This window comes from Roseovarius pacificus, from assembly GCF_900142665.1.
Lineage (GTDB): Bacteria > Pseudomonadota > Alphaproteobacteria > Rhodobacterales > Rhodobacteraceae > Roseovarius > Roseovarius pacificus.
In genome coordinates, this window is the sequence record NZ_FRBR01000004.1 from 1 (window position 1) to 54,322 (window position 54,322).

The window sequence follows — 54,322 nt, forward strand, 5'->3', positions numbered from 1 at the left end:
ATCAACAAGGACGAAGAGGCCCCCATCTTCCAGGTCGCCGATTACGGCCTCGTCGCAGACCTCTTCACTGCCGTCCCGGAACTCACAGAGAAACTCTGAGACCGGCGCCCCCGAACATCCCGAAAGGCCCGCCAGACCGGCGGGCCTTTCTACTTTTATTGGCGCGCCGGCTTCCCTGCTTGGTGTGCGCAGGAGTGAGATGTTAGACAGATTCTAACTGGCCTCAGTGAGGTGCCCATAGATTTATAGACATCAGCCTTGGTCAGTTTGTGCTGTCTGCTCTCGAAGTCAACGGTCGCCAGCACACAAGGAGCGTCTTTGGCACTTGATGTGATAATGCAAATGCATTACTTCTTGATTTGTCCGAATACCTATTCTTTTATGAGGCTGCTATGACTACGCTTGCTCAGGATGTTTCGAAGCTCACCGATCGCTATCAGACTACGGTGCCGAGCGGCGTGCGCAAGCAGCTGAAGCTCAATAAAGGTGATCAGATTCGCTACTGCATCGAGGCGAGCGGGCGGGTCTATATTGAGCCCGTGCGCGCCCAGGAAGGTGATGCTGCGCTTGGTGCGTTTCTCGATTTTATCGAAACTGATATCAAGGCGCATCCGGAACGCATCCGGACGTTTGACGGTGCGCTGCATGACCGCCTTGCAGCACTTGTTGGTGACATTGACGTTGACCTCGATGAGCCGCTGTCTCCCGAGGACGAATGACGGGTGAGGCAGCGCCTGCCGAGGCGCCTCTGGTCGTTAACGGGTGGTCGATCTACGCGCACCCCATCTTTCTTGATCAACTCGAAGGACTGATTGAGGAGGTCGAAGGGCGCAGGCGGCGCGACTCCAAAACGTGGCGCAAGAAGAACTGTACGAAGCGACTGGCCGCGATCTTCAAGCTGGTGACTGGGGCAATACCGGTTGATCCGGGTGCCCCGGCATTCAGGCAGGGCGATACGCTCGGTGACGGCCGAAAGCACTGGTTCCGGGCGAAGTTTTTCCAGCAATATCGATTGTTTTACCGTTTCAACAGCGATGCAAAGGTTATCGTGCTCGCTTGGGTGAACGACGAGAAGACCTTGCGGGCTTATGGGAGCAAGACGGATGCCTATGCAACCTTTCGGGGCATGTTGGACGGTGGCAATCCGCCAGACAATTTTGACACGCTGATGGATGAGGCTGTGGCGGTGGCGGAGCGGTTCGAGCATGATCTTAAGTCTGCGCCCGATCGCTAGGAGGCCATCGGAGAGCACCGAAGGTGCTCCGGCTGCCGCGTTTGCCCGTTGGTGGCAACGCCTGCAATCTTTGATAGCCAAATTGCTGCGGCGAGGTCTGGTTGTCGGCCGACTGCAAAGGGAAAATTCTACGAATAAAATCGAAAGCCAGCGCATTGGCTTGCCCAGTGGAGGAACTAGATTCCTTCTGTTACATGGAGAAAACGCAACACCTCTGTGGCAAAGGTTTTCGTGAAGCCGGGGGCATCGTCAGGATTCACGCAGTACGGCGAACCTATCCACGCATCTCGTGTTTCAGGGAACACGGGTATTTCCGTGTCGAACACGGGTAATGTGCCAAAGCTCTCGCGGATTGATCCGGACGCGAGAGGGCCGACGAGCAACCCGAGCATAGGTTCCGCCCCCGTTTCATCTATCCAACCTCGGTAGCGGAATACGTCGTGCGCCAAGCGGGCATCGACGCAGCTTCTTGCGGGCACAATTGTGAGATGGGACCATGTATAGGCGATATGTTCCGCGAAGCACCCGATAGCGGGGCAGTCCACGATGATGCTATCAAAGTCACCCGGATCTGTAGTCAGGTAGCGCTTCAACTCTAATGCAGAACTGACGTTCGTATGTCGGAGTTGATCAGCAGTGACATAATCCTCCATGGCCAATTTCCAGTCAACGAGTGATGCCGGTGGCGTCTCGGTAATCTGATCTGCGTACCCAAGAAAGTCTTTTGGCGTCTCTTTGGGGAGGGCGAACGACGCATTCAGAATGTGAACACGAAGGCCGCGGGCGAGCATGCCTAGCGCCAGGGCGGCGACCGCGGTGCTTCTCCCGGTACCCCCTTTGGCGGCCATGAAACTGACGACATGCATCTGTTCTAACTTTCGGTCAGGAAGCTGGCTGATTCGGCAACTAGCGGTTATGAATGGCGCGGCTTCTTCCGCTGGGAAGACCTCGCCACCTGAGCGCGTATGAGCTTGATTTTGGCGCTGTCTTTGCCTTCGCCTTTGTGCCGACGGACCTCACCAGTAGTGCGGGTAGTCTTGCTGGCATGAGCGGCCTCGATCATGCCTGCGCGACCGGCCTCCTGCCGTTCGGCGCGGCTGACCCCGGAACCGCGCTCGGCATGTTTCTGGCTGATTGTCTCACGGTTCCTTTTCATCGCATCCGAGGTCATCTTGGCGTCTTGCAGGGCGGCAGCAACCCGATTTCCGGGTTGTGCAGCGCGCGCCGCGCCAACTGCCGACATGCCTTGCGTAACCCGCGGTCTGGTCGCATCTATCGCGCGGGAGCCAACCGTTTTGCTCGCGCTTGCGGCGCTCCGCGCCTCCTGCAATCCGCTGGTCGTCGCTACGATTGTCCCAGCCAGGCCACTCACCATATCCGGCACCTTCGCCATCATAATGACGGCACCAAGCCCCACGATCAGAAAGCCCGCCGCCTGGCTCAACTCTTTCGCCTTCCCAGCGTCGTCGATCATTCCCTCCCCGACGCCGACGACCGCCCCCATGATGCCGGCTGAGACCAGCGGGATCATAGCAAAGCCAATCGTAAATTTCGCCCAGCTTTCGAACAGGCTGCTGGTGGCCTTGAATAGCAGAGTCGGAACGAAGACAGGGGCAAGAGAGATCGCCATCGCCAGACCAATTTTTCCGATGGAGGTGACGATGATCGCCACGCAAGCCATCAATGCTCCCAAAACCCATACAAGCACGGACGTAATGCTGATCCCGATCATCCCACTTTCTTTTGCGGCGCGGTCCGAGAAGTCAAACAGCCCCGTAATCATGCGATCCAACGCCTCATTCAGGTTTGGCGCGTCCGTCGCGCCCAATAGGGCTGCACCGATGGAACCCGGTGTTTCTGTTGTGATGGTGTAGATTGGCTGGAACGATGCCCAGCTGGTCGCCACGGCGAAGACCAGAATGTAGCGTATACTCCATTTAATGTAATCCGAGGCCCGTATCGGCGCCCATTGAAGGAGAGCATTCGCGGCGATGAAAGCGACCCCCACGATCCCCATGGCCTCCACCATCTTTGCGACGGGCTCGCCAAATGTTTCGAAAACGCTTTTGGAGTATCCTTCGACCGCCCCGTCGATCAGCTTCATTGTATCTGCAATATGCGTCGCCATACTCGTGTCTCCGTTACTCGATAGCGCCGACGTCGCGGCAGTAGGCTAGCGCGGCATTGGCTCCGCTATCCTCTTCTTGGAGGGTCAAATAAATCGGACGAACCGCGCTGCGTGGCAGCTCCCAGACCTCTTCCGGTACCATCGCTTCAACCTCGTCCCAGTTCCGTCGGCCGTTCAGACAGGCGATTTCATATGGCTGGCCCTTTGCGAAGGCTTCACATTGCGCGCGCATGTGCTGGGCATCCCACCGGTCACGGTACTCCTGAAGCACACGCATCATTGCGCGGTTGGGTGCGCGCGCCCTGATTTCATCATCGTCGATGTTGGTCGCGCCATCGCAATGCCAGGAATTCTCTGCGGCGATGGTTGTCGCTGGGATGGCAATCATAATTGCCGCCATTGTGATTGCTGAAAGCTGCTTTCCAATAGAGAGCATTTTATCCTCCTTTTCGTTGCCCCGATTCTATCGAGCGGGCGGAGAAACGCTATAGGGGGTATAATTTATCTTTAAATTTCAAATACATGTCGACTTTCAAACTTGAGGCGTCAGGAAGCAAACCTGAGACCTCAAGATCGAAAGTTGTGTGTCGCAAAAGATGTTTCACTGGCGTCGTGCGAACTGCAAAATCAGATCTGGATGGTTGGAGTCCCGCGCGAGGGGCGGGGAGCGGGCTTTCGCTGTGCATCGCATGAAAGGCCGGAATGTGTGGGAAGCGGACCTCGGGGTGGCAACCGGGACTAATGTTAGAACGTAGGAGGCCGACCTTCGATCCAGCGACCACGTTGGCCGCCCGGCCCATTCAAGAGCACAAAATTCCGCGGCCCAACGTCGGGGGGCAGAGCAATGCTGCATGGTGCTCCCGCGTCGCGGCAATCTGTTTCCTAGGTTGCTCCCATAGACTATACAGCCAGCGATATCAGCAATTCGGAAGTGCCAAATGCCCGACAACCAGCCCATTCCACCGAAAGCGTTCATTTCTTACAGTTGGAGCAGTCCCGACCATGAGGCTCGCGTCTTAGACCTTGCAACCGAATTGCGTTCGGCAGGCGTGGATGCGATCTTGGACAAATGGGACCTGCGCGAAGGTCAAGAGTCGGCTGCTTTCATGGAGCAAATGGTCACCGACAAAGACATTCAAAAGGTCATCATCGTATCTGATAGGGCCTACGCCGAGAAGTCGGATAATCGCTCGGGTGGCGCAGGCACAGAGGCACAGATCATATCCCCAAAGCTATATAGTGGCGAGGATGAAGGTAAGTTCGTCGCACTCGTGTTTGAGCGGGATGAACACGGTAAAGCCTGCTTGCCAGCCTACTACACGTCGCGAATTTTCATCGACTTCACTGACCAGACCAAAGCGACCGATAGCTTCGAACAGCTTGTGCGTTGGATTTTCGACAAGCCCCTTCACCGAAAACCAGACGTTGGACGCGCTCCCGCCTACCTCAGTTCGGATGACGCGACGATCACTCTCGCTACGAGCGCGGCTCATCGCAGAGCGATGGACGCAGTGCAGAACAGCAGGCCCCACGCATTTGCAGCAACGCAGGAGTATTTGGAAACCCTCACCAATCAGCTTCGGTTATTCCGCATCAACGTAGAGACTGACCCACTGTCAGATGAGATACTGAGCAACTACGCTTCCTTTTTGCCGTATCGGGATGAAACAATTTCGCTGGTGCGCGCAATTGCCCGAGCAGAGCCTGACCCACGCTATGGCGATGCCCTACATGCATTTCTCGAACGGTTCATTCCTTTTTTCCATGCTACGCCAGAATGTGGAAGGCATCGAAAGTTCGACTTCGACAACTACAAGTTCTTTGCGCATGAATTCCTATTGTACTTCTTCACAATTGGGATGGCTGATGGTCGCACTGATTTAATTGATGCAATTGCGGGACGACCTTACTACGATACTGTTCGTGGAGAGAACGGCGGCAATGCGGTTGGATCATACGACGTATTTTCCTTTCATGATGGTCTCCTTGACTACCGCAACAAACAACTTGGGCTAAGGCGCTATTCGCTTCACGCGGACCTTCTCAGCGAAAGAGCGGTAGGAAGCGGCTTTAGGTTCGAGCAACTGATACAGTCCGACTTTGTTCTGTTCCTGCGCCATCGACTGCTTCACGCAGAACCCTACTATTTCTGGTTTCCCGTTACGATGTATCTTCTTGGTTACGGTCACCACCGTCCATTTGAGATATTTGCTCGAGCGCAGTCGGCGCGCGAACTCAAGCGCTTGATCCCTATGCTTGGGATTGAAAATCGAGGACCACTTGACGAGTTAGTCAAGGCATATTCTGACGACCCAAAGAAAGCCCCGAGCTTCAACGATGGATGGGATCGCCTGGACATTGCGAAGCTTACGGGACACGATCAGCTTGGCTCTCGCCCATGACCGCCAGAGCGCCTGTTTTGTAGACGTCAGGCAGGCTCACGCACTTAGAGGGCTGGGAGGCAAAGACATCGAACGAGAACAACGATTTGATTTGTCGATCTACCAATAACCCTTGAGCGGCACTTGCCCAATGTGTGCGCCGACGCTGCGGCGATCGGGGATCCACCGGGCGAGCGCGGCAGAAACCGCAATGTTGACATGGCCGAGCTTCGTGTCCCCTTCGATCTTCACGCGCCTGCTTGACCCCACATCGGGCTCGCGCCTCTCAGGCTTTTGGCGTGAGAAGTCGCAGGCACGCCCTCATGCCGCGTCTTTCACGAGTGTCGTGGAGGGCCGGGACCGGCCATCTACATTTTCTGGAACCAAGGTCAGCTATGGGTTGAGGCCGGTCATCCGCTGCGCCTGGCGTGGAGTTCCGCTCCGGGCCGATTGTGTTGAAAAAGTCCTTGAGGCTCTCGGCGCTCTCCGAAATGCAGAACAATGTTCTAAATTCACGTGTCAGGCGCCGTATTTTCGGCTGCTTTGCAACGCCTTGAGAACATTTTCCTACAAAAATTGCCTGTCAGGTGCCGTGACAGAGTTTTTCAACACAATCGGCCGTGTATGTCTGCAAAGAGCGGCATCTTTACCACCGCCGCCAACTTAGCCCCATTGTTGCGGCGATAGGTTCAGGGCAGCCAGCCTGAACACGGCTTCGATATGCGCGTACAGATAGCCCGTTTTCCAGCGCAATTACCTCCCACTCATCATTCGGATTATGCGCTATGTCCCGAACACCTTCAGTCGCAGATCTTTCACTCGACCAGCCTCGCTTGAGGCGCTGTCTGAAGGTTTGAAACGCTATCCCATTTTCTTCAGCAACAGGCCGAGCTGGGAGTCCGTTCTCAAATTCAGCCAAACCATCACGGCGCCGGTCTTCAAAGGCAGCACGATCATATGGGAATTGGGTGTGCTCACAGGGAACAGTCCACACCTTCGATCCGTTCTCGGTGTCCTCAAGGCTCACCGCTGAGGCGTCATCCAATGGAAATGGCTTCAGTCCATAGCGCCTACAAAGCCACCAGGCATCTTCGCGACTTGCGGCTTTGCCAATTACCTCACCACCCAATGGAGCAACATCGTTGATCATCAATACATTCCGTTTCAGAAATGGTGTGAATCCGCGTGGTCGAGTCAGATTATATCGTTTCTACTCATTGAACGCAGGCGCCGAGATAAATAGCTCTCAATCCCAACGGCTAGCATAAAGGCCGGAAGGGCCGCCACCACGACAAAACCCGCAACGGTGGCAGTCAGGAGTGGCGCCCATGGCATGCCATCTCCGTTCCAGAGGGCACATAGCGCACCCCAAGCCATCAAGTAAGTCAATGAAAAAGCACACATAACGTCGATCACAGGGCGCGTGAAACGGCCAATGTCGCACTGCATCCGTTCGGCTGCCGCTAATTGGTGACGCCTCCAAGTATCGGGTTGTCTCAGGTTCATTTTTATTCTCTCAACAATTCTATCCAGGTGTGGACATCGTCCATGGCTATTTCCTTTCCTTCCAGGAAGGATCGGTACCAGCGCGCGGCAATCGCCCCGCGCTTTTCGCTTTTCAGCTTGGTCCCGCTGTCAGACAAATACTTGTCCAGAGCGACCTCGAAGTCCTCCAGCGCAGTCAGATCATGCTCCAACCGGACGGCCTCGACTCCTAAGAGAATCCAGTTCAGGTCTACCCGAAATTGACGGTGCAACTCGACCAATGCTTCGACCGGGATCGAGCGCTTGCCCAACTCATAGCTCTGATAAGCGCGGAGAGAGATTCCGAGAGCTTCGGCCATTTTCACCTGCGACATACCAAGCTCATTGCGTGCGAACGCGATGCGCGCGCCGAGGGCGCTCAAGTAGTCATACGGACGATCAGCCATTATCGTGAGCAATCCACTTGCGGTTGCGCTCATATGAATGCTATACGCACAAATGAACGCCATTCGTTGTGTTTCGTTGTCGGACCATGACGCTTGAGCGCATTCAACCCGATTCGCACTACCTTACGGAAAGGAGAGGGTTTTGGCACAGGAAAAGTTGCTTTCCCCCAAAGAACTGGGCGAGCTTGTCGGACTGAGCGCCGCGCAAGTTCGCGCGTTGATGAACGACGGACGGCTAGAGTTCGTCGAGATTTCCGCGAAGACAAAGATGCTGACCATGAGTGGTTGGGAGCGGTTCCAGCGCAACGCGACCAGGTTCAAACGCCCTGAAGGCGAGCAACCGAGCCTGCCCTTGGGCGAGCCGCAGCACTCTAGCCTTTGACGTGGGAGGAACCCCTATGGCCATGCCCCGCGCAACGCTGACGCAGAGCGAATTGACCCGATACCTCAAGGCGTATCGGGAGGCAGGTATTCCGGTCGTACGGTCCGAGATCAGCCGGGACGGCAAGGTCGTGATCTACAGCACCGAGAAGCAGACCGACGAGGTCAACAACCCGTGGGATCACCCATGAAACGCCGCAAGCAGTTTCCCGGTGCGACGGCCTATTTCGACCGGCACGGGAAGCGGCGCTGGCGGTTTCGGAAGGGTGGGTTTTCAGCTGAGCTGGGAAGCGATTACGGGTCGGAGGATTTTGTTCGGCGCTATGAGGATGCCGTCAACGGGCACAAGACGCGCGGGCTGATCGGGGCGGACCGGACCAACCCCTATAGTGTCAGCCAGCTTGTTGCGCTCTGGTATCGCTCGCCCGAGTTCCTCGATCTCGCGCCCAGCACGCAGAAGGTCTATCGCGGGATTGTCGAGAAGTTTCGGGAGGAGCATGGCGATAAGCCGGTGCGGCTGATGCAGCGCCGGCATGTGCAGACGATCCTGGCCGAGAAAGCCGAGACCCCGACAGCGGCGAACAACCTGCGCAAGCAGCTGATCCAGTTGATGGACTTCGCGATCACGCTGGACTGGCGCGGTGATAATCCGGCACGGGCGACAAAGCCTTTCCGCGTGGGCGGTGATGGTTTTCATACCTGGGACGAAGAGGAACTGGCGCAGTTCTTCAAGGTCCACAAGCCCGGCACACTTGCGCATACGGCGGTGACGCTGATGCTCTATACCGGCGCGGCGCGTGTCGATGCGGTGAAGCTGGGGCCTAAGAACGTCCGCAGCGGCAAGATCGAGTATCGGCGGCAGAAGACGCAACGCTCAGGCGGTGTGCTGGTTTCCGTCCCGATCCACCCGGACCTGGCGGAGGTGCTGCACAGGTTGCCGAAGGACAGGCCCTTTCTGGCCACCCAGAAAGGCACCATGCGGTCCGCCGGCGGCCTGGGCAATCTCATGCAACGTTGGACCGAAGAGGCCAAGTTGCCTCAGTGTTCCGCCCACGGCCTTCGCAAGGCTTGCGCGCGCCGCCTGGCCGAGGCTGGGGCGACTGCGCACGAGATTGGTGCGGTCACAGGACACAAAACGCTGGCCCTTGTGCAGCGCTATACCGAGGCCGCTGGCCGCGAAGGCATGGCCAATTCCGCGATTGAGAAACTCATCGCCCGCCCCAATGGCGAGCGCAATTTGGCGAACCTTCCCAAGAGGTTCGTCAAATCCGACACCAAACCCAAGCAGGGAAAGGATAATTTATGATCAGTGGTGAGCCGTGCAGGATTCGAACCTGCGACCCACTGATTAAAAGTCAGTTGCTCTACCAACTGAGCTAACGGCCCACTAGGCGGCCTACTTAGAAAGACCGGGGCAGGGGGTCAACCCCGAAATTGCGTGTTTTTTTCGTGGATGCTGGATTCGTGTCGGGCGCGGGTTTATATGCCCGCCCATGAGCGCGCGAAACGATACCGATCTGGCCTTTATGAAGATGCACGGCCTGGGCAACGACTTTGTCGTGCTGGATGGGCGTGTGCGCCGTGTCGATGTCACGCCGGAACTGGCCGTTGCCATCGCGGACCGGCGTTTGGGGGTCGGATTCGACCAGCTGGCGGTCATTTCCGACGGTCCGGGCGATGCGCATCTGACCTTTTATAACGCGGACGGGTCGACATCCGCGGCCTGCGGGAATGCCACCCGCTGCATTGCGCGGTTTCTCATGGACGAATCGGGCCGTGATTCGCTGCGTCTGACCACGGAACGGGGGGAATTGCGCGCTGTCGATGCCGGGGACGGTTTGACATCGGTCAATATGGGGCCGCCGCAACTGGACTGGCGCGATATTCCCCTGGCCGAAGAGATGGACACGCTGGAATTGCCGGTCGAGGGCGGCCCGACCGCCACGGGCATGGGCAACCCGCATTGCACGTTCTTTGTCGAGGATGCCACTGCCGTTCCACTGGAACAGTTCGGCCCGCGTTACGAGCATCACCCGCTCTATCCCGAGCGCACCAATGTTCAGGTGGCCAGCCTGATCGCGCCCGATCACCTGCGCATGCGGGTGTGGGAGAGGGGCGTTGGCGTCACCCTGGCGTCGGGGTCGTCCAGCTGCGCCACCGCCGTGGCGGCGGCGCGCCGGGGCCTGACCGGGCGCAAGGTGCGGGTCGACCTCGACGGCGGCACGTTGCATATCGACTGGCGCGAGGACGGCGTATGGATGACGGGCCCCACGATGCACGTTTTCGACGGGGTGCTGACGGCACAGTTCCTGCGGGGGCTGACATGACGCAGCCGCCCCGCTTCACCACGCTTGGATGCCGTCTGAACGCCTATGAAACCGAGGCGATGAAAGAGCTGAGCCAGCAGGCGGGGCTTGAAAACGCGGTCGTCGTGAACACCTGTGCCGTCACCGCCGAAGCGGTGCGCAAGGCGCGGCAGGAAATCCGCCGGTTGCGGCGCGAAAATCCCGGGGCGCGCCTGATCGTGACCGGCTGCGCCGCCCAGACCGAGCCTGAGACATTCACCGCCATGCCCGAGGTCGATGCGGTCATCGGCAATACCGAAAAGATGCAGCCCGATACCTGGGGGCGTCTGGCGGCCGATTTCATCGGCGAGACGGAAACGCCGATGGTAGACGACATCATGAGTGTGACGGAAACCGCCGGGCACCTGATCGACGGGTTCGGCACCCGCAGCCGCGCCTATGTGCAGGTGCAAAACGGGTGTGACCACCGCTGCACCTTCTGCATCATCCCCTATGGTCGGGGCAATTCGCGCAGCGTTCCGGCGGGCGTGGTTGTGGACCAGATCAAGCGTCTGGTCGACCGGGGCTATAACGAAGTGGTGCTGACCGGCGTGGACCTGACAAGCTGGGGCGCCGACCTTCCCGCGCAGCCGCGTCTTGGTGATCTGGTCATGCGCATTCTGAAACTGGTGCCGGATCTGCCGCGCCTGCGGATCAGTTCGATCGATTCGATCGAGGTGGACGAAAACCTGATGCAGGCCATCGCGACCGAACCGCGCCTGATGCCGCATCTTCACCTGAGCCTGCAACATGGCGACGATCTGATCCTCAAGCGGATGAAGCGCCGCCATCTGCGCGACGATGCGATCCGGTTCGCCCAGGAGGCCCGCCACCTGCGCCCCGAGATGACCTTTGGCGCGGATATCATCGCGGGCTTCCCGACCGAGACCGAAGCGGCCTTCGAAAACTCGCTGAAACTGGTGGAAGAATGCGACCTGACATGGCTGCATGTCTTCCCCTACAGCCCGCGCCCCGGTACGCCCGCGGCGCGGATGCCGCAGGTGCATGGCGCCGACATCAAGGCGCGCGCTGCCCGCCTGCGCGAGGCTGGCGAAGGGCAGGTCGCACGCCATCTGGCGGCGCAGCAGGGGCGCACCCACAGCGTGCTGATGGAAAATCCCCGCATGGGGCGCACCGAACAATTCACCGAGGTGAGTTTCGACAGCGACCGCGAAGAGGGCCACATCGTCTCCGCCACGGTGACCGGAATGCGCGGACAGCAACTGGTTGCGGCCTGATACGGGCTGACAATGCTGGACAGGGCCTGTGCAGCCTTCTAGCGTGAGCCCGTCATCAACAGGAAAGTCTGCGCCATGAAACTCATCTCGTCCGGTACGTCCCCCTTCGTGCGCAAGGTTCATGTGCTGCTGCATGAAACCGGGCAGTATGACGACCTTGAAATCGCCCCCATCCCCACCAGCCCGTTCGATACCGCTCCCGAGGTGGCCAGCGCCAATCCCCTGGGCAAGATTCCGGCCCTGATCCGCGATGAGGGGCCGACCCTCTATGACAGCCGGGTGATCTGCCGGTTTCTCGACGATCGCGCGCAATCGGGGCTCTATCCCGAGGCCCGCCTGTGGGAAACGCTGACGCTCGAGGCCACCGCCGACGGCATCATGGAGGCCGCGATTCTCATGCTGTACGAGCACAGGCTGCGCCCGGCCGAGGCGGTGCTCGAGTCATGGGTCGATGCGCAATGGGACAAGATCGAACGCGCCGTGGAGGCGCTCAACGCCCGCTGGATCAGCCACCTGCGCGGACCGCTCGATATGGGGCAGATCGCCGTGGGCTGTGCGCTGGCCTACCTGGATTTCCGCCACGATGCGCGCGGCTGGCGCAAGGGCAACGACGCGCTGGACGACTGGTTCGCGCTGTTCTCGCAGCGGGACAGCATGAAGGCGACCCAACCCGCCGACTAAAACGAAAACGGCGGGTCAGACGACCCGCCGTTTCACCGAGTCGCGTTTCACGACATCAGAAGCTGTAGCTGACCCCGATATTCACCGCGTGGGTCAGAAGTTCGGTGTTGAGCTTGCCGGGCAGCTGGCCGAAGGCCGGGTCGATGGTGATGTCGTTATCCGACCAGACGGCCTGATATTCGCCGAACAGAGCCCAGTTTTCGGTAAGGTCGTATTTCAGGCCCGCGATGGCCCGCACGGCAGGCCCGGTGGTTTCATAGCCGAAGGTGCGCACGCCCGACCCCAGAACCTGGATGTCCACATGCGGGATGGCCACACCGATCCCCGCGCCGACATAAGGCGTGAACTTCGGCGTTGCCTTGAACACGCCGGGCCAGCGTTTCATGACGTTCGCGGTAATGATGTTGTGACCGTCCGACAGCTCCAGACGGCTGACGCCGATCGCGGCCATATCGGCCTGTGACGCATAGGCCTTGGTGTGCGTGCCTTCGATACCGAACCCGATATCGTTGTCCAGCCACCACATCGCGCGACCGCCATAGTAGATCGGGCTGTCGAACGGCTTGCCTTCCCAGTCGACCGAGCGGCTGATCGGGGCGCCGCCGGGCAGATAGCCCGATCCGGTGCTGCCATCCACGCTTTGCGTGCCGACATAAAGGCTGAGTTCCATCTCCGCTGCGGCAGGGGCTGCAACGGCTGTTGTGGCCAGGATGGCCGCGGCTTTGACGACGTTTTTCATCGTGGAACACTTTCAGGTATAGGGAAATTACTGGGGCCTGTGTATACCCGCCTGACGCGATGCTCAAGCGCGACACATGAGCGCTCCACTCAGATAGGCGTCATTGCGTACTGGACTGACAGTTCAAGCCCGGCTAAACAGCGACGCGATACGGGGGCGCGGATTCCGTGCCCCGCAAGTGGAAAAGGCCGGTTCCGGCTTTGAAAATGGAGTAACCCCGTGTCCCACGCAGACGAACACGAAGGCACCCGGAGGGATTTCCTCTACTATGCCACAGCCGGCGCCGGTGCCGTAACCGCAGGGGCCGCTATCTGGCCTCTTGTCAATCAGATGAACCCTTCGGCTGACGTTCAGGCGCTCAGCTCGATCCGTGTAGATATCTCGGGCGTCGAGGAAGGCACCCAATTGACGGTGAAATGGCTGGGCAAGCCCGTGTTCATCCGCCGCCGCACCGCCATCGAGATCGAGGATGCCCGTTCGGTCGAGGTCAGCGACCTTCCCGATGGCATCGCGCGCAACGAAAACATCGAAGGCGATGTTCCGGCAACGGACGAAAACCGCACCCTGGACGAAAACGGTGAATGGCTGGTCCAGATGGGTGTTTGCACGCATCTGGGGTGCGTTCCGCTTGGAAACGCCGGCGACTTCACCGCCGAAGGCGATGTCGGCGGCTGGTTCTGCCCGTGCCACGGGTCGCACTACGATACTGCGGGCCGTATCCGCAAAGGTCCGGCTCCGGAAAACCTGCCGGTTCCCGTCGCCGAATTCGTCGACGAATCGACGATCAAACTGGGATAAGGAAACGCGCTCATGTCCGGAATTCCGCACGATCATTACGAACCCAAGACCGGCGCCGAGAAATGGCTGCATTCGCGCCTTCCCATTGTCGGTCTGCTTTATGACACCCTGATGATCCCTACGCCCAAGAACCTGAACTGGATGTGGATCTGGGGCATCGTTCTGACCTTCTGTCTGGCGTTGCAGATCGTCACCGGCATTATCCTTGTGATGCACTACACGCCGCATGTCGATATGGCCTTTGCGTCCATCGAACACATCATGCGCAACGTGAACGGCGGTCACATGATCCGCTATCTGCACATGAACGGCGCGTCGCTGTTCTTCTTTGCCGTCTATATCCACATCTTCCGCGGCCTCTACTACGGCTCCTACAAGGCCCCGCGCGAAATCACGTGGATCATCGGCATGCTGATCTACCTGTGCATGATGGGCACGGCCTTCATGGGCTACGTTCTGCCCTGGGGACAGATGTCGTTCTGGGGTGCCACGGTGATCACCGGCCTCTTCGGTGCGATTCCCTTCATCGGCGAACCGATCCAGACATGGTTGCTGGGCGGACCGGCGGTGGACAACGCCACGCTGAACCGGTTCTTCTCGTTGCATTACCTGCTGCCCTTCGTGATCGCCGCGCTGGTCGCGGTGCATATCTGGGCCTTCCACAGCACCGGCAACAACAACCCCACCGGTGTCGAAGTGCGCCGCGGCTCCAAGGCCGAGGCCGAGAAGGACACCGTTCCGTTCTGGCCGTATTTCGTGATCAAGGACCTGTTCGCACTGGCCCTGATCATGGTGGTGTTCTTCGCCATCGTCGGCTTCATGCCCAACTATCTGGGCCACCCCGACAACTATATCGAGGCCAACCCGCTGGTGACTCCGGCGCATATCGTGCCTGAATGGTACTTCCTGCCGTTCTACGCGATCCTGCGCGCCTTCACGTCGGATGTCTGGGTCGTGATGTTTGCCAGCTGGATCACCGGCGGCATCATCGACGCCAAGTTCTTTGGCGTGCTGGCGATGTTCGGTGCCATTGCCGTCATGGCGCTGGTTCCGTGGCTGGATACCTCCAGCGTGCGCTCGGGCCGTTACCGTCCGATGTTCAAATGGTGGTTTGCGCTGCTGGTCATCGACTTCATCGTCCTGATGTGGGCCGGGGCCATGCCCGCCGAGCCGCCCTATTCGACGATCTCGCTGATCGGTGCGACCTACTGGTTTGCATATTTCCTGGTCATCCTGCCCCTGCTGGGCGTGATCGAGAAACCGCAACCGCAGCCCGAAACCATCGAGGACGACTTTGCGTCGCACTACCCCAAGGCATCCGGTGAGGCGGGGCAATCCGCTGCAACCCCTGCCGAATAAGAAAGGACACGGGATAATGTTCAAGAAACTCGCGATTTCCGCAGTTGCCGCCCTGACCCTTTCGGCCGGGGGCGCACTGGCCGCCGAAGAGGGCCACGTGCATGACGTGGACTTCTCCTTCGAAGGCCCGTTCGGCAAATTCGACCAGAACCAGCTGCAACGCGGTTTGCAGGTCTATACCGAGGTCTGCGCGTCGTGCCACGGCATGACATACGTGCCGATGCGCACGCTGGCCGACGAAGGTGGCCCGCAACTGCCCGAGGATCAGGTCCGTGCCTATGCGGCCCAGTACGAGGTGTTCGACCCCGAACTGGACGATTACCGCCCGGCCAGGCCGACGGATCATTTCCCCGAAGGAAACGATCCCAACGCGCCCGACCTCAGCCTGATGGCGAAGAAACGCGCCGGGTTCCACGGCCCCTATGGCACCGGGATGGCGCAGCTGTTCCAGGGCATGGGCGGCCCGGAATATATCGTCGCGATCCTCACCGGCTATACCGGTGAGGACAAGTTCGAGGCTGGCACGACCTTCTATGAAAACACGGCCTTCCCCGGCGGATGGATATCCATGGCACCGCCGCTTTATGGTGAGGACGTGGAATATGCCGATGGTCACTCCAACGACCTGCATCACGAGGCCGAAGATGTGTCCGCCTTCCTGATGTGGGCCGCCGAACCCAAGATGATGGCCCGCAAGCAGGCCGGCCTGACCGGTGTGATCTTCCTGACGGTGCTGACGGTGCTGCTGTATCTCACGAACAAGCGCATCTGGGCCCCGATCAAGGGCAAGAAGATCGGCTAAGCGTCACGGACCTTGGATACCCTATTGGAAAACCCCGTTCACCTGGACGGGGTTTTTCTTTGCCGGGCCATTTGCAAGGAACCGGCGGGAAAGATGCTCCTGCAAACGCGGCCAGACCCGGTCATCGCGGTCCTGATCGCGCTCAGCCCCGGTGCAGCGTGTCGCCATAGGTGATCGTCGGCTCCAGTTCCACGCGAACCGGCTCGGCGGTTTCCGGGTGTTCGACACGGGCCGCGATGATCTCGGCGGCCCGGCGCCCGATCTCGAGCCGGCAGGCATCCATCGTGGCCAGTTCGCGCGGCAATCCCTTGAGCAGGTCCAGGCCGTTGAATCCGGCCAGGCCGATCTGGTTGGGAATGTCGATGCCCTGTTCCATCAGGTACATCAGCCCGCCAGCGCCGATCTTGTCGTTGGAATAATAGATGAAATCCAGATCGGGGCTGCGCTTGAGAATGGTCTCGGTCATCTCGCGCCCCTTCACCAGCGCCGACCCCCCGGAATAAAACTCCTGATCGGCCACTTCGATGCCCGCCTTGGCCAAGGCCTCTGTGAAGCCTTCGAACCGCTTCCGCGCCCGGTGATCCAGCGGCATCTTGGTGCCCAGGAACCCGATACGCTTGTAGCCCGCTTTCAGGATCGCCTGCGCCATCTGCTGACCGGCCCGGCGGTGCGAGATGCCGACCACCGAATCCACCGGCGTGCCGTCCACATCCATAATTTCCACCACGGGAATCCCCGACGCCCGCAGCATCGCGCGGCTGGCATCCGAATGCTCCAGCCCGGCGATGATCACCCCGGAGGGCCGCCAGGACAGCATCTCGTAAAGAACCTTTTCCTCTTTCTCGGGCAGGTAATCCGACAGCCCCACAACGGGCTGCAAATCGGTGGTTTCCAGAACCTGTGTGATGCCGGTCATCACCTCGGGAAACACCATGTTCGACATCGACGGAATGATGACCGCCACCAGATTGACCCGCTGGCTGGCCAATGCGCCCGCGATCTTGTTGGGCACATAGCCAAGGCGCTTGGCGGCTTCCAGAACCCGTTGGCGTGTCGCCTCGGAGACATCCCCGCGATTGCGCAACACGCGGCTGACGGTCATTTCGGATACTCCCGACGCCTCGGAAACATCGCGCAGGGTCAGGGGGCGTTGGTCGGGTCTGGTCACGGGCTGTTGTCCTGAAAGGGTTTTCCAACTGTTACCGCGAACACTCGGACAGGATCAAGCGTGACGAAATCCCCCATGACAAACCCCGCTCACCACGCTAAACGGGGCACAGCGGCCCCGTGGCTCAACTGGATAGAGCAGCCCCCTCCTAAGGGGCAGGTTGCAGGTTCGAATCCTGCCGGGGTCGCCAATCTTCAGGATTGATGATTCCGGGCGGCTTGTGTTGCTGCGGCGCGGGGGGGGCTGGACGTGTTTTCAGGCAGGCGGTATTTCTGAAACACATAAATATATCAATGCCTTAATACGCTTCTTCTTTCTGCCCGTCTTGACTTTTGTCATGTTTGCACCGCTCCCGTATGGTAAATTGGGCGCATGTTCAGCGTGCGGTCCCGGATATTTCATTGCGCAGTTCTTGCGCTGGCACTGACATTCGCAGGTGTTGTCGGCGTGATGGCAGATGCCGCCATGTCCCTGGCGCAGAATGGCCTCAGCACGATCGTGATCTGTAGCGACGATGGCGCTGAAACGATCACGATCGACAGATCGGGCAACCCGGTTGACCCGCCTTCCATGCCGGACTGTTCGCACTGCCCGGCCTGTACGCTTCATGTCACGGCGCTGCCGGTGATGCCGACGGTCTGGAGCCGTCCGGGCAAGGCGGCCCATCTTCTCACCTCCCAAGCCCATGCGGCGCAGCGCAGCTATGTCACCGTTCAGTGGCGTCTTGCGCGCGGTCCCCCCAAGGATATCTGAGCCATGTCTGTTTCCCTCCGCATGCCCCTTGCGTCGCTGGCCCCGCGTTCGGCCTGCCGCGCAAACGGATTGATCAGAAGTTTCACGATCCTGATGGCCGGTCTCCTGATTGTCGGCCTCATGATCGCCGCCGGCGCAGCCCCCGCGCGCGCTCAGGCCACCGCCAACGTTCTCTCTCAATTCATCGACGATATTGCCCCCGGCGAACTGGTCGAGGGGGCCGATGCCTTCGGGCCGGTCCGCGAGGACATTCCCGTCGCGCCGCTGCTGCAAGGCGATCAGCGCATCGGCTGGGCGTTCATCGCGTCGGATTTCGTCGGGACGACGGGTTATTCGGGCAAGCCGATCCATACGATGGTGGCCGTGAATGACGATGCGGTCGTCATGGGTGTCAAGCTGGTCAAACACTCCGAACCGATTGTGCTGATCGGGATTCCCGATTCCAAAATTCAGGCGCTCGCAGCGGATTATGCGGGGCTCGATCTGGTGGCTGAGGCCACCTCGGGCGGCACGGCCCATGATCTGGACATCATCGCCGGTGCGACGGTCACGATCATGGTGATCGACGATTCCATCGTGCGCTCGGGGCTCAAGGTGGCGCGCCAGCTTGGCCTTGGCGGGCTCAGCGCGCCCACGGCCCCCACCGGCCCCACCTACGAGATCGACCCCGAGGCCACCGCCGCGTCGGACTGGATGACCCTCGAGGGCGACGGCACCCTGCGCCGCCTGTCTCTGGATGTGGGGCAGGTGAATGCGGCCTTCGAGCAGGTGGACGATCCGCGCGCCGCAAGGCGGCCCATCACCGACCCGCCCGAGACCACCTTTATCGACATGTATATGGGCCTGGTTTCGGTGCCCGCTGTCGGGCAGGCCCTGCTGGGCGAGGCAGAGGGCCGCAACCTGCAAAACTGGCTGGACGAGGGCGATCACGCGATCATGATCGCGGGCCGGGGGCTCTATTCCTTCAAGGGATCGGGCTACGTCCGCGGCGGGATTTTCGACCGTATCGTTCTGATCCAGGGCGATCTGTCGGTCCGTTTCCGCGACCGGATGCACCGCCGTCTGGGCGATGTCGCCGCCGAGGGCGCACCGGAATTCACCGAAACGGACCTGTTCAAGATACCGGCGGATACCGGGTTCGATCCGACGGAACCGTTCCGCCTGCAACTTCTGGTGCAACGCGACGTGGCGGCCATCGAACGGGTCTTCACCACGTTCGAGATGGGCTATCGGTTGCCCGACACCTACATGCGCGCCTTGCCTGCCCCTGCCCCCGCGCCGCAGACCACCGCCGCGCAGGCCATGGCCGAACAAGAGGAGCACGCGGCGCAATCGGCCCTGTGGAAACGGATCTGGCAGGACAAGACGGTCGAAATCGCCGGTCTGGCGGTGATGCTGTTCATCCTGACGGTGGCGTTCTTTTTCCAGGGCTTCCTCACCCGCTCCGAGCGCGTGACCTACTGGTTCCGCATGTCCTTCCTGACCGTGACGCTGGTCTTCTTGGGCTGGTACGCCAACGCGCAACTGTCGGTGGTCAACCTGATGGCCCTGTTCGGCGCGCTGACCACGGATTTCAGCTGGCAGGCGTTCCTGCTCGATCCGCTGACCTTCATCCTGTGGTTCGCCGTGGCCGCCGCCCTGATCTTCTGGGGGCGCGGGGCCTATTGCGGCTGGCTGTGCCCGTTCGGCGCGTTGCAGGAGCTGACCAACCAGATCGGGCGCAAACTGGGCATCCCGCAATGGACGCTGCCCTGGGGGCTGCACGAACGGCTGTGGCCGCTGAAATACATGATCTTCCTGGGCCTGTTCGGCGTATCGCTGGCCTCGATCGAGCAGGCTGAACATCTGGCCGAGGTCGAGCCGTTCAAAACCGCCATCGTCCTGAAATTCGTGCGCGCCTGGCCGTTCGTGGCCTACGCCGCCGCGCTCCTGATCGCGGGACTGTTCGTGGAGCGCTTCTATTGCCGCTACCTGTGCCCGCTTGGCGGGGCGCTGGCGATCCCGGCGCGGCTGCGCATGTTCGACTGGCTGAAACGCTACAAGGAATGCGGCAACCCCTGCCAGACCTGCGCCAACGAGTGCTTCGTTCAGGCGATCCACCCCACGGGCGAGATCAACCCCAACGAATGCCTCAACTGCATGCACTGTCAGGTGCTCTACCAGTCGGAAACCAAATGTCCGGTCGTCATCAAACGCCTCAAGCGGCGCGAATCCGCGTCGCGCGGGGCGGCCGATGCGGGCCGGGCGATTCACAATCATCCCAACCTGAAGGAGAAGACCAATGTCTGACACGAACCCGAAAACAGGCATTACCCGCCGCGGTATGCTGGGCGCGACCGCCGGTGGCGCGGCCCTGCTCGGTGGCGCAGGCGGCGCGCGTCTGGCGCTGCTCGGCGGCGCGGCCGGCGTGGCCACGGCCGCCGGCACCAGTGCGGCCAGCGCCTCGGAGGCGCTCAGCATCGCGCCGGGCGAACTGGACGATTACTATGGCTTCTGGTCCTCGGGTCAGACCGGCGAGTTGCGCATCCTGGGCTTCCCGTCCATGCGCGAACTGATGCGCGTTCCGGTGTTCAACCGCTGCTCGGCCACCGGCTGGGGCCAGACCAACGAAAGCCTCAGGATCTTCGAAGAAGGCATGTTGCCCGAAACCAAGGCGTTCCTCGCCGCGCAGGGCAAGCGCGTGCATGACAACGGCGATCTGCACCACCCGCACATGTCCTTCACCGACGGCACCTATGACGGGCGCTACCTGTTCATGAACGACAAGGCCAACACGCGCGTGGCCCGTGTGCGTTGCGACGTGATGAAGACCGACAAGATCGTCGAGATTCCCAACGCCAAGGCCATCCATGGCCTGCGTCCGCAGAAATTCCCGCGGACCGGTTATGTCTTCGCCAATGGCGAGGACGAGGTGCCGATGGTCAATGACGGGTCGGTTCTGGACGAGCCCGACAAGTACGTGAACTTCTTCACCGCGCTTGACGGCGACACCATGGAAATTCCGTGGCAGGTGATGGTGTCGGGCAACCTCGACAACACCGATTGCGACTATCAGGGCAAATACGCCTTCTCGACCTCGTACAACTCGGAAATGGGCATGAACCTCGCCGAGATGACCGAGAACGAGATGGACCATGTGGTGATCTTCAACATCGCGGAAATCGAAAAAGGCGTCGCCGAGGGTGATGTGCAGGTTCTCAACGGTGTGCCGGTGATCGACGGACGCAAGGGCCAGAACAAGAACTACACCCGTTACGTTCCGATCCCCAACAGCCCACATGGCATCAACACGGCCCCCGATGGCAACTATGTCTGCGTCAACGGCAAGCTCTCGCCCACGGTTTCCATTCTCGATGTGCGCAAGTTCGATGCGATCTTTGCCGATCCGGATCTCGATCCGCGCTCGGTCGTCGTGGCCGAACCTGAGCTGGGCCTCGGACCGCTCCATACCTGCTATGATGGGCAGGGCAATGCCTTTACCACGCTGTTCCTCGACAGCCAGGTGGTGAAATGGAACATGGAAAGCGCAATCCGCGCGGCCAACGGCGAGGATGTCGAATATATCCTCAACAAGCAGGATGTGCACTATCAGCCTGGTCACAACTCGACCTCGATGGGCGAGACCAGAGAGGCCGACGGCAAGTGGTATGTCTCGATGAACAAGTTTTCGAAAGACCGCTTCCTGAACGTCGGCCCGCTCAAGCCGGAGAACGAGCAACTCTTCGATATCACCGATGGCAAACTGGAATTGGTGCACGATGGCCCCACCTTCGCGGAACCGCATGACAGCATCATCGTCCGGCGCGATATCGTGAACCCGGTCAGTGTCTGGGACCGCAACGATCCCATGTGGGCCGAAACACGGGCACAGGCCGAGGCCGACGGGGTGGATATCGACGACTGGGCCGATACGATCATCCGCGATGGCAGCAAGGTGCGTGTCTACATGTCCAGCCAGGCACCGACCTTCTCGCTCGAAAAGTTCGAGGTGACGGAAGGCGACGAAGTGACGGTCGTCGTCACCAACCTGGACGATATCGACGACCTGACCCACGGCTTTACGCTGAACAATCATGGCGTGGCCTTCGAGGTCGGCCCGATGGCGACCGCCTCGGTGACGTTCACCGCAGCCAAGCCCGGCGTTTACTGGTACTATTGCCAGTGGTTCTGCCACGCGCTCCACATGGAGATGCGCGGCCGGATGCTGGTCAAACCGAAAGGGGCCTGATCCATGCTGCTCCGCCTCCTCCTGCTGGTCACGCTGATCGCGTCCGCCGCCGCTGCGGATGACGTGCCCGTGCCCGCACGGGGCGGGGCCCTGCAAACCGCCATCGCCGGGGCTGCCCCCGGCGATGTGCTGATCCTCGCACCGGGGCGTCACGACGGCCCGGTGACCCTTGCGCACCCGATCACGCTGGACGGGCAGGGCAAGGCCACCATCGACGGCGGCGGTCAGGGCTCGGTCATCACCGTGACGGGCGATGACATCACTGTGCGCGGCCTCACCGTCACCGGCTCGGGCAGCGACCATCAGACCATCGATTCAGGCGTGCAACTGACCAAAACCGCCCGCCGCGCCGTGATCGAGGGCAACCGCATCCTCGGCAATCTCTACGGCGTGGACATCCACGGCGCCGATGACAGCATCGTGCGCGGCAACACCATCGAAGGTCGGCAGGACCGGCGCATGAACGCGCGCGGCAACGGTGTCTATGTCTGGAATGCCCCCGGCGCGCAGGTGGTGGGCAACGATATCCGCTTTGGCCGCGACGGGATTTTCGTGAACACCTCGCGCCGCAACGTGTTTCGCGACAACCTGTTTCGCGACCTGCGCTTTGCCGTGCACTACATGTACGCCAATGACAGCGAAGTGTCGGGCAATGTCTCGATCGGCAATCACCTTGGCTATGCGCTGATGTTTTCCGACCGGGTCAAGGTTCTCGACAACCTGTCGCTGAACGATCGCGATCACGGCGTCATGCTGAACTACGCCAACAGTTCCGACCTGCGCGGCAACCTCGTGCGCGGCGGGGCCGAGAAATGCACCTTCATCTACAACGCGCATCGCAACCTGATCGTCGGCAACCGGTTCGAGGGCTGCGATATCGGCATCCATTTCACCGCCGGGTCCGAACGCAACGCGCTGACCGGCAACGCCTTCATCGGCAACCGCACACAGGTGAAATACGTCGGCACCACCGATGTCGAATGGAGCTTCGAGGGCCAGGGCAATTTCTGGTCCGATCATGCCGCCTTCGATCTGGATGGCGACGGTCAGGCCGACAGCCCGTTCCGCCCCAACGACCTGATGGACCATATCCTGTGGTCGCAACCCGCCGCCGCCCTTCTGGTGGGCGCGCCCGCGGTGCAACTCATTCGCTGGTCGCAATCCAGCTTCCCCGCCACCCTTCCCGGCGGCGTACTGGACAGCCACCCCCTGATGACCCCGGTGCGGATCGACGTGCCGGACGACATGGCCGACCTGGCCAGACAAAGCGCCGGAAAATGGCGCGACGGAAAGACAGATGACGCAAAGTTTGACCCTCTCACAGCTCACTAAGAGCTATCAGGACACGCAGGCGCTCCGCGATGTGTCGCTCGATGTCGCGCCGGGTGAACGTGTCGCCCTGCTCGGCCATAACGGCGCGGGCAAGTCCACCCTGATGAAGATCGTCCTCGGGCTGATCCCCTATGACAGCGGCGAGGTGCGGGTTCTGGGGGGCGCCCCCGGATCGGGCGCGGCGCGGGCCGGGGTGGCCTACCTGCCGGAAAACGCCGCCTTCCACCCGGCGCTGACCGGGCTGGAACAGATCCGCTATTACCTGCGCCTGCGCGGGCAACCCGCCCGGCTGGCCGGTGACCTGCTGGAGCGCGTCGGCCTCGGTGATGCCGCAAAACGGCGCATCGGCACCTATTCCAAGGGGATGCGCCAACGCGTCGGGCTGGCGCAGGCGCTGATCGGCAAGCCCCGGCTTCTGGTTCTGGACGAACCCACCAGCGGCCTCGATCCGGTGTCGCGGCGCGATTTCTACGCGCTGCTCGACGATCTGGCCGCAGAGGGCGCATCTGTCCTCCTGTCCAGCCATGCCCTGACCGAGGTCGAGGCCCGCACCGACCGTCTGGTGATCCTGTCCAGGGGGCGGCTCGTCACGCAGGGCAGCCTCGGCGACCTGCGCCGGCAGGCCAACCTGCCCATCGCTCTGCATGTCGTCCCGCACGAAGGGCAGGGCGCGCAACTGGCCGATGCCCTGCCCGAGGGGCGCATGAACGGCACCGGCCTGCACCTCAGCTGCGCGCAGGACGAGAAACTGACCACCCTCTCGCGCATTGCCGGGCTCAGCCGGATCGTCCGCGACGTCGACGTGATCCCGCCCAGCCTCGAAGACATCTACAGCCATTTCAGCCGGAGGGACGGCCAATGACCCGCATCATCGCGACGGCCATCACCGAATTCCGCATCGCCCTGCGCAACCGTTGGGTCGCCATAGCGGTGGCGATGATGGTCCTGTTCTCGCTGGTCCTGTCGGCGGCAGGCTCGGCCCCCACCGGCGCCCTCGGGGTGGACCGCCTGTCGGTGACGGTGGCCAGCCTTACCTCGCTGTCGGTCTATCTCGTACCGCTGGTGGCGCTTCTGATGTCCTTCGACGGCATCGCGGGCGAGGTCGAACGCGGCACCCTGCCGCTGGTCCTGACCTACCCGGTGTCGCGCCCCGAAATTCTTCTGGGCAAGCTGCTGGCGCATCTCGCCGTGCTGACGCTGGCGGTGGCCGCCGGGTTCGGCAGCGCCGCCGTGGCGACGCTGGCAACGGATGCCTCGGCCAGTTCCGGCCTGCCCGCGCTGTGGCGCTTGCTGTGGTCCTCGGTCCTGCTGGGCGCGGCGTTCCTGTGCCTTGGCTATGCGCTGTCGGGCCTGTCGCGCCGCCCCTCCGGGGCTGCGGGGCTCGCCATCGGGCTGTGGCTGGTGATGATCGTCCTGTACGATCTCGGCCTGCTGGCCGCTGTCGTCTCCGACGGGGGCGGCTGGTTCACCACCGAGGCCTTCCCCTGGCTTCTGATCGCCAACCCCGCCGATGCCTTCCGCCTGTTCAACCTCGCCGCCTCCGAGGCCGCCTCGGCCGCCGCCGGGGTCGCCGGGGCCGCAAACACCATCCCGCCCGCCCATGCGCTGGCCTCCATGCTGCTCTGGCCGGTCCTGGCGCTCGGGCTTTCGGTTCTCGCCTTCAGAAAGGTCACGCCATGAAACGCCTTGCCGCGATCCTGTGCCTTGCCATACTGCCCGCCTGTCAGGAGGACACCGCCGATATCCCGCAGGCGGTGACCATGACCGCCTCGGCGGTGGGGCATTTCTGCCAGATGAACATGCTCGAACATCCCGGCCCCAAGGCGCAGGTCCACCTGACCGGCCTGCCCGGAACGCCGCTGTTCTTCAGTCAGGTGCGCGATGCCGTCGCCTATCTGCGCATGCCCGAACAAAGCCACGAAATCGCGGCGGTCTATGTCAGCGACATGGCCAGCGCCGCCAGTTGGGAGATTCCGGGCGCCGACAACTGGATACCGGCCAGCACCGCGCATTACGTCGTCGGATCGTCCCGCACCGGCGGCATGGGCGCCCCCGAGCTTGTCCCGTTCTCCGATGCGGCCAGCGCCGCGCAGTTCGCCCAACGGCATGGCGGGCAGGTGCAGGAACTGGCCGATATTCCCGACACTGCCGTTCTGGCCCCTGTCGCAACATCGGCCACGACACCGGATGACGATGATTTTGCAGACCGCCTTCGCGCGCTCTCGCAGGAAAGGACGAATTGATATGCCTGCCTTGTCCCGCCGCCGCTTCCTGACCATTGCCGCCTGCGCCGGGGCGCTCGGCACGCGCGCCAGCGCCGCCGCCCCCGAGGTCACCCAATGGCACGCCACTGCGCTTGGCGCGCGCACCACGCTCAGCCTTGCGCATCCCGATGCCCGGATCATCGCCGCGCGTGTTTTCACCGAACTGGATCGGCTCGAAGGTATCTTCAGCCTCTATCGCGCCGACTCGGCACTCAGTCGCCTGAACCGCGACGGTGCGCTGTCCGCGCCCCCCTTTGAACTGCTGGAATGCCTCAGCCTGTGCAACCGCGTCCACAATGCCAGCGGCGGGCTGTTCGATCCCACCGTACAGCCGCTGTGGCAGGCCTATGCGCGCCACTACACTAACGATGCCCCGAACCCGGAGGATATCGAACAGGCGCGCAAACTGACCGGCTGGCAGGGCGTCACATTCGACAGCAGCGCCGTGCACTTTGCCACCCCCGGCATGGCGATCACCCTCAACGGTATCGCCCAGGGCTATATCGCGGATCGGATCGCCGACATGCTGGCCCGCGACGGGCTGCGCGATATCATGGTGGATACCGGCGAGTTGCGCGCCCTTGGCGGCCACCCGCAGGGCGGCGGCTGGCCCGTGCGCCTGCACACCGTGGAAGGGGCAGAAACCGGCACGGCCCACCTGCGCGACATGGCAATGGCGACCTCGTCGCCGATGGGCACGCGCTTTGATCCCGGCAATCCGGCGGGGCATATCCTGAACCCGCGCACCGGCACGCCCTCACAGGCCGAATGGTCCCTGATCAGCGTCACCGGGCCAGACGCCGCCCTTGCCGACGGGTTAAGTACCGCGATGTGCCTGATGGATCGCCCCGCCATCACCGCCACACTGGCGCAGTTCGACGGGATGCGTCTGGCCCACCTGTCCTGAGAACGGCGCGCGCTACACCGTATCTTTCGCGCCCTGCACACCGGTTTCGCTCAGGATGATGTCCAGCGGGATGTCATGCGGCTGCGGGCAGATCGTTGGCAACTCGGCAGAGTTGACGCCGATCCCGATCACGAACGGGCGCGGCTGCAATGCCGCCAGCGTCCGGTCGAAATACCCCCCGCCATAGCCCAGCCGATACCCCTCGCGCGTCCAGCCCATCACCGGGGCAAGCGCGATTTCGGGCGTGACAAGGGGCGCATCGGGCGGCGGAACGGGAATGTTCCAATCGCCCCGCACCATTCGCGTGTCCGGTGTCCAGCGGCGAAAGGTCAGCGGCGCGGCCTTGGTTTCCACCAGCGGCAGCGCGACGATCACGCCGGAGTGGTGCAACTCGGTCATCAGGGGCCGCAGGTCGGGCTCTCCCTTGATCGGCCAATAGGCGGAAAAGACGCGCCCGTGCGCCCCGCCGAACCTGTCATCCAGCAGATCGCGCAAATGCCCCGCCAGCGCCGCGCCAACGGCCTGCCGGTCGGCAACCGAAACCTCCTGCCGTTCCCCGCGCAGGCGAACCCGCTCCGCCCTGCGCCACCGGGTGACCTGCACCCAGTCCTTCGGATCGTCCGGCACCTCTCCGGCCCCGTCCGAGGGCGAAGAGAAACCGCTCTGGCAACGATGGCTTTCGAAATCTTCGCTCATGGGAACATCCGTTTCTCGTGTCGTCCTGCAAGGTCCACAGCGCCCGTTCCCGCCAATCCGCAAAGACGTGCGATTGCCGGTTGGCTGCGGCCCTCAGGCAGAACATGTGACCAAACGGCCCCCACGTCCACCCATCGGGCGGATTACACGACTTCGATCACGTCCTTGTCGATCGCCAGCATATAGCCCCGCCGCGCGATGTTCTTGACCAGCAACTCGCTGACCATCTGGTTCCCCAGCGTGTCGCGCAGCCGCTTGATCCGCGTGGCACCCGCCGCCTCTTCGCAATCGCTCGCGCTGCGCCCCGATATCACGGCCTCGATCTCGGCGCCCGACAGCACGTCGTCATCCATCCGCGCCTCGGCCAGCACGGCCAGCGTTTCCATCGCCGCATCGGTCAGCTTGAACCCGAGATTGTTGAGATATACCTTGTTCTCCTCGCGGCTGATCAGCAGCGAACTGACCTGAATGCCCGAGCGTTCGATCTGCGCCATCCGCCGGTTCAGCGCCACCAGCATCACCAGAAACACCAGCGCCGCCACCAGCAGCGCGGCGGCAAAGACCAGCAGCACGAAAATCACCATCCGGTAACTGGTCAGCGTCTCGGAAAACGCCGTGCCCGACAGCGCCAGGATCTCCAGCAGCTTGATTTCCGCATCGGCGATCAGCGCGTCGTTCTCCACGAAAATCCGTTCGACCCGCGCATTGAACGCACCCGCATCGGGCAGGCTGAGAAACAGGAAAACGGCGGCCAGAGCGAGGATCGCCACGATGGCGACGATCCCGAACACGACCACCCGGTTGCCCGAACGCAAGGCCTGTGTCGCGGTGCCTGTCGGTTCTTTCACGATCTGACCCTTCCTACTGGTTGCGCACTGACAGCACCTTGAGCAGGGTCAGCCCCTGCCGGGCCAGTTGCGCCTGCAACTGCGCGCGGGCATTGGCCTTTGTACAGGGGCCGCTGATCTGCGCCACATTGTAATAAAGCTCAAGCGGATTGTCGCGCTTGGCCTTGTATTCGGCCACGCACGCCGCCTGCGCCGTTGCGGTCAGGCCCGTGGCCATGAGGAAAACGATGCTGAGGGTCAGAATGTTCCGTGTCATGCGCCAAACATGCGCCCAAGCGCGCGGCTATTCAATAACCCGCTGCCCCGCATGACGTATTTCCGGCCTGTTATCGGATAACAGGGGGCTGATATTGCCTGTCTTCGCCGGGTGCCCCCATCCTTGTTGCATCGCTGCCGGTCGATCCGGGCCGACATGACGCATGACACGACATGCACCAGACACAAGGAAAGGAAACGCCATGTTTCATCGTCAATTCATCGCCGCCGTTCTGGCCGCTGCCGTCGCTGTGACCGGTATGACCGCCGCTCCGGCGCGGGCCGATAACGACGCCGCCAAGGTCATCGCCGGGGTGGCCGCCCTGGCCGTTCTCGGCGCCGCCATGTCCGACGCCAGGCACAGGGACCGCCCCAAGGTGATCTATCGCTCCCCACCGGCCTACGGGCACAACAAGCACTATACCAAACAACGGCATTACAAGGCGCGTGACCGCTACGATCGTCACGACAACCGCTGGAACCGCCACAACAACCGTGGCGGGGTGATCCCGCACGCCCGTGGCCGCGTGGCCTTGCCCCATGCCTGCATCGTGCGCAACACCGGCGGGCGGGCCGTATACAACGCACGCTGCCTCGAACGCCACGGCTACCGCTAAGACGGCAGGCAGGCGAGCAGGCGAAAGGGAAGGGCGCATTTGCCCTTCCCTTTTGCATTTCGGCGCGCCCCATGCCAAAGGACGGCATGAGCAACGGACCCGATTTTTCCCTCGAACTGGCCGCGCAGGCGCAGGGCCATACCCGCATCGCCGGGGTCGATGAGGTGGGCCGCGGCCCGCTGGCCGGCCCGGTGACGGCGGCGGCCGTGGTGCTGGACCCGGCCCGCATCCCCGAAGGGCTGAACGATTCAAAACGCCTGAGCGCCAAACGCCGCGAGGCGCTGTTTGACGTGATCATGGACATGGCCGAAGTCTCGATCGCCCATGCCAGCGTCGAAGAAATCGACGCGCTGAACATCCTGCGCGCCAGCCACCTGGCGATGGAGCGTGCCGTCGCCGGGCTCACCACGCCCCCCGACATGGCGCTGATCGACGGCAACCTGATCCCCCGGAACCTGAGCGTTCCGGCGCAGGCGGTGATCAGGGGCGATGCCCTGTCGGTGTCGATTTCCGCCGCCTCGATCATGGCGAAAATCACCCGTGACCGCATCATGTGGGATTTGGCGCAACAGTTCCCCGGCTATGGCTGGGAAAGCAACGCGGGCTACCCGTCGAAAAGTCACAAAGAGGCGCTTCAAAATCTGGGTGTGACCCCACACCATAGACGATCCTTCAAGCCGGTACACAATATCTTGTATCAAGGAAAATCTGTAAGTAACTGATTCAAAAAGAAATTGACGGCGAATCGGGTTTGACTCATCTTTGACCTCAACGAACCAGAGCGCAAAAGCGCCGGGCACCAGAGGCAGAGAATGAAAACGATGACCAAATCCAAGGGCGCAACTGCGCTCCCGCTTAACACGATTCTCGATGGCGATTGCGTCGATGCGATGAACAGCCTCCCCGAAGGCTCCATCGACCTGATTTTTGCCGATCCGCCCTATAACCTGCAACTCAAGGGCGACCTGCACCGCCCCGATAACAGCGCGGTGGATGCGGTGGACGACGCCTGGGATCAGTTCGCCAGTTTCGAAGCCTACGATAAATTCACCCGCGACTGGCTGCGCGCCGCGCGCCGCCTGCTGAAACCCAACGGTGCGATCTGGGTGATCGGCAGCTATCACAACATCTTCCGCGTCGGCGCCGCCCTGCAAAACGAAGGCTTCTGGATTCTGAACGATGTGGTCTGGCGCAAATCCAACCCGATGCCCAACTTCCGCGGCAAGCGCCTGACCAACGCCCATGAAACCATGATCTGGGCCAGCAAGCAGGAAGGCGCGAAATACACCTTCAACTACGAGGCGCTGAAATCCCTGAATGACGGGGTGCAGATGCGCAGCGACTGGGTGCTGCCGATCTGCACCGGGCACGAACGCCTGAAGGACGACAACGGCGACAAGGCCCACCCGACACAAAAACCCGAAAGCCTGCTGCACCGCGTTCTGGTCGGCAGTACCAATCCGGGCGACGTGGTGCTCGATCCGTTCTTCGGCACCGGCACCACCGGCGCCGTGGCCAGGATGCTGGGCCGCGATTACATCGGCATCGAACGCGAGGCCGCCTATCGCAAGGTGGCCGAGAAACGCCTGAAAGCCGTGCGCAAATACGACCGCGAGGCTCTTCAGGTATCGGCCAGCAAACGCGCCGAACCGCGCGTGCCCTTCGGCCAGCTTGTCGAACGTGGCATGCTGCGCCCGGGCGAGGAACTCTATTCGATGAACAAGCGCCACAAGGCCAAGGTCCGTGCAGACGGCACCCTGATCGGCGATGACATCAAGGGCTCGATCCACCAGGTCGGCGCACATCTCGAAGGCGCGCCCAGTTGCAACGGCTGGACCTACTGGTGCTTCCGGCGCGATGGCAAGACCGTGCCCATCGACGTGCTGCGCCAGCAGGTGCGCGCCGAAATGGCCGACCGCCCGAACTGAATTACCCCGACATCAGAACACCGCCGGTGCCTGTGGCCTGACTACATGGGCACTTACCTCGCGCCCCGCCCCTGTGGCGGGGCTTTTTTTTCGGGGCATGTTTCCGATCCGGATAAGGGGCGGTCAAAGCGTTTTGGTCATGGTGTAATTGTGCAGGACCGCGCCGTGGCGGCGGATCGTGTTGCGGGCGATCTGGCAAAATCCCCGCCGAAGAAAGAACCCTCTGGCGACCTCGCTGGCGTCGACATGCAATTCGGGCAGCGCGCGGGTGATGGCGGCCCGTTCCAGCGCGGCATAGAGCGCCGCGCCGATGCCTCGCCCGGCGGCGTCGGGCGCACAGTAGAAGCAATCGACATGGCCGGAGGGCTCCAGTTCGATGAACCCGAGCGGCTGGCCCTTGTCATCCGTGGCGACGAAAGTATCGCGCCCGTCGCGCGCCCGAGCAAGGAAGGTGTCGGCCGGCATCGGTTCCGGGCTCCAGGCCGCAAGCTGCGCAGGTGAATAGGCCCGCGCGGCCAGTGCGTGGATCGAGGCGTGCATCAGCCCCGGCAGATGCCGTGCGTCTTCGGGACGGAACGGGCGGATTTCCATGGCATTCAGCGCGGCAGCGGATTGAGCGCCTTGTTATAGGGTTTCCAGTCGGTGATCTCGGGGTAATACATGTCGCGCCAGCGTCTCACCCGCGGGTTCATCACGCGCCGCCAGACGGGCGGGATCATCGCCGCCATGGTCATGATCGGATACCCGTAGGGCAGTTGCGGGGCCTCGTCCTCGGTATAGTTTTGCAGCAGGGGAAAGCGCCGGTCGGGTTTGTAATGGTGATCGGAATGCCGTTGCAGGTTGATCAGCAGCCAGTTCGACGCCTTGTGCGCCGCATTCCAGCTATGGTGCGGTTTGACGTGTTCGTATTTCCCATCGCCCAGATGTTTGCGCGTCAGCGCGTAATGTTCGACATAATTGACCAGTTCCAGTTGCCAGACGGCGACAAAGGCCTGCCACAGGAACAGCAACAGCCCGATCCAGCCGCCCACGAGGATCGCCAGGATCACCATGAACCCCTGCAACGCCCAATACCGCCAGAACGGGTTTTTCGCGTCGCTCCACGGCTTGCCCCTGCGCGCCAGCATCGCCTGTTCGGCCTTGAAGGCCGAGATCAGCGAGTCCTTGAGGACACGGGGAAAGAACCTGTGAAATCCTTCGTTATAGCGCGCGGTGACCGGATCGCGCGGGGTGCCCACATACAGATGATGCACCCGCAGATGCTCCGAGCGGAAATGCGAATAGAGCACCATCGACAACAACGCATCGCCCAGGAACCGCTCGCCCCTGTCCTTCTGATGCATCAGTTCGTGGCTGTAATTGATCCCCACCGTGCCGGTGATCACCCCGACACCGAAGAACAGCACGATGGTCTCCAGCGCCGACAGATGCGCATCCCCCGGCCCGGTGACATACCAGATCATCCAGTAGAGCAGGGCGAACTGAACGGGCGTCCAGATCAGGGTGATCGCCTTGTACCAGCTCAGCTGGTCCTCGCCGGTGTCCAGATCGGCGTTTTCAAGGTTCAGGCCCAAAAGCGCGTCGAGGATGGAAAAGAAATACCATGTCACGATGGGCAGCAGGATCACCGTCCAGCCGCCATATACCGCGCCGATCACCGCGACGGGGACCAGCAGCAACGACATCCAGAACGGCACGGCGTTGCGAAACAGTGCAACCTGATGGGCGGGGATCATGGCTCGGCTCCCTTTGACTCATGACAGGGTGGGGCGCATTTCAGCGGGTATTCTCCAGCGCCGGGCGGGCAAGGTCAAACACCTTGCGCATCACCGTCGGCAGTTCCGAGGGGCGAAACGCCGCAGGCGGGCGGAAATCGCCGCGCTCCGCCACCGCGCCCTCGGGCAGATGCGCCACCCGGATCGCCAGCCGCAGGTGGAAATGCGTGAACGTGTGGCGCGCCTCTTCGCCAAGGTCGCGCCACGCGGCCTCCACCGGCGGGGCGGGGGCGGGGGCGTCGGACCAGTCGCTGCCGGGCCAGCCCAGCATCCCGCCCAGCAACCCCTTGCCGGGCCGCCGCTCCAGCAGCCACGCCCCATCCGCGCGCCGCGCCACATAGGCGATGCCCAGCCGCGTCGGCTTGGGCTTTTTCGGGGTCTTGCGGGGCAGGTCGGCCTGCGTGCCCGCCTTGCGCGCGGCGCATCGCGCCATCCACGGGCAAATCCCGCAGGCCGGGGATTTCGGGGTGCACACCGTCGCGCCCAGATCCATCACCGCCTGCGCGTAATCGCCGGGCCGCTCGACCGGGGTCAGCCCCGCCGCCGCCTCGACCAGCGCGGGCTTGGCGGCGGGCAGCGGGGTGTGGATGTCATGCAGCCGCGCCATCACCCGTTCCACATTGCCGTCCACCACCACCTCGGGCGCGTCAAAGGCGATGGCGGCAATCGCCGCGCCGGTATAGGGGCCGATGCCGGGCAGGTTCACCAGAGCCTCGCGCGTGCCGGGAAACCGCCCGCCCAGATCGCCCGCCACCACACGCGCGCATTTCAGCAGGTTGCGCGCCCGCGCGTAATAACCCAGCCCGGCCCATTCCCCCATCACCTGATCGTCCGGCGCGGCGGCCAGGGCCCCCACATCCGGCCACAGCGTTGTGAACCTCTCGTAATAGGCCTTCACCGCCGCGACGGTGGTTTGCTGCAACATCACCTCGGACAGCCACACGCGATAGGGATCGGGCCGCACGCCCGCCGCCCGCGCCGCCGGGGCCACGCGCCACGGCAGGTCGCGCGCATGGTCATCGTACCACGCCAGCAAGTCGCCCGCCGCGTCACGCATTGTTTATCCCCTTTTTGCCGTTTCACACTGGCATGGCCTGTCACATGCCCTAAGATAGCGCCCAAGTCGAGGATGCCACCCATGCCCAAACGCGACAGCACGACACGCGGTTTCAAGCGGACGGCCCAACTGGTGCAGGGCCGCATCCGCCACGCCTCGGAATCGCGCGGCTTTGCGCAGACCCGTCTGCTCACCCACTGGCCGGAAATCGTGGGGGCCGATATCGCCGCCATCGCGCGGCCCGTGAATGTCTCCTACGGGCGGCAGGGCCTTGGCGCCACGCTGACCGTGCTGACCACCGGCGCGCAGGCCCCGATGCTGGAAATGCAAAAGGAACAGCTGCGCGAAAAGGTGAATGCCGTTTACGGCTATAACGCCATTTCGCGCATTCGCGTCACGCAAACCGCGCCCACCGGTTTTGCCGAAGGGCAGGTCAGTTTCAACCACCGCCCGGTCCGGCCCGAAGCCGCCGCGCCCGACCCCCAGACTCAGGCCCGCGCCGCGGACCTGACCGCGCCCATCGGCGACACGGCGCTCAGAACGGCGCTTGAAGCCCTTGGGCAGAACGTTTTATCCAAGACCAAACGCTAGATCCCGAAAGGTGACCTGAATGACCCGAATGACCGCCATCGCGGCCCTCTGCCTTACCCTCGTTGCCGGTGCGGCCTATTGGCTGGCCTCGACCCCCGCCAACCCGACCGACCTGCCCTTCGCGGCCAGCGCGCAGGAAGCTGCGGATATCGACACCTCGTCGGTCACCGAGATGACACTGGGCGACGCCGATGCGCCTGTCACGGTGATCGAATACGCCTCGTTCACCTGCCCGCATTGCGCCACCTTCCATGCCGACCAGTTCAGGAAGCTCAAGTCGGACTATATCGACACCGGCAAGGTGCATTTCATCTATCGCGACGTGTATTTCGATCGTCTGGGCCTCTGGGCTTCGATGGTGGCCCGTTGCGGCGGCGAACAACGCTTTTTCGGCCTGTCCTCGCTGATTTTCGACAAGCAGAAGGAATGGATCGGCTCGGGCGACCCGGTGCAGGCGGCCAATGGCCTGCGCAAGCTGGGCAAGGTCGCGGGCCTTGGCGAAGACCAGATCGAGGCCTGCCTGTCGGATCAGGACAAGGCCAAGACGCTGGTCGCGTGGTATCAGCAGAACGCCGAGGAGCACGACATCGATTCGACCCCCTCGCTGGTCATTGACGGCAAGAAATATTCCAACATGCCGTATGATGAACTCAAGGACGTCATCGAAAAACAACTGGCCAACTGATGAGCGCACCGCTATCCGGCCTCAAGGTCGTTGAACTGGCCCGTATCCTGGCCGGCCCCTGGGCCGGTCAGACGCTTGCCGATCTGGGCGCCGAGGTGATCAAGGTCGAAAGCCCCGCAGGCGACGACACCCGCCAATGGGGCCCGCCCTTTATTGAACGTGACGGTGATCGCTCGGCCGCCTATTTCCATTCCTGCAATCGCGGCAAGTCTTCGGTCACCGTGGATTTTCGCACGCCCGAGGGGCAGGCGCAGGTGCGCGACATGATCCGCGACGCCGATATCGTGATCGAGAATTTCAAGGTCGGCGGGCTGGCCAGGTACGGGCTGGATTACGACAGCCTGCGCGCCCTCAATCCCGGCCTGATCTATTGCTCGATCACCGGGTTCGGGCAGGACGGCCCCTATGCCCACCGCGCCGGGTACGATTACATCATTCAGGGCATGTCGGGTCTGATGTCGATCACCGGCCACCCCGACGGGCAACCGACCAAGGTGGGCGTTGCCGTGACCGACGTATTCACCGGCGTCTACGCCACCACGGCCATTCTGGCCGCGCTGCACCGCCGCCATGCCACCGGGCAGGGGCAGCATATCGACATGGCGCTTCTGGATGTCGCCGTGTCCGTCACCGCCAATCAGGCGATGAACTATCTGTCCACCGGAACGCCGCCGGGGCGGCTTGGCAATTTTCATCCCAACTTGTCCCCTTATCAGGTGTTCGACTGTTCCGACGGCTACATCATCATCGCCGTGGGCAATGACGGGCAATTCCGCCGGTTCTGCGGTCTTCTGGGCTGTCCCGAACTGGCCGACGATCCGGGCTATGCGACGAATCCCGCCCGTGTATCCAACCGCGAAAAGCTTGACGAAGTGTTGACGGCGCGCACGAAAACCTTTTCCAAGGCCGGTCTTCTCGCCGCCTGCGAAGAACAGGGCGTGCCTGCCGGGCCGATCAACGATCTGGCCGAGGTGTTCGACGACCCGCAGGTTCGGGCGCGCGGGATGCGTGTCGATCCCGAGGGCGTGCCGGGTGTGCGCTCGCCCTTCCGGTTTTCGGAGTCCGACCTTTCGCTGGACCGTCCCTCGCCCCGGCTGGGGCAGGACGACTAGCGCCCCGAACCGCGAAATTGCGCCCATGATGGACGCAGTTTCGCGCAGAGGCCCCGTATTTCGTACAAAACCCGCGTACACTTCGTACAAAACGTACGAAACTCACCCCGGCGTCAGGCCCACGCGCGCCAGCGCCTCGTTCAGCGGGGTCCAGTCGTCGATTTCCAGCCGCACGGGCAGGGTCAGAACCTTCTGCCGGAACTCGCCCGGCAGGCGCACCGCGTCCTTTTCCGTGGTGACCAGTTGCGCGTTCAGCAGTTTCGCCTCGTTCTCCAGCCGTGCCATCAGGGATTGCGTCAGCGGCTGGTGATCCTCCAGCGCTTCGGCACGCACCAGATCGGCGCCAAGCCCTTGTAATGTCGCAAAGAATTTCGCCGGATGCCCGATCCCCGCAAAGGCCAGGAACCGCGTATCGGCCCAGTCCATCCCGGTCCGAAGCGGCGCCAGATGCCCTGTCATATGCGGCAGGTTCAGGCAATGCCCCCATGTTTTCGCAAAGCTCTTCTGCGCCGCCCCGGGCCCGATCGACAGCACCATGTCCGCCCGCTCCAACCCCGCCTCCACAGGTTCGCGCAATGGCCCGGCCGGAATGCACCGCCCATTGCCGAACCCTTGCACGGCATCCACGACAATCAGTGAAATATCCTTTTTGATCAATGGGTTCTGGTGTCCGTCATCCATCAGGATCACATCCGCGCCAGCTTCTTCCGCCGCTTCCGCCGCCTTCGCCCGGTCCTTCGCCACCCATATCCGGGTGAAGGCCGCGATCAGCAATGGTTCGTCGCCAACCTCTTGCGATGTATGGGTTTTTTCGCTGACCTCGACCGGCCCGTCCAGCGATCCCCCATGCCCGCGCGACACCACATGCACGGTTTTGCCCATGTTCTGCAAATGCTGCACCAACGCGATGACCGTCGGCGTCTTGCCCGTCCCGCCCGCATTGATGTTGCCCACGCAAATCACTGGAATTTCAGATACATAGCTTGGTTTTTCGGCCACCCTTCGGGCGGTTCCGGCGGCATAAAGCGCCCCCGCCGGAGACAAGATCCGCGCCCAAAACGCGGGCTTGTCGGGCGATGTGAACCAAAACCCCGGTGCGCGCATCACTTGGCTCCCATCACGTCCAGCGTGTCCTGGACCAGATCCAGAATTTTGTCAGTGACTCCAGCACTTTGCGAGGCCACGTCCCAGGCCGCATGGGCCATCGCGGCGGATTGGTCGGGCGGGATCAGCCGCTGCACCGCCGCCGCCAGAGTGTCCGCATCCCGCACGATCCGCGCCGCCCCCGCCTCGGCAAACCGGGAATACCCCGACAGATACCGCCGCACGTTCGGCCCGTAAAGGATCGCCGACCCATGCGCCGCGGGTTCGTTCGGATCGCGCCCCCATTGCCCGGCCTCCAGTGAACTGCCCATGAAGGTGATCGGCGCAACCCGATACCACAGCCCCATTTCTCCGTATGTATCGGCCAGAATGACCTGTGTGGTTTCCTCGGGCATCGTACCTGTCGACCATACGACACTGCGCCAGCCATCCTGATCGAGCTTCTGTTTGAACGTCTGCCCGGTTGCAGGATCATCGGGTACGAGAACCAGCAATGACCGGTGCGCAAGGCGGCTGGTTATGCGATGTGCTTGTAGAACAACGTCTGTTTCCTGCGGCTGAATCATCGCGGCCAGCCACACCAGGCGCCCGCGCAGCAAACGGCTCAACTCGTCACGGTCACTTTCGTTATAGGGCAGTGTCAGCGCGCCCTCCTGGAATGGGCCGGTGACGGAAATTTCCGTGTCGCGCACGCCGATCCGTCTGAGAAATCGCGCCGTGTTGGCATTCCGGGCGAGGATCAGTGCAAAGCGATCCAGAATGGCGCGGGGCAGATCGGGGAACCACCTCCAGCTTGGCTTGTCCATCAGGCGCTCTTCGGCGTCGACCAGATACATCGGCACGTTCTGCTGCTCGGCGCAGGTGATGAAGGCGGGTTGCAGATCGCCCCCGGTCCAAAGGCAAATATCCGGAGACCAGTGATCGAGGAAAGCCTCGGCGTTCTGCACGGTGTCTTCGGGCAGTTTGGCCCGGATGATGCTGGTCCCTTTACGCATCTCAAGCACATCGGCATGACGCGAGGTCAGAAGCATATGCAGGCCGGGGCGTTGCGCAGCCAGCCGTTCGGCCATCTGGCACAGGGCATCGGCATGACCCGGCTCCACGGCATGAGCCCAGATAAGTTCACCCTCGGGGCGTGCCTGAACAGGACCCAAGGCGTCCTGGGGCGCGCGGCGCGTCATGGCCAGATAGGCCGCAAGACTGAGCGATCGACGCATCGGGGCTCTCATATCTGTGCGCTGACCGGAATAGGGCTTGGAGCAGGATGCATGCGCTGTGTCATCGAACTTCCTTACGCGCGAATGAGGGCGCTGCGCAGCGTAGTTGATCGTCGGGCGGGGTCAAGCGCATGCCCGTGATCCGTCACGGCCTTGACGGGCCTTGGGAAACAGGCCACCAGACCTGAGCGGAACAACCGGACATCGCCATGACCAAGCCCTTTCTGATCCTTCAACTGCGCCCCGAAACCGAGGCTGCCGACGATGAGTATGCCGCAATCCTGCACAAGGCTGGACTGAGCGAAGATGAGACATGGCGGATTCGCCTGGATCAGGTGGCGCTGCCCGAGGCACTCTCACTGGATGATCTGGCGGGTGTGATCGTGGGGGGTGGGCCGGGCTGTGTCAGCGATGATCCCGAAGATAAATCCGAGATCGAAGCCAGGATCGAAACGCAGGTTCTGTCCTTGATGCCGGCCATCACAGGGCGTGATTTTCCGTTTCTTGGGTGCTGCTATGGCATTGGTATCCTTGGAAAACACCTGAATGGCGATGTCAGCAAGGCTTGCTATGGCGAACCGGTGGGAACCTCGGATTGTGCACTCACTGACGCGGGCCGGGCCGACCCGCTTCTGGAGGGGGTGCCGGAGGCGTTTCAGGCCTTTGTCGGCCACAAGGAGGCGTTGCAAACCCTGCCCGAGGGGTGCGCGCATCTTGTCAGTTCTCCGACCTGCCCGTTCCAGATGGTGCGCCATGGGCAGAACGTTTATGCCACCCAGTTCCACCCCGAGGCCGATGCCGCAGGGTTTGAAACCCGGATCAATATATATAAGCATCGCGGCTATTTCCCGCCGGACACCGCCAGTGACCTGATCGAGATGTGCCGCGCCGCCGACGTATATGCACCGGAACGCGTCTTGCGCAACTTCGTGACGCGTTACCGCGCGGGGGCGTGATAGCGGTTGGCGTCATAAGGCGCCAGGTTGATGTTCGGGGCCTGCCCGTCGATCAGTGCCGTCACGATGCGCCCTGTTTTCGGCCCGGCGGTCAGGCCGATATGCTGATGCCCGAAGGCCGCGAATACCCCGGTTTTGCCCAGTTCCCCAACCAGTGGCAGGCTGTCGGGGGTGGAGGGCCGAAAGCCCACCCATTCCTCGACACTGTCATAGGTCAGGTTCGGAAACGCTTGTTTTGTATGGGATTTTATGTGGTTGAGAGGCCTGCGCGACAGCCCCTTGTCTATCCCTCCAAGTTCGACCGTCCCGGCACAGCGCAGCCCGGTGGCCATGGGGTTCACGGCGAACTTGCCCTTGGACATCATCAAGGGATTGCGCGGCATCTGCGACGGTCCCTTGAAATGCAGATGGTGGCCGCGCTCAGCTTCGAGTTGCACCTTGATCCCCAGTTTGCGCATCAGGGTCTTTGACCATATCCCGGCCGCCAGAACGGCATGATCGCAAGGGAATGACCCCTGATCGGTTTGAACGGCGGTGACGTGCCCGTCCGTCAGGGTGAGGTCATGCACTTCGGCGCGGCGATAGGTGCCGCCTTCGCCCTGCAAAACCTTTGCAAGATCAAGCATATAGGCCCCCGGATCGGTGATGTGACCATGGCCTTTGAGCAGCGCGAGGCATTGGGTGGCGGGGCCGAGGATCGGTTCGGCCTCTTGCACGGCGGGGCCTTCCAGAACCTCTGGAACCATGCCTGACTCGGCCTTGATCGCCCAGGTATAGGCGTCGGCCTCGAACGCGGCCCGGCTTTCGTAGGCATAGCCCAAGTCACTGGTGGCAATCCATTTTTCGGCCAGTGTGCCGCGGGTCAGGGCCTTGTGTTGGTCGACGCTGTCGGTGATCAGCGGGATCAGGGCCTGAACGGCGCGGCGGCAGTCGCGTTCATTGGCGTTGGCCACGAACCGGGCCAGCCATGGGGTCAGCCGGGGCAGATAAGACCATTGCAGGAACAAGGGGGACTTGGGATTCAGTATGTATTTCAATGCGGTAGGCAGCAGGTCGGGTGTGTTCACCGGCACCATCGCCCATTGCGCCAACAGTCCCGCATTGCCAAACGAGGCCCCCGCGCCCGGCCCATCGCGATCCAGCAGCGTTACGTCATGTCCTGCCCGGCGCAGCCAGATGGCGGTGCTGAGGCCGCAGATGCCTGCGCCAATGACGATGGTCTTTTTCGGGGTGCTCATGGCTGGGGTCCGGTCGGCTGTTTCGCGATGCAGCTAAGCGGAGGTTTGGGGCGGGGGCAAGGGGTGGATTGGCGGCGGGCGGCGAATCGGGTGTAAGCCGTTTGGTTAACTGGGAAAATCCGGTTCGGTATCGCGTCGGTATCGCGTCGGTATCCGCACCGTGCCTCAGCATGGTTAACACCGCGCGCGCCGTTGCGATGTTCCAAAGAAAAACCCCGCCGGAGGGCGGGGTTTGTTCATTTCGGTCAGGGGAACGAAGTCAGCCCTGACGCGCCTTGAAGCGACGCTGCGTCTTGTTGATGACGTAAACGCGGCCTTTGCGGCGCACGACACGGCAATCGCGGTGCCGGTTCTTCAGCGAGCGGAGCGAGTTGCGAACCTTCATGGTCGTCTCCTGTCTGTCGCGGCGCGGGCCAGCGCCTTGGGTTGCGGGTGCTTTGCGGCGGGGCGCGAAGCGATGAATTCATGGTGGGCGATACAAGGTTCGAACTTGTGACCCCTTCGATGTCAACGAAGTGCTCTACCGCTGAGCTAATCGCCCATGAATGCCAACACGACCCTTGCCCCAAAAAACAGGGGCGCGGAAAGCCGCGCCGGTGAGAGGGGTCTATAAAAGGAGTCGGACAGGGGATCAAGGGCTTTTAGAACGACAATTTCGGTCTATGATACCTCAATCACGGAGAGACCATGCCGAAAGCCGCTTATCACCTGACGCACCCGCAGCGCCGGACCACCGCAGTGGTCTTCTCATCTCCTCATAGCGGGCGGGATTATCCGTGGTCTTTCCTGCGCCGGACGAACCTGAACGACCATACGGTGCGCAGTTCGGAAGATGCCTTTGTCGACCAGCTTTTTCAGGATGCACCGCGCTATGGGGCGCCGTTCATAAAGGCCGGTGCGCCACGGGCGTATGTCGATCTGAACCGGTCGGAAGAAGAGCTGGACCCGGCCCTGATCGAGGGGGTGCGCAAATCCGGGCACAACCCGCGGATCGCCTCGGGGTTGGGGGTCATTCCACGGGTCGTGGCCAACGGGCAGGCGATCTATACCGGCAAGATCACGATGGCCGAGGCGGAGCGCCGCATCGACACCTATTGGCGACCCTATCACGAAGCCCTGAGCGCGCAGTTGGATCAGGCGCATCTGATGTTCGGGCAGGCGATTCTGATTGATTGCCATTCCATGCCGCATGAGGCGATGGATACCATCGCGCGTACCGGCATCCGCCGTCCCGAGGTGGTGCTGGGGGACAGGTTCGGGGCCGCCGCCGCCCCCGGGATCGTGGATCGTATCGAAGAGGTTTTTACCTCGGCCGGGCTGGTCGTGACACGCAACACGCCCTTTGCCGGGGCCTATGTGACGCAACGCTATGGCCGCCCGTCACGCAACCGCCATGCGGTGCAGATCGAAATCGACCGGGCGCTTTACATGAACGAACAGTTGATCCGGCCCAATGGCCATTTCGAGGCGTTTCGCAACGTGTTGAATGGCGTGATCGCCGAAATCGCGGCAATCGGCCGCCCCGCGCATCAGGCCCTGGCGGCGGAGTGAGCAGCGGCGCTCTGGCTGTCGGGTAGCAGCCAGGCGGTCAGGTATTCGGACAGACGAGTTCGCAGGGGCACCGTATTGTTGATGGCGCAGAAGTTGAGCGCAATCGACTGAACGGAAAACGCCTGTATTCCCTGGGCCAGCAAATCGGGCGAGACATCATTGCGAAATGGCCCGTCGGCCAGCCATTCGGCCACAACCGCGTCGTGCCGCGCGAAGGTTTCGGCGATGGGGCCGATGGCATCGCAGGCAGCGGCGCCGGAATGGCGTAGGATCACATCGAAAACATAGCGTTCACAGCTCATGAATTCGAGCAGCGGCAAGAGGGCATCCAGCAGATCGTCGATGGTTCGAGGGGGGCTGCACACCTCGATCCGGTCGAGATACGAGTCGATCTCGGCGCCGATCAGGATGTCCATCAACGCATCCTTGTCATGAAAATGTGCAAAGAAGGTGCCCTTGGCGACACCGGCCCGTTTGACGACCTCTTCGATACGCAGCCCTTCATAGCCGTATTCCGCGATGATCTGGCGCGCGGCGTCGGTCAGCCGGGCGCGGGTTTTCAGGGTTCTTTGTTGCACAGCACGGGCCATGAGCGTTGACATGCCATGAATTTTGACCGGGGTCAAATTAATAATTGACCGGGGTCATTTTTTAAGTATGAAAGTGACCGAGGTCAAATTTGGAGAGACTCATGTCACGGAAACGTATTTTCATCCTCGATGGGCACCCGGCCCGACAATCGCTCTGCCGGGGCCTTGCGGAAGCCTATTCAGACGCGGCACAGGCGGCGGGGCACAATGTGCGGTTGGTGCATCTGAACGATCTTGCCTTCGATATGGATTACGAACGGGCCGGATATCGCGATCCGAAGCCACTGGAACCGGCATTGGAACAGGTGATGCAGGATATCGAATGGTGCGAGCATCTGGTGATGGTGACGCCCATGTGGTGGGGTGGCCTGCCCGCCAAGCTGAAAGGATTGTTCGACCGGGCATTTCTGCCGGGGCGCAGTTTCGACACGCGGGTGACGAAACTGGGTATGCCTGCCCCCATGTTGGGTGGGCGCAGTGCGCGGGTGGTTCTGACAGCCGACACTCCGGGCTGGTTCCTGCGGGTTAGGTACGGCAACGCCATGATACGTCAGGTCCGTGGGCAGATCCTTGGGTTTGTGGGGATCAAGCCGACGCGGTTTACCTATTTCGCGGCGGCGAGCCATCCGAAGGACGGACAGGCGCAGCGTTGGCTGGCAAAGGTAAGGCGTATCGGGGCGCAGGGGGCGTGAGCGTCAGCGCAGGGAGCGCCCCTTGCGAATCGCGTCACTGCCGAATTTCGCGCGGATACTGTCGGTGGCGCGTTCGGCCTTGCTGCGGCGCACCGCCTGCGGGTCCAGCAGATCGCCCGAGCGGTCGGCCCCGTCCTGCGGGATCAGGTCGGACAGCCCCACCCCGATCAGGCGATAGGGCGCCCGGCCATCGACCTGATCCAATAACGCGCGGGCGGTACGATAGATCGTGTCGGCCATTTGAGTGGCGTCGCGCAGGGCGATGCGGCGGGTCAGCTGGCTGTGATCGGCGCGCTTGAGCTTGAGCGTGACCACCCGGCCCGCGATGCCCCTGGCCTTGGTGCGATCCGACACTTTTTCGGACAGGCGCCACAGATGCCCGTCGAGGATTTCGGTATCGGCGATATCCTGAGAGAAGGTGGTTTCGTTGGATACGGATTTGATCGGCGTATTGGCCGAGACGCGCCGCGCGTCCTGCCCGCGTGCAAGGTGCCATAGCCGATCCCCCATCGACCCGAAGCGCGCGATCAGGTCCTGGCGGTCCCATCTGAGCAGGTCCGAGATGGTGCGGATGCCTGCCCTGTCCAGTGCGCCGCGTGTGGCCTGCCCAACGCCCCAGATCAGGCTGACCGGCTTGTCATGCAGGAAATCGGCGGTTTCCGCCCTGCCGATCACTGAAAACCCGTGTGGCTTGTCGAGGTCCGAGGCGATCTTGGCGAGAAACTTGTTGTGGGACAGCCCGATCGAGCCGGTCAGCGCCAACTCGTCGCGCATGCGTTTGATCAGCCGCGCCAGCATGACGGCGGGTGGCGCACCATGCAGGCGGGCGGTGCCGGTGAGGTCCATGAAGGCCTCATCCAGCGACAGCGGCTCGACCGAGGGTGTGAGATCTTCCATCATGGCGCGGATCTGGCGCGAAACCTGCGCGTAGACCTCCATCCTCGGTTTTTGCACCACCGCGTCGGGGCACAATGCAAGCGCCTTGAACATCGGCATGGCCGAACGCACGCCGCGAATGCGGGCGATATAGCAAGCGGTCGAAACCACCCCGCGCCGCCCGCCGCCGATGATCAGGGGCTTGTCGGCCAGATCGGGATTATCGCGCTTTTCGACGCTGGCATAGAAGGCATCGCAGTCCATATGGGCGATGGAGAGGTCGAACAGCTCGTCATGGGCCACGACACGGGGGCTGCGGCAGGCGGGGCAGCGCGGGCCGGTATCGAATTCGGTCAGGCAGTCGCGGCAAAGGGCAGGCATTGCGGATCGGGCTGTTGTGGGCTTTGTCCGGGTTTGTAACGCGGATGCGTGCAGACTACACTGCTTGCGGGGAAAGGTCTGCATGAAAAGGCCACAGGGGGACGCCATGCACGGGACCGAGCATTTCGACGGGACCAAGCTGTTTTTGTTTCTGGGGAATGAGTTGTTGACGATCCGGCGCGACCATCGTCCGGATATTCCATGGCCCGGACGTTTGGACGTGCCGGGCGGCGGGCGTGAAGCGGGCGAAACGCCGACAGATTGCGTCCTGCGCGAAACCCGCGAAGAGGTGGGGCTGATCCTGACGCCCGACGATCTGATCTGGCAGCGTTTTTATAACGAACCCATCCGCGCATGGTTCTTTGCGGCTCATCTGCCGGGGGACCGTGTGCAAGACGTGGTTTTTGGGAACGAGGGCACGGGATGGGCCCTGATGCCGCCCCATGAATATGCGGCGCATGCGCAGGCCATCCCACATTTCCGCGACCGGTTGCGTGCCTATTTGCGCGGTTGACCCACGGTTACTCCAGCGTGGCGACAATAGCGCGCAGGGTTGCGATCCCTTCGCCTTTTTCACTGGAGGTCAGAACCAGTTCGGGGAAAGCGGCGGGGTGTTTCACCAGCTTGCCGCGAACCTGATCCAGCACTTTTTCGCGCTCACCTGCCTTCAGCTTGTCGGCCTTGGTCAGAACGCATTGGAAAGTCACGGCGGAACTGTCCAGCAAGCTCATAATTTCCTCGTCCACCGCTTTGATCCCGTGGCGCGCGTCGATCAGGACGAAAGCCCGGCGCAGGTTGGGGCGGCCCGACAGGTATTGCTTGAGCAGCCTTTGCCACGCCTCGACCTTGGGAAGCGGGGCGTTGGCAAAACCATAGCCGGGAAGATCGACCAGGTAATGGCTTTCGCCCAGGGTGAAAAAGTTGATTTCCTGCGTGCGGCCCGGCGTGTTCGAGGCGCGCGCAATGGCCTTGCGGCCGGTCAGCGCATTGATCAGGCTGGATTTCCCGACGTTCGAACGCCCGGCAAAGCACACTTCGGCCCGGTCGGCGGCGGGCAGGCCCGACATGGCGACGACCCCCTTGAGGAAATCGACCGGCCCGGCAAAAAGTTTGCGGCCCTGTTCCGAGGTTTCTTCGTCCGGCGCTTCGGCCAGTGGGAAAGGCAGGGTCATGTCAGCACCTCGATGGTATCGCCGGTGGCGATGTCGCCGCTTTTCACCACCTCGGCGTAGACACCGAAATTCTGGTGCCCGAACCGGGTGTTCAGCGTGCCGAGCGTATCGGCGTCGCGCTGCCCGGTTGCGGGGTTGGCGGTGGTGGCCATGCAGCGTTTGATCGGTTCGCGCACCCGCACCTCGGCCTCGCCGATCCGCAGCGTATGGCCGATCCAGTCGAACTCGGCCCAGGCGGGCAGGCCGGACAGGTGGATGTTTCCCCGCCACCGGAGGGGGGAAATATCCTGATCCATGGCTTGGGTCATGGCGTCGTTCGACGCCAGGTTCAGCAGGCTGACCGAGGGGTAATCGGTATCGGTCATGCCCCGGCCGGACACACGCACCAGCCGCGTGGATTGCGCCCGGTTGACCGGCATCAACGGGCGTACCCAATCCAGAAACGCCTGTGCTTGCCCGTCGGGATCGAAGGTCAGGTCAGGCCGGTCGGGGTGGCTGAGTGTGACCGTGCCGGCCTGCGGGTCGCTTTGAGCGTTGATGGCCATGAGCGAGGCCGCTTTGGCGCCGCGCGAAAATTCGGCGCAGGGCGACCATGCGCTGTTGTCGGCCTTGGCAAGTTCATGGGCGACGGCCCATCGCCGGTCCCATGGCATGGTCTGTCCGGCGGTCAGGGTCACCCGGTCAAGTGGTTCGCGTCCATGCGACTTGATCGGGTGGCGCCAGAGAGCGGCGACCCGGCCGGTCATTTCTGATCTGACCGGGATTTGCGTTTGAAGCTGGATTTGATGTTGCCCAGAACGTCGGGTCTATATCCCTGAGTGCGCATGATCAGGTATTGTTGCGAGAACGTGATCGTGTTGTTCGCAATCCAGTAGATCACCAGCCCGCTGGCAAAGCTGCCCAGCATGAACATGAACACCCATGGCATCCACGCAAAGATCATCTGTTGCGTCGGATCGGTGGGGGCCGGGTTCAGCTTTTGCTGGAGCCACATCGAAATCCCCAGAAGCAGCGGCAAAATACCGATGAAGATGAGCGCGAGGATCGAGCCGGGCTCGGGCGCGTCCCAGGGGAGAGCCCCCCAGAGGTTATAAAGCGAGGACGGGTCGGGTGCGGACAAGTCCTTGATCCAGCCGATCCAGGGCGCATGGCGCAGCTCCAGTGTGACGAAGATCACCTTGTAGAGCGAAAAGAAGATCGGGATTTGCAGAAGGATGGGCAGGCAGCCCGAGGCCGGGTTGACCTTTTCCTTCTTGTAAAGCTCCATCATCTGCTTTTGCAGCGCCTGCCGGTCGTCGCCCGCCGCTTCCTTGATTTGCTCCATCTGCGGCTGAAGTTCCTTCATCTTCGCCATTGAGACGTAGGATTTGAAGGCCAGCGGCAGCAGAAGCGCCTTGATGAACAGCGTGAGGCCGATGATCGCCCACCCCATCGAGCCGGTCAGGCCCATGCCCGCCAGCGTGGCGTTCAGCCAGTGCAGCACGGCGAAAATCGGCTTGGTCAGGAAAAAGAACCAGCCCCAGTCAATCGAGTCGAGGAAACGGTCGATCCCGGCATCGTTCTGATAGCTGCGGATCGTGGCCCATTCCTTGGCCCCGGCGAACAGCCGGGTGGACACAGTGGCGCTCTGCCCCGGTTCCAGGGTCTCGGTGCGTTGCTTGGACGTGGTCTGATAGATGTCGCGGCGGGTGTCCCTGAAGGTGGTGAAACGCGCGCCCGCATCGCCGGGAATCAGCGTCGTCATCCAGTAATGGTCGGTGAAGCCGATCCAGCCGCTTTCCTCGACGGCGCTCTCCTTGTGGTCCGACGCCGGTTCGAAATCGTCGTAGTCGGTCTCGGTCAGTTCGCCATCGACCATGCGAATGGCGCCTTCGTGCAGGATGAAGAAGTTCTTCAGGTCGGCGGGTTCGCCATGTCGTGCCAGAATGCCGTAAGGGGCCAGCGATGCGGTTGTGGAGCCGGTGTTTTCGACCGTCTGGGTGACAGTGAACATGAAATCTTCGTCAACGCTGATTTCACGGCGGAATGTCATCCCGGCCCCGTTATCCCAAACCAGGGTCAGGGGGCTGTCCGGGGTCAGCGTGTCGCCGCTTTCCACCTGCCACATGGTGTTGGCGCCGGGCACCGTTTCAGCGTTCAGCCCCTGGCCGGGGGCCCAGCCGAACAACGCATAATAGGCGTTGTTGCTGCCCACGGGAGACAAGAGCGTAACGATGTCGGAGCCGGGTTCGAGCGTTTCGCGGTATTTGCGCAAGGCCAGTTGGTCGATCCGGCCGCCCAACAGCGAAACGGAGCCTTCCAGGCTGGGCGTTTCGATTGCAACGCGCGGCGCGTCGGAGGCGGCATCGGTTCCTGCGGCTTCTGTCGCGGTATCGGCGGCACCCGTGGCGGTGCGTGGGGCCGATGCTGTGGTGTCGGCGCTTGCTTCGGTTTGCGTGGTGGCCGTCGTGTCGGCGTCTTGCGGTGTGTCGGGCGGCGGGAACAGCACGAACCAGACCAGGATCACGATGAAGCTGAGCGCTGTCGCAAGGATTAGGTTCTTGTTCTGATCATCCATCGCAGATGGCCACCCGTCTCTGTTTTCAGTCACCGCGGTTCAACAGAGTGCGAGGCCAAAGGTCAAGGGGATTCCGGGAAATACGGGCAATGGGGGGTGATTGTCTGGCCGTGTCAGCCCGCGGTCCGCTCAATACCGGGAAGCTGTGCCAGGCGGTTGCGGTGGCGGGCGGCCCATGCGGGCATGTCGGCGGCGGGCATCGGGCGGCCAATTCCGAATCCCTGCACATGCCCGCACCCGAGCTGTGCAAGCATGGCGTGCTCTCCGGCGGTCTCCACGCCTTCGGCCAGGGTTTCCAGACCGAGGCGCTCGGACATCGACAGGATGGCCGAGACCATACGTTGCTGATCCCGGTCGCCGTCGATGCCGGTCACGAAGGAGCGGTCGATCTTGAGCCGACCCACCGCGAGGCGGCGCAGCGACGACAACGAGGCATGCCCCGTGCCGAAATCGTCCAGGTCGATCAGGCATCCAAGACGCGCCAGGGCATTGATGTTGCGGGTCACGGTATCGCCGGGGGATTGGGCGACGACGGTTTCGAGCACTTCGATGGCCAGCCGGTCGGGAGCAATCTCGTGCCGGTCCAGTTCCCAGCTGATATGATTGATCATGCCGGGCTGTCGCAGTTCCGTTGGCGACAGATTCAGCCCGATACGGGGGACATAGAGGCCCGATGCCTGCCATTCGCGCAGGGTGGTCAGGCAGTGTTCGAGCATCGTGCGCCCAAGGGCTTCAAGCTGCCCGGTCTGTTCCAGCAGTGGCAGGAAGTCCGCGGGCCCCAGAATGCCACGGGTGGGATGGTTCCAGCGTGCAAGGGCCTCCACCCCGCTGAGGGCGCCGCTGTCGGTCGATATCTGCGGCTGGAACCACGGCAGGAATTCACCATGGTTCAATGCGCGGGTCAGTTCGTCATCCGCGAGATGCGCACGGGCCGGTAGTCGCCGCATATCCGGGGCAAAGGCGCGGATGGACGAGGGTCCGCTGCGGCGGGCTTCGTCCAGGGCGAGTTCGGCGGCGTCCACAAGCGCCCGTCCGGTCGACCGTGTCAATTGCGTGTCGAGGCACAGGCCGGTCGATACGGTTGGGCAGACGGTCACAGTGTTCAGTGATACGGGCTCTTCCGCTGCCGCGTGCAGCCGCCTGGCGATATGCAGCGCGGCATCAATGGTCAGCCGCCGCGAGGGGCGCAGCGCGATTGCCAGTTTTCCGGTGTTCAACTCAAAAATCTGATCCCCCCGGCGCAATATCCTGTCGAGGCGGTTCAGTGTATGGCGCGAAATGTCTTCGGCGGCATCGGGATTGAATTGACGGATCAGATCGTCGGGCTCGTCGATCTGAAGCAGAATACAGGCGGTGTGTGCCGAACGCCTTCGGGCCGTGCGTATGGCGGCATCCAGCGCTGTGCAGAGCGGTTCCCGGTCGGTGCGTTGCGCCGGGTGTAATCCGTTAAGACGCATGACGACGCCTGTCATGAGGAAAGTGGCGGGCAGGCCCAGAACCAGTGCCATAAGGACCGTTTGAGCGCCGAAGGCGATGCTGCCCACCGCCAGCCCGGCCAGGAGTATCAGAATCGCAAGGTTCTCGCGCGTGGGCCATGCGCGTGCCCGATGCGGTTTGGGACCCTTGTTTTGCGATTGTGGCATGTGCCGCGCTCCGACCGTGTGGGGCGACCTTAGCCCCCGGTCGTCAACAGCGGCTTAACGCAGCCGGGGCAGGGCCTCGGGATTTGCGTCGACTTTTAGCGATCCGCGCTCCAACCCCTCGAAATCAAAGAGTTTCGGGTCGAGCAAATGCGAGGGGCGGGCGTTCATCAGGGCGCGGAACATGACCTGACGGCGGCCCGGCGAGTTGGCTTCCCAGCCATCCAGAATCTGTTTGACCTGCTGACGCTGCAAGCCGTCCTGCGAGCCGCAGAGATCACAGGGGATAATCGGGTAATTCATTGATTTCGCGAATTTTTCGCAATCGGCCTCGGCCACGAAGGCCAGCGGGCGATACACGAACAGGTCGCCCTCTTCGTTGAGCAGCTTGGGCGGCATGGTGGCCAGCCGTCCGCCATGGAAGAGGTTCATGAAAAAGGTTTCGAGAATGTCGTCGCGGTGATGGCCGAGCACCACCGCCGAGCACCCCTCTTCACGGGCGATGCGATAGAGATTGCCGCGGCGAAGGCGGGAGCAGAGCGCGCAATAGGTGCGGCCCTGCGGCACCTTGTCGACCACGACGGAATAGGTGTCCTGATATTCGATCCGGTGCGGAACGCCCTTGTTTTCAAGGAATTCCGGCAACACAGTGGCCGGGAAACCGGGCTGACCCTGATCCAGATTGCAGGCCAGAATCTCGACCGGGAGAAGACCGCGCCATTTCAACTCGTGCAATACGGCGAGCAGGGTATAGCTGTCCTTGCCGCCGGACAGGCAGACCAGCCATTTGGGGGGCGTATCGGTTTTTTCGACCATGCTGAAATGATCAATCGCCTCGCGCGTCTGGCGCACGATGCGTTTGCGCAGCTTCCTGAACTCGGTGGTCGAGGGGGCACCGGCAAAGAGCGGATGGATATCTTGGGCGTCGTCCAGCATGAGGAGGCTTTAGGGAATTTCCAGTCGCCGGACAAGGGGCCGCGTTTCGTACGAAACGTACGATGTGTACGCGGGTTTTGTACGAAACCAGGGGGGTCCGGGGAAATTCGTGTCCATCATGGACGCAAATCCGCCTTTCAGCCCCCGCCTGCCTGCCCCTCGATCAGCGCGGTGAGGATCGCCTTGGCGCTGTCGGAATTCCAGTGGGCGTCGCCCTGCATCCGGGCGATTTCCTGGCCCTCGGGGTCGAGGATCACGGTGATGGGCAGGCCGAACACGCCCATTTCGCGGGCCAGCGCGCTTTTGGGGTCGCGGTGGAGCGGCAGGTTGTCGACGCCGATGTCGTCGAAGAACTTTTTCATCGCGGGGGGCGGGTTGCGGCCCGTGGCGATGGTGACGACCTCGAACGCATCGCCGCCCAGTTCGGCCTGAAGCTCGGACAGCATGGGCATTTCCTTGCGGCAGGGGGCGCACCATGTGGCCCAGAAATTCAGCACCACATGCTTGCCCGCGTAATCCGCCAGTGCCCCCGAAGAGCCGTCTTCGCGTTCGAACGCGGTGGCGGGCGCGGCCTGCGGCGTGGCGTGGAAGGTCAGCTTTTTCATGTCACCTTCGCGCAGGGCTTCGAGCGCGGCGGTATCGGCCAAGGCGGCGTTTGCACCGAGCGCGAGCGCCATATAAAGGAAACCGTAACGAATGAACTTCATTTTCCCTCCGAAGGGCTGAGACAGACATGACCGACACGACCTCGAACCAGATGTGGGGCGGCCGCTTTGCCGCCGGACCGGACGCGATCATGGAGGCGATCAATGCCTCGATCGGGTTCGACAAGCGGATGGCGGCACAGGATATCGCCGGGTCGCGCGCCCATGCCGCCATGCTGGCGGCGACGGGCATTGTCAGTGATAGTGATGCCGAGGCGATGAGGGAAGGCCTGCTCACGGTCTTGTCAGAGATCGAAGGCGGGACGTTCGAATTCTCGACCGCGCTGGAGGACATCCACATGAATGTGGAGGCGCGGCTGAAAGAGATCATCGGCGATGCGGCGGGGCGGCTGCATACGGGCCGCAGCCGCAACGATCAGGTGGCCACGGATTTCCGGCTGTGGGTGCGCGATCAGCTCGATGCCACCGAAGGCGCGCTGCTGGCGCTGATCGGGGCGCTGCTGGTGCAGGCCGAGGCCGGGGCCGATTGGGTGATGCCGGGATTCACCCATCTGCAAACCGCGCAGCCCGTCACATGGGGGCATCACATGATGGCCTATGTGGAAATGTTCGGTCGTGACCTGAGCCGGGTGCGCGATGCGCGTGCACGGATGAACGAATGCCCCTTGGGGGCGGCGGCGCTGGCGGGCACGTCCTTTCCGATCGACCGCGAGATGACGGCGAAGGCGCTGGGGTTCGAGCGGCCTTCGGCCAATTCGCTGGATGCGGTGAGCGACCGGGATTTCGCGCTGGAATTCCTGAGCACGGCCAGCATTTGCGCCATGCACCTGAGCCGGATGGCCGAGGAACTGGTGATCTGGTCCAGTGCGCAGTTCCGCTTTGTGGCGTTGTCGGATCGGTTCTCGACCGGGTCCAGCATCATGCCGCAGAAGAAGAACCCGGACGCCGCCGAACTGATCCGCGCCAAGATCGGGCGGATTTTCGGGGCGAACGTGGCGCTGATGACGGTGATGAAGGGGCTGCCGCTGGCCTATTCCAAGGACATGCAGGAAGACAAGGAACAGGTATTCGACGCCGCCGACAACCTGATGCTGGCGCTGGCCGCGATGGAGGGCATGGTGCGCGACATGAGCGCGAACCGCGACAATCTGGAAGCCGCTGCCGGGTCGGGCTTTTCCACGGCGACCGATCTGGCCGACTGGCTGGTGCGGGTGCTGGGCATGCCGTTCCGCGAGGCGCATCACGTGACCGGGTCGCTGGTGGCGCTGGCCGAGGGCAAGGGGTGCGACCTGCCCGAGTTGAGCCTTGCGGAGATGCAATCGGTGCATGGCGATATCACGCAGGCGGTTTATGATGTGCTGGGCGTGCATAATTCGGTTGCCTCGCGCACCAGCTATGGCGGCACGGCGCCCGAACAGGTGCGCGTGCAGGTCGCGCGCTGGAAGGAGATATTGGGATGACACGGATTTTCGGTGTTCTGATGCTGGCCGCCCTGGCCGGGTGCGGCGCGGATGGCGAGCCGATTCGCCCGACGGCGCAGGCCAGTGTCGGGGTTGGCTCGCACGGGGTGCACGGCGCGGTCGGAACGACGCTGCGGCGCGGCAATGTCAGGGTCGGGATGGGCGTGGCCCTGTGAGGCGGGCCGCCGTTGTCCCGTCCGGGGGTCGGGCGGGGTTGAAACGGCGGGATTTTGAGTATTTTTGCCAACAAGAAGCAGGGGCGTAACGCCCCGGATTGCAACCGCCCTGCGCAGAGGTAAGGGGCGGCTGGGTGTAAAGGGGCGCGGGCCATGGACCATTTTCTGTATCGAAACGGGCAGTTGTTTGCCGAGGATGTGCCGGTGGCCGAGATCGCCGAGGCGGTGGGCACGCCGTTCTATTGCTATTCCACCGCCACGCTGACCCGCCATTTCCGCCTGTTCGACGAGGCGCTGGAGGGCACCGAGCATCTGGTGTGCTATGCGATGAAGGCGGCGAGCAATCAGGCGATCCTGAAAACGCTGGCGGCGCTGGGCGCGGGGATGGACGTGGTCTCGGGCGGGGAATATGCGCGCGCCCGTGCGGCGGGCGTGCCCGGTGAGCGGATCGTGTTTTCCGGCGTCGGCAAGACGCGCGAGGAAATGCGGCAGGCCCTGGAGGGCGGCATCCGGCAGTTTAACGTGGAAAGCGAGCCGGAGATGGCGGCGCTGAACGCCGTGGCGCTGGAGTTGGGGGTGACGGCCCCGATTGCCGTGCGGGTGAACCCGGATGTGGATGCGAAAACCCATGCCAAGATCGCGACCGGCAAGAGCGAGAACAAGTTCGGCATCCCGATTGCGCGGGCGCGCGAGGTTTATGCCGAAGCCGCCGCGATGCCGGGGCTGGAGGTGGTCGGGATCGACGTGCATATCGGCAGCCAGCTGACCGAGTTGGAGCCGTTCCGTCTGGCCTATGAAAAGGTGGCGGAATTGACGGGGGTGCTGCGGCGCGACGGGCACGACATCCGGCGGCTGGATCTGGGCGGGGGGCTTGGGAT

At 62.4% G+C, this 54,322-nt stretch carries 58 protein-coding genes, 3 tRNA genes and 1 pseudogene (1 of these 62 cut by a window edge); 35 read left to right on the top strand and 27 right to left on the bottom strand.

Going from position 1 to position 54,322, the window contains the following annotated elements; all coding sequences use genetic code 11:
- From BUB53_RS08855 to BUB53_RS08865, 3 genes and pseudogenes are all read left to right on the top strand, one after another.
- Positions 1-99, top strand: a pseudogene (locus BUB53_RS08855) (electron transfer flavoprotein subunit alpha/FixB family protein); the annotation flags it as partial.
- Between the two features lie 293 nt (positions 100-392).
- A complete protein-coding gene (locus BUB53_RS08860; protein WP_073034369.1) occupies positions 393-719 on the top strand; it encodes a type II toxin-antitoxin system PrlF family antitoxin in 327 nt (108 codons plus the stop codon).
- Positions 716-1,234 (top strand): type II toxin-antitoxin system YhaV family toxin, encoded by a 519-nt coding sequence (locus BUB53_RS08865; RefSeq protein WP_073034370.1) that lies wholly within the window; start codon positions 716-718, stop codon positions 1,232-1,234. The genes BUB53_RS08860 and BUB53_RS08865 overlap by 4 nt, the downstream gene beginning before the upstream one ends.
- A gap of 176 nt (positions 1,235-1,410) precedes the next feature.
- Here BUB53_RS08865 and BUB53_RS08870 read toward each other — a convergent pair whose 3' ends face one another.
- The 3 genes from BUB53_RS08870 to BUB53_RS08880 are packed head-to-tail and all read right to left on the bottom strand — an operon-like array spanning position 1,411 to position 3,798.
- Positions 1,411-2,100 carry a ParA family protein gene (locus BUB53_RS08870; protein ID WP_073034371.1) on the bottom strand — a complete coding sequence of 230 codons (690 nt, stop codon included), beginning with the start codon at positions 2,098-2,100 and terminating at the stop codon, positions 1,411-1,413.
- A 47-nt stretch (positions 2,101-2,147) separates the two neighbouring features.
- Complete coding sequence (locus tag BUB53_RS08875; protein WP_073034372.1) at positions 2,148-3,362, bottom strand: TrbL/VirB6 family protein; 1,215 nt, start codon at positions 3,360-3,362, stop codon at positions 2,148-2,150.
- A 13-nt stretch (positions 3,363-3,375) separates the two neighbouring features.
- Positions 3,376-3,798, bottom strand: coding sequence for a hypothetical protein (locus BUB53_RS08880; protein ID WP_073034373.1), 423 nt, complete (start codon positions 3,796-3,798; stop codon positions 3,376-3,378).
- A 502-nt stretch (positions 3,799-4,300) separates the two neighbouring features.
- Here BUB53_RS08880 and BUB53_RS08885 point away from each other — a divergent pair.
- A complete protein-coding gene (locus BUB53_RS08885; protein ID WP_073034374.1) occupies positions 4,301-5,764 on the top strand; it encodes an SEFIR domain-containing protein in 1,464 nt (487 codons plus the stop codon).
- A 625-nt stretch (positions 5,765-6,389) separates the two neighbouring features.
- On the opposite strand, the gene BUB53_RS22450 is transcribed toward BUB53_RS08885, so the two are convergent.
- Together BUB53_RS22450 and BUB53_RS08900 are read right to left on the bottom strand one after the other, a co-directional pair.
- Positions 6,390-6,893: a hypothetical protein gene (locus BUB53_RS22450; protein WP_143163178.1), complete on the bottom strand. Its 504-nt coding sequence runs from the start codon at positions 6,891-6,893 to the stop codon at positions 6,390-6,392.
- 358 nt (positions 6,894-7,251) lie between these two features.
- Positions 7,252-7,674 (bottom strand): helix-turn-helix domain-containing protein, encoded by a 423-nt coding sequence (locus tag BUB53_RS08900; protein ID WP_073034649.1) that lies wholly within the window; start codon positions 7,672-7,674, stop codon positions 7,252-7,254.
- 142 nt (positions 7,675-7,816) lie between these two features.
- Between BUB53_RS08900 and BUB53_RS08905 the strand changes: the two genes are divergently transcribed.
- From BUB53_RS08905 to BUB53_RS08910, 3 genes are read left to right on the top strand one after another with little or no spacing between them, the layout of a single operon-like run.
- A complete protein-coding gene (locus tag BUB53_RS08905; RefSeq protein WP_066703202.1) occupies positions 7,817-8,056 on the top strand; it encodes a hypothetical protein in 240 nt (79 codons plus the stop codon).
- A 16-nt stretch (positions 8,057-8,072) separates the two neighbouring features.
- Positions 8,073-8,246 (top strand): hypothetical protein, encoded by a 174-nt coding sequence (locus BUB53_RS22740; RefSeq protein WP_159437789.1) that lies wholly within the window; start codon positions 8,073-8,075, stop codon positions 8,244-8,246.
- Positions 8,243-9,361, top strand: coding sequence for a site-specific integrase (locus BUB53_RS08910; protein WP_073034376.1), 1,119 nt, complete (start codon positions 8,243-8,245; stop codon positions 9,359-9,361). Before BUB53_RS22740 ends, BUB53_RS08910 begins: the two co-directional genes overlap by 4 nt.
- Positions 9,362-9,365: 4 nt before the next feature.
- Here the strand turns inward: BUB53_RS08910 and BUB53_RS08915 are convergent.
- Positions 9,366-9,441, bottom strand: a tRNA-Lys gene (locus BUB53_RS08915).
- A 107-nt stretch (positions 9,442-9,548) separates the two neighbouring features.
- On the opposite strand from BUB53_RS08915, the gene dapF reads away from it, so the two are divergent.
- The 3 genes from dapF (at position 9,549) to BUB53_RS08930 (ending at position 12,319) form a co-directional block, all read left to right on the top strand.
- Positions 9,549-10,382 carry a diaminopimelate epimerase gene (gene dapF / locus BUB53_RS08920; protein ID WP_073034377.1) on the top strand — a complete coding sequence of 278 codons (834 nt, stop codon included), beginning with the start codon at positions 9,549-9,551 and terminating at the stop codon, positions 10,380-10,382.
- Positions 10,379-11,638, top strand: coding sequence for a tRNA (N(6)-L-threonylcarbamoyladenosine(37)-C(2))-methylthiotransferase MtaB (mtaB, locus tag BUB53_RS08925; protein ID WP_073034378.1), 1,260 nt, complete (start codon positions 10,379-10,381; stop codon positions 11,636-11,638). The genes dapF and mtaB overlap by 4 nt, the downstream gene beginning before the upstream one ends.
- 75 nt (positions 11,639-11,713) lie before the next feature.
- Positions 11,714-12,319 carry a glutathione S-transferase gene (locus BUB53_RS08930; RefSeq protein WP_073034379.1) on the top strand — a complete coding sequence of 202 codons (606 nt, stop codon included), beginning with the start codon at positions 11,714-11,716 and terminating at the stop codon, positions 12,317-12,319.
- Between the two features lie 55 nt (positions 12,320-12,374).
- On the opposite strand, the gene BUB53_RS08935 is transcribed toward BUB53_RS08930, so the two are convergent.
- Positions 12,375-13,058, bottom strand: a complete 684-nt coding sequence (locus BUB53_RS08935; protein WP_073034380.1) for an outer membrane protein — start codon at positions 13,056-13,058, stop codon at positions 12,375-12,377.
- Positions 13,059-13,277: 219 nt separating this feature from the next.
- Between BUB53_RS08935 and petA the strand changes: the two genes are divergently transcribed.
- From petA to BUB53_RS08950, 3 genes are read left to right on the top strand one after another with little or no spacing between them, the layout of a single operon-like run.
- Positions 13,278-13,856, top strand: coding sequence for a ubiquinol-cytochrome c reductase iron-sulfur subunit (gene petA, locus BUB53_RS08940; protein WP_073034381.1), 579 nt, complete (start codon positions 13,278-13,280; stop codon positions 13,854-13,856).
- Between the two features lie 12 nt (positions 13,857-13,868).
- Positions 13,869-15,215 (top strand): cytochrome b, encoded by a 1,347-nt coding sequence (gene petB, locus BUB53_RS08945; protein ID WP_073034382.1) that lies wholly within the window; start codon positions 13,869-13,871, stop codon positions 15,213-15,215.
- 16 nt (positions 15,216-15,231) lie between these two features.
- Entirely contained in the window at positions 15,232-16,017 is a 786-nt protein-coding gene (locus BUB53_RS08950; RefSeq protein WP_073034383.1) for a cytochrome c1, read from the top strand.
- A 142-nt stretch (positions 16,018-16,159) separates the two neighbouring features.
- Here BUB53_RS08950 and BUB53_RS08955 read toward each other — a convergent pair whose 3' ends face one another.
- Complete coding sequence (locus BUB53_RS08955; RefSeq protein ID WP_073034384.1) at positions 16,160-17,185, bottom strand: LacI family DNA-binding transcriptional regulator; 1,026 nt, start codon at positions 17,183-17,185, stop codon at positions 16,160-16,162.
- A 113-nt stretch (positions 17,186-17,298) separates the two neighbouring features.
- Here BUB53_RS08955 and BUB53_RS08960 point away from each other — a divergent pair.
- From BUB53_RS08960 to BUB53_RS09000, 9 genes are all read left to right on the top strand, one after another.
- A tRNA-Arg gene (locus BUB53_RS08960) sits at positions 17,299-17,375 on the top strand.
- Between the two features lie 182 nt (positions 17,376-17,557).
- Positions 17,558-17,938 (top strand): DUF2946 family protein, encoded by a 381-nt coding sequence (locus BUB53_RS08965; protein ID WP_073034385.1) that lies wholly within the window; start codon positions 17,558-17,560, stop codon positions 17,936-17,938.
- Positions 17,939-18,031: 93 nt separating this feature from the next.
- On the top strand, positions 18,032-20,227 hold the full coding sequence (locus BUB53_RS08970; protein ID WP_073034651.1) for a NosR/NirI family protein: 2,196 nt from the start codon (positions 18,032-18,034) through the stop codon (positions 20,225-20,227).
- On the top strand, positions 20,220-22,166 hold the full coding sequence (gene nosZ, locus BUB53_RS08975; RefSeq protein ID WP_073034386.1) for a TAT-dependent nitrous-oxide reductase: 1,947 nt from the start codon (positions 20,220-20,222) through the stop codon (positions 22,164-22,166). The genes BUB53_RS08970 and nosZ overlap by 8 nt, the downstream gene beginning before the upstream one ends.
- A gap of 3 nt (positions 22,167-22,169) precedes the next feature.
- Positions 22,170-23,498 carry a nitrous oxide reductase family maturation protein NosD gene (locus BUB53_RS08980; protein ID WP_073034387.1) on the top strand — a complete coding sequence of 443 codons (1,329 nt, stop codon included), beginning with the start codon at positions 22,170-22,172 and terminating at the stop codon, positions 23,496-23,498.
- Complete coding sequence (locus tag BUB53_RS08985) at positions 23,464-24,360, top strand: ABC transporter ATP-binding protein (protein ID WP_073034388.1); 897 nt, start codon at positions 23,464-23,466, stop codon at positions 24,358-24,360. The genes BUB53_RS08980 and BUB53_RS08985 overlap by 35 nt, the downstream gene beginning before the upstream one ends.
- Positions 24,357-25,178 (top strand): ABC transporter permease, encoded by an 822-nt coding sequence (locus tag BUB53_RS08990; RefSeq protein WP_073034389.1) that lies wholly within the window; start codon positions 24,357-24,359, stop codon positions 25,176-25,178. The genes BUB53_RS08985 and BUB53_RS08990 overlap by 4 nt, the downstream gene beginning before the upstream one ends.
- Positions 25,175-25,741 (top strand): nitrous oxide reductase accessory protein NosL, encoded by a 567-nt coding sequence (locus BUB53_RS08995; RefSeq protein ID WP_073034390.1) that lies wholly within the window; start codon positions 25,175-25,177, stop codon positions 25,739-25,741. Before BUB53_RS08990 ends, BUB53_RS08995 begins: the two co-directional genes overlap by 4 nt.
- A gap of 1 nt (position 25,742) precedes the next feature.
- Entirely contained in the window at positions 25,743-26,669 is a 927-nt protein-coding gene (locus BUB53_RS09000; protein WP_229709523.1) for an FAD:protein FMN transferase, read from the top strand.
- A gap of 12 nt (positions 26,670-26,681) precedes the next feature.
- Here the strand turns inward: BUB53_RS09000 and BUB53_RS09005 are convergent, their stop codons facing one another.
- The 3 genes from BUB53_RS09005 to BUB53_RS09015 form a co-directional block, all read right to left on the bottom strand.
- Positions 26,682-27,365, bottom strand: a complete 684-nt coding sequence (locus BUB53_RS09005; RefSeq protein WP_073034391.1) for a 5-formyltetrahydrofolate cyclo-ligase — start codon at positions 27,363-27,365, stop codon at positions 26,682-26,684.
- Between the two features lie 143 nt (positions 27,366-27,508).
- Positions 27,509-28,213 carry a winged helix-turn-helix domain-containing protein gene (locus tag BUB53_RS09010; RefSeq protein WP_073034392.1) on the bottom strand — a complete coding sequence of 235 codons (705 nt, stop codon included), beginning with the start codon at positions 28,211-28,213 and terminating at the stop codon, positions 27,509-27,511.
- 13 nt (positions 28,214-28,226) lie between these two features.
- Entirely contained in the window at positions 28,227-28,469 is a 243-nt protein-coding gene (locus tag BUB53_RS09015) for a hypothetical protein (protein ID WP_073034393.1), read from the bottom strand.
- A 202-nt stretch (positions 28,470-28,671) separates the two neighbouring features.
- Between BUB53_RS09015 and BUB53_RS09020 the strand changes: the two genes are divergently transcribed.
- From BUB53_RS09020 to BUB53_RS09030, 3 genes are all read left to right on the top strand, one after another.
- On the top strand, positions 28,672-29,085 hold the full coding sequence (locus BUB53_RS09020) for a hypothetical protein (RefSeq protein WP_073034394.1): 414 nt from the start codon (positions 28,672-28,674) through the stop codon (positions 29,083-29,085).
- Positions 29,086-29,171: 86 nt separating this feature from the next.
- The gene (locus BUB53_RS09025) at positions 29,172-29,807 is read left to right on the top strand and encodes a ribonuclease HII (RefSeq protein WP_073034395.1); all 636 of its coding nucleotides are present in this window, start codon (positions 29,172-29,174) and stop codon (positions 29,805-29,807) included.
- 90 nt (positions 29,808-29,897) lie between these two features.
- Positions 29,898-31,013: a site-specific DNA-methyltransferase gene (locus BUB53_RS09030; protein ID WP_073034396.1), complete on the top strand. Its 1,116-nt coding sequence runs from the start codon at positions 29,898-29,900 to the stop codon at positions 31,011-31,013.
- Between the two features lie 123 nt (positions 31,014-31,136).
- Here the strand turns inward: BUB53_RS09030 and BUB53_RS09035 are convergent, their stop codons facing one another.
- The 3 genes from BUB53_RS09035 to BUB53_RS09045 are packed head-to-tail and all read right to left on the bottom strand — an operon-like array spanning position 31,137 to position 33,845.
- A complete protein-coding gene (locus BUB53_RS09035; RefSeq protein ID WP_073034397.1) occupies positions 31,137-31,604 on the bottom strand; it encodes a GNAT family N-acetyltransferase in 468 nt (155 codons plus the stop codon).
- A 5-nt stretch (positions 31,605-31,609) separates the two neighbouring features.
- Entirely contained in the window at positions 31,610-32,749 is a 1,140-nt protein-coding gene (locus BUB53_RS09040) for an alkane 1-monooxygenase (protein WP_073034398.1), read from the bottom strand.
- Positions 32,750-32,789: 40 nt separating this feature from the next.
- A complete protein-coding gene (locus tag BUB53_RS09045; RefSeq protein WP_073034399.1) occupies positions 32,790-33,845 on the bottom strand; it encodes an A/G-specific adenine glycosylase in 1,056 nt (351 codons plus the stop codon).
- Positions 33,846-33,926: 81 nt separating this feature from the next.
- Here BUB53_RS09045 and BUB53_RS09050 point away from each other — a divergent pair, with 81 nt between their 5' ends.
- The 3 genes from BUB53_RS09050 to BUB53_RS09060 are packed head-to-tail and all read left to right on the top strand — an operon-like array spanning position 33,927 to position 36,233.
- On the top strand, positions 33,927-34,436 hold the full coding sequence (locus BUB53_RS09050) for a DUF721 domain-containing protein (protein WP_073034400.1): 510 nt from the start codon (positions 33,927-33,929) through the stop codon (positions 34,434-34,436).
- A gap of 19 nt (positions 34,437-34,455) precedes the next feature.
- Positions 34,456-35,121 (top strand): DsbA family protein, encoded by a 666-nt coding sequence (locus BUB53_RS09055; RefSeq protein ID WP_073034401.1) that lies wholly within the window; start codon positions 34,456-34,458, stop codon positions 35,119-35,121.
- Positions 35,121-36,233 (top strand): CaiB/BaiF CoA transferase family protein, encoded by a 1,113-nt coding sequence (locus tag BUB53_RS09060; protein WP_073034402.1) that lies wholly within the window; start codon positions 35,121-35,123, stop codon positions 36,231-36,233. Before BUB53_RS09055 ends, BUB53_RS09060 begins: the two co-directional genes overlap by 1 nt.
- Positions 36,234-36,335: 102 nt before the next feature.
- Here BUB53_RS09060 and lpxK read toward each other — a convergent pair whose 3' ends face one another.
- Together lpxK and BUB53_RS09070 are read right to left on the bottom strand one after the other, a co-directional pair.
- Positions 36,336-37,337, bottom strand: a complete 1,002-nt coding sequence (gene lpxK / locus BUB53_RS09065) for a tetraacyldisaccharide 4'-kinase (protein WP_073034403.1) — start codon at positions 37,335-37,337, stop codon at positions 36,336-36,338.
- Positions 37,337-38,554: a 3-deoxy-D-manno-octulosonic acid transferase gene (locus tag BUB53_RS09070; protein ID WP_073034404.1), complete on the bottom strand. Its 1,218-nt coding sequence runs from the start codon at positions 38,552-38,554 to the stop codon at positions 37,337-37,339. Before BUB53_RS09070 ends, lpxK begins: the two co-directional genes overlap by 1 nt.
- Before the next feature lie 209 nt (positions 38,555-38,763).
- Between BUB53_RS09070 and BUB53_RS09075 the strand changes: the two genes are divergently transcribed.
- Complete coding sequence (locus BUB53_RS09075) at positions 38,764-39,510, top strand: glutamine amidotransferase (protein WP_073034405.1); 747 nt, start codon at positions 38,764-38,766, stop codon at positions 39,508-39,510.
- On the opposite strand, the gene BUB53_RS09080 is transcribed toward BUB53_RS09075, so the two are convergent.
- From BUB53_RS09080 to BUB53_RS09090, 3 genes are all read right to left on the bottom strand, one after another.
- The gene (locus BUB53_RS09080) at positions 39,492-40,748 is read right to left on the bottom strand and encodes an NAD(P)/FAD-dependent oxidoreductase (RefSeq protein ID WP_073034406.1); all 1,257 of its coding nucleotides are present in this window, start codon (positions 40,746-40,748) and stop codon (positions 39,492-39,494) included. The two genes, BUB53_RS09075 and BUB53_RS09080, sit on opposite strands and share 19 nt — an antisense overlap.
- Before the next feature lie 259 nt (positions 40,749-41,007).
- On the bottom strand, positions 41,008-41,133 hold the full coding sequence (ykgO, locus tag BUB53_RS09085) for a type B 50S ribosomal protein L36 (protein ID WP_005850168.1): 126 nt from the start codon (positions 41,131-41,133) through the stop codon (positions 41,008-41,010).
- A gap of 81 nt (positions 41,134-41,214) precedes the next feature.
- A tRNA-Val gene (locus BUB53_RS09090) sits at positions 41,215-41,289 on the bottom strand.
- 146 nt (positions 41,290-41,435) lie between these two features.
- Between BUB53_RS09090 and BUB53_RS09095 the strand changes: the two genes are divergently transcribed.
- Complete coding sequence (locus BUB53_RS09095; RefSeq protein WP_073034407.1) at positions 41,436-42,299, top strand: N-formylglutamate amidohydrolase; 864 nt, start codon at positions 41,436-41,438, stop codon at positions 42,297-42,299.
- Here the strand turns inward: BUB53_RS09095 and BUB53_RS09100 are convergent.
- Positions 42,278-42,901 (bottom strand): TetR/AcrR family transcriptional regulator, encoded by a 624-nt coding sequence (locus BUB53_RS09100; protein WP_234983213.1) that lies wholly within the window; start codon positions 42,899-42,901, stop codon positions 42,278-42,280. The genes BUB53_RS09095 and BUB53_RS09100 overlap by 22 nt on opposite strands.
- Positions 42,902-42,990: 89 nt before the next feature.
- Here BUB53_RS09100 and BUB53_RS09105 point away from each other — a divergent pair, with 89 nt between their 5' ends.
- A complete protein-coding gene (locus BUB53_RS09105; protein ID WP_073034408.1) occupies positions 42,991-43,581 on the top strand; it encodes an NAD(P)H-dependent oxidoreductase in 591 nt (196 codons plus the stop codon).
- 3 nt (positions 43,582-43,584) lie between these two features.
- Here the strand turns inward: BUB53_RS09105 and BUB53_RS09110 are convergent, their stop codons facing one another.
- Complete coding sequence (locus BUB53_RS09110; protein WP_073034409.1) at positions 43,585-44,838, bottom strand: DNA polymerase IV; 1,254 nt, start codon at positions 44,836-44,838, stop codon at positions 43,585-43,587.
- A gap of 82 nt (positions 44,839-44,920) precedes the next feature.
- On the opposite strand from BUB53_RS09110, the gene BUB53_RS09115 reads away from it, so the two are divergent.
- Positions 44,921-45,352, top strand: coding sequence for an NUDIX hydrolase (locus BUB53_RS09115; protein ID WP_229709521.1), 432 nt, complete (start codon positions 44,921-44,923; stop codon positions 45,350-45,352).
- A 7-nt stretch (positions 45,353-45,359) separates the two neighbouring features.
- Here the strand turns inward: BUB53_RS09115 and yihA are convergent, their stop codons facing one another.
- The 6 genes from yihA to BUB53_RS09145 all read right to left on the bottom strand — a co-directional run bounded on the left by yihA (position 45,360) and on the right by BUB53_RS09145 (position 51,850).
- Positions 45,360-46,010, bottom strand: a complete 651-nt coding sequence (yihA, locus tag BUB53_RS09120; RefSeq protein ID WP_073034411.1) for a ribosome biogenesis GTP-binding protein YihA/YsxC — start codon at positions 46,008-46,010, stop codon at positions 45,360-45,362.
- A complete protein-coding gene (locus BUB53_RS09125; RefSeq protein WP_073034412.1) occupies positions 46,007-46,756 on the bottom strand; it encodes an MOSC domain-containing protein in 750 nt (249 codons plus the stop codon). Before BUB53_RS09125 ends, yihA begins: the two co-directional genes overlap by 4 nt.
- Complete coding sequence (yidC, locus tag BUB53_RS09130; RefSeq protein ID WP_073034413.1) at positions 46,753-48,567, bottom strand: membrane protein insertase YidC; 1,815 nt, start codon at positions 48,565-48,567, stop codon at positions 46,753-46,755. The genes BUB53_RS09125 and yidC overlap by 4 nt, the downstream gene beginning before the upstream one ends.
- 113 nt (positions 48,568-48,680) lie before the next feature.
- Positions 48,681-50,210, bottom strand: a complete 1,530-nt coding sequence (locus BUB53_RS09135; RefSeq protein ID WP_073034414.1) for a putative bifunctional diguanylate cyclase/phosphodiesterase — start codon at positions 50,208-50,210, stop codon at positions 48,681-48,683.
- A gap of 54 nt (positions 50,211-50,264) precedes the next feature.
- Positions 50,265-51,143, bottom strand: a complete 879-nt coding sequence (ttcA, locus tag BUB53_RS09140) for a tRNA 2-thiocytidine(32) synthetase TtcA (RefSeq protein WP_073034415.1) — start codon at positions 51,141-51,143, stop codon at positions 50,265-50,267.
- Positions 51,144-51,280: 137 nt separating this feature from the next.
- Entirely contained in the window at positions 51,281-51,850 is a 570-nt protein-coding gene (locus tag BUB53_RS09145) for a TlpA disulfide reductase family protein (RefSeq protein WP_073034416.1), read from the bottom strand.
- A gap of 26 nt (positions 51,851-51,876) precedes the next feature.
- Here BUB53_RS09145 and argH point away from each other — a divergent pair, with 26 nt between their 5' ends.
- From argH to lysA, 3 genes are all read left to right on the top strand, one after another.
- Positions 51,877-53,268, top strand: a complete 1,392-nt coding sequence (gene argH / locus BUB53_RS09150; protein ID WP_073034417.1) for an argininosuccinate lyase — start codon at positions 51,877-51,879, stop codon at positions 53,266-53,268.
- On the top strand, positions 53,265-53,444 hold the full coding sequence (locus BUB53_RS09155; protein ID WP_073034418.1) for an argininosuccinate lyase: 180 nt from the start codon (positions 53,265-53,267) through the stop codon (positions 53,442-53,444). The genes argH and BUB53_RS09155 overlap by 4 nt, the downstream gene beginning before the upstream one ends.
- 153 nt (positions 53,445-53,597) lie before the next feature.
- On the top strand, positions 53,598-54,322 hold the 5' portion of the coding sequence (gene lysA / locus BUB53_RS09160) for a diaminopimelate decarboxylase (protein WP_073034419.1). 541 nt of this gene lie beyond the right edge of the window; the window shows 725 of its 1,266 coding nt (coding positions 1-725); the start codon lies at positions 53,598-53,600; its stop codon lies off the right edge, out of view.

What these genes read in the sequence shown, in the direction of transcription:
- BUB53_RS08860 (WP_073034369.1), top strand. Translation starts at nt 393, where the DNA reads ATGACTACGCTTGCTCAGGATGTTTCGAAGCTCACCGATCGCTATCAG.
- BUB53_RS08865 (WP_073034370.1), top strand. Translation starts at nt 716, where the DNA reads ATGACGGGTGAGGCAGCGCCTGCCGAGGCGCCTCTGGTCGTTAACGGG.
- BUB53_RS08870 (WP_073034371.1), bottom strand. Translation starts at nt 2,100, where the DNA reads ATGCATGTCGTCAGTTTCATGGCCGCCAAAGGGGGTACCGGGAGAAGC.
- BUB53_RS08875 (WP_073034372.1), bottom strand. Translation starts at nt 3,362, where the DNA reads ATGGCGACGCATATTGCAGATACAATGAAGCTGATCGACGGGGCGGTC.
- BUB53_RS08880 (WP_073034373.1), bottom strand. Translation starts at nt 3,798, where the DNA reads ATGCTCTCTATTGGAAAGCAGCTTTCAGCAATCACAATGGCGGCAATT.
- BUB53_RS08885 (WP_073034374.1), top strand. Translation starts at nt 4,301, where the DNA reads ATGCCCGACAACCAGCCCATTCCACCGAAAGCGTTCATTTCTTACAGT.
- BUB53_RS22450 (WP_143163178.1), bottom strand. Translation starts at nt 6,893, where the DNA reads ATGATCAACGATGTTGCTCCATTGGGTGGTGAGGTAATTGGCAAAGCC.
- BUB53_RS08900 (WP_073034649.1), bottom strand. Translation starts at nt 7,674, where the DNA reads ATGGCTGATCGTCCGTATGACTACTTGAGCGCCCTCGGCGCGCGCATC.
- BUB53_RS22740 (WP_159437789.1), top strand. Translation starts at nt 8,073, where the DNA reads ATGGCCATGCCCCGCGCAACGCTGACGCAGAGCGAATTGACCCGATAC.
- BUB53_RS08910 (WP_073034376.1), top strand. Translation starts at nt 8,243, where the DNA reads ATGAAACGCCGCAAGCAGTTTCCCGGTGCGACGGCCTATTTCGACCGG.
- dapF (WP_073034377.1), top strand. Translation starts at nt 9,549, where the DNA reads ATGAGCGCGCGAAACGATACCGATCTGGCCTTTATGAAGATGCACGGC.
- mtaB (WP_073034378.1), top strand. Translation starts at nt 10,379, where the DNA reads ATGACGCAGCCGCCCCGCTTCACCACGCTTGGATGCCGTCTGAACGCC.
- BUB53_RS08930 (WP_073034379.1), top strand. Translation starts at nt 11,714, where the DNA reads ATGAAACTCATCTCGTCCGGTACGTCCCCCTTCGTGCGCAAGGTTCAT.
- BUB53_RS08935 (WP_073034380.1), bottom strand. Translation starts at nt 13,058, where the DNA reads ATGAAAAACGTCGTCAAAGCCGCGGCCATCCTGGCCACAACAGCCGTT.
- petB (WP_073034382.1), top strand. Translation starts at nt 13,869, where the DNA reads ATGTCCGGAATTCCGCACGATCATTACGAACCCAAGACCGGCGCCGAG.
- BUB53_RS08950 (WP_073034383.1), top strand. Translation starts at nt 15,232, where the DNA reads ATGTTCAAGAAACTCGCGATTTCCGCAGTTGCCGCCCTGACCCTTTCG.
- BUB53_RS08965 (WP_073034385.1), top strand. Translation starts at nt 17,558, where the DNA reads ATGTTCAGCGTGCGGTCCCGGATATTTCATTGCGCAGTTCTTGCGCTG.
- BUB53_RS08970 (WP_073034651.1), top strand. Translation starts at nt 18,032, where the DNA reads ATGGCCGGTCTCCTGATTGTCGGCCTCATGATCGCCGCCGGCGCAGCC.
- nosZ (WP_073034386.1), top strand. Translation starts at nt 20,220, where the DNA reads ATGTCTGACACGAACCCGAAAACAGGCATTACCCGCCGCGGTATGCTG.
- BUB53_RS08980 (WP_073034387.1), top strand. Translation starts at nt 22,170, where the DNA reads ATGCTGCTCCGCCTCCTCCTGCTGGTCACGCTGATCGCGTCCGCCGCC.
- BUB53_RS08985 (WP_073034388.1), top strand. Translation starts at nt 23,464, where the DNA reads ATGACGCAAAGTTTGACCCTCTCACAGCTCACTAAGAGCTATCAGGAC.
- BUB53_RS08990 (WP_073034389.1), top strand. Translation starts at nt 24,357, where the DNA reads ATGACCCGCATCATCGCGACGGCCATCACCGAATTCCGCATCGCCCTG.
- BUB53_RS08995 (WP_073034390.1), top strand. Translation starts at nt 25,175, where the DNA reads ATGAAACGCCTTGCCGCGATCCTGTGCCTTGCCATACTGCCCGCCTGT.
- BUB53_RS09000 (WP_229709523.1), top strand. Translation starts at nt 25,743, where the DNA reads ATGCCTGCCTTGTCCCGCCGCCGCTTCCTGACCATTGCCGCCTGCGCC.
- BUB53_RS09005 (WP_073034391.1), bottom strand. Translation starts at nt 27,365, where the DNA reads ATGAGCGAAGATTTCGAAAGCCATCGTTGCCAGAGCGGTTTCTCTTCG.
- BUB53_RS09015 (WP_073034393.1), bottom strand. Translation starts at nt 28,469, where the DNA reads ATGACACGGAACATTCTGACCCTCAGCATCGTTTTCCTCATGGCCACG.
- BUB53_RS09020 (WP_073034394.1), top strand. Translation starts at nt 28,672, where the DNA reads ATGTTTCATCGTCAATTCATCGCCGCCGTTCTGGCCGCTGCCGTCGCT.
- BUB53_RS09025 (WP_073034395.1), top strand. Translation starts at nt 29,172, where the DNA reads ATGAGCAACGGACCCGATTTTTCCCTCGAACTGGCCGCGCAGGCGCAG.
- BUB53_RS09030 (WP_073034396.1), top strand. Translation starts at nt 29,898, where the DNA reads ATGAAAACGATGACCAAATCCAAGGGCGCAACTGCGCTCCCGCTTAAC.
- BUB53_RS09035 (WP_073034397.1), bottom strand. Translation starts at nt 31,604, where the DNA reads ATGGAAATCCGCCCGTTCCGTCCCGAAGACGCACGGCATCTGCCGGGG.
- BUB53_RS09040 (WP_073034398.1), bottom strand. Translation starts at nt 32,749, where the DNA reads ATGATCCCCGCCCATCAGGTTGCACTGTTTCGCAACGCCGTGCCGTTC.
- BUB53_RS09045 (WP_073034399.1), bottom strand. Translation starts at nt 33,845, where the DNA reads ATGCGTGACGCGGCGGGCGACTTGCTGGCGTGGTACGATGACCATGCG.
- BUB53_RS09050 (WP_073034400.1), top strand. Translation starts at nt 33,927, where the DNA reads ATGCCCAAACGCGACAGCACGACACGCGGTTTCAAGCGGACGGCCCAA.
- BUB53_RS09055 (WP_073034401.1), top strand. Translation starts at nt 34,456, where the DNA reads ATGACCCGAATGACCGCCATCGCGGCCCTCTGCCTTACCCTCGTTGCC.
- BUB53_RS09060 (WP_073034402.1), top strand. Translation starts at nt 35,121, where the DNA reads ATGAGCGCACCGCTATCCGGCCTCAAGGTCGTTGAACTGGCCCGTATC.
- lpxK (WP_073034403.1), bottom strand. Translation starts at nt 37,337, where the DNA reads ATGCGCGCACCGGGGTTTTGGTTCACATCGCCCGACAAGCCCGCGTTT.
- BUB53_RS09070 (WP_073034404.1), bottom strand. Translation starts at nt 38,554, where the DNA reads ATGCGTCGATCGCTCAGTCTTGCGGCCTATCTGGCCATGACGCGCCGC.
- BUB53_RS09075 (WP_073034405.1), top strand. Translation starts at nt 38,764, where the DNA reads ATGACCAAGCCCTTTCTGATCCTTCAACTGCGCCCCGAAACCGAGGCT.
- BUB53_RS09080 (WP_073034406.1), bottom strand. Translation starts at nt 40,748, where the DNA reads ATGAGCACCCCGAAAAAGACCATCGTCATTGGCGCAGGCATCTGCGGC.
- ykgO (WP_005850168.1), bottom strand. Translation starts at nt 41,133, where the DNA reads ATGAAGGTTCGCAACTCGCTCCGCTCGCTGAAGAACCGGCACCGCGAT.
- BUB53_RS09095 (WP_073034407.1), top strand. Translation starts at nt 41,436, where the DNA reads ATGCCGAAAGCCGCTTATCACCTGACGCACCCGCAGCGCCGGACCACC.
- BUB53_RS09100 (WP_234983213.1), bottom strand. Translation starts at nt 42,901, where the DNA reads ATGTCAACGCTCATGGCCCGTGCTGTGCAACAAAGAACCCTGAAAACC.
- BUB53_RS09105 (WP_073034408.1), top strand. Translation starts at nt 42,991, where the DNA reads ATGTCACGGAAACGTATTTTCATCCTCGATGGGCACCCGGCCCGACAA.
- BUB53_RS09110 (WP_073034409.1), bottom strand. Translation starts at nt 44,838, where the DNA reads ATGCCTGCCCTTTGCCGCGACTGCCTGACCGAATTCGATACCGGCCCG.
- BUB53_RS09115 (WP_229709521.1), top strand. Translation starts at nt 44,921, where the DNA reads ATGAAAAGGCCACAGGGGGACGCCATGCACGGGACCGAGCATTTCGAC.
- yihA (WP_073034411.1), bottom strand. Translation starts at nt 46,010, where the DNA reads ATGACCCTGCCTTTCCCACTGGCCGAAGCGCCGGACGAAGAAACCTCG.
- BUB53_RS09125 (WP_073034412.1), bottom strand. Translation starts at nt 46,756, where the DNA reads ATGACCGGCCGGGTCGCCGCTCTCTGGCGCCACCCGATCAAGTCGCAT.
- yidC (WP_073034413.1), bottom strand. Translation starts at nt 48,567, where the DNA reads ATGGATGATCAGAACAAGAACCTAATCCTTGCGACAGCGCTCAGCTTC.
- BUB53_RS09135 (WP_073034414.1), bottom strand. Translation starts at nt 50,210, where the DNA reads ATGCCACAATCGCAAAACAAGGGTCCCAAACCGCATCGGGCACGCGCA.
- ttcA (WP_073034415.1), bottom strand. Translation starts at nt 51,143, where the DNA reads ATGCTGGACGACGCCCAAGATATCCATCCGCTCTTTGCCGGTGCCCCC.
- BUB53_RS09145 (WP_073034416.1), bottom strand. Translation starts at nt 51,850, where the DNA reads ATGAAGTTCATTCGTTACGGTTTCCTTTATATGGCGCTCGCGCTCGGT.
- argH (WP_073034417.1), top strand. Translation starts at nt 51,877, where the DNA reads ATGACCGACACGACCTCGAACCAGATGTGGGGCGGCCGCTTTGCCGCC.
- BUB53_RS09155 (WP_073034418.1), top strand. Translation starts at nt 53,265, where the DNA reads ATGACACGGATTTTCGGTGTTCTGATGCTGGCCGCCCTGGCCGGGTGC.